Source organism: Ruegeria sp. CF3 (genome assembly GCF_056537365.1).
On record NZ_JBQFRK010000004.1, the window covers coordinates 283782 to 329435 of the forward strand.

The 45654-nt window shown below is 56.0% G+C and carries 57 protein-coding genes and 1 pseudogene (1 of these 58 cut by a window edge); 21 read left to right on the forward strand and 37 right to left on the reverse strand.

All coding sequences use genetic code 11. From position 1 onward, the window contains the following. The 4 genes from ACR0KC_RS15840 to ACR0KC_RS15855 form a co-directional block, all read left to right on the forward strand. On the forward strand, positions 1-422 hold the 3' end of the coding sequence (locus ACR0KC_RS15840; RefSeq protein ID WP_480791339.1) for an ATPase, T2SS/T4P/T4SS family. It extends 592 nt beyond the left edge of the window; only the last 422 of its 1014 coding nucleotides appear in the window; its start codon lies beyond the left edge, outside the window; the stop codon is at positions 420-422. 12 nt (positions 423-434) lie between these two features. Beyond that, the gene (locus ACR0KC_RS15845; RefSeq protein WP_480791338.1) at positions 435-2333 is read left to right on the forward strand and encodes a type IV secretory system conjugative DNA transfer family protein; all 1899 of its coding nucleotides are present in this window, start codon (positions 435-437) and stop codon (positions 2331-2333) included. A 239-nt stretch (positions 2334-2572) separates the two neighbouring features. After that, positions 2573-3145, forward strand: coding sequence for a carboxymuconolactone decarboxylase family protein (locus ACR0KC_RS15850; protein WP_480791337.1), 573 nt, complete (start codon positions 2573-2575; stop codon positions 3143-3145). A 223-nt stretch (positions 3146-3368) separates the two neighbouring features. Then, complete coding sequence (locus tag ACR0KC_RS15855) at positions 3369-4148, forward strand: methyltransferase domain-containing protein (protein ID WP_480791336.1); 780 nt, start codon at positions 3369-3371, stop codon at positions 4146-4148. 108 nt (positions 4149-4256) lie between these two features. Here ACR0KC_RS15855 and ACR0KC_RS15860 read toward each other — a convergent pair whose 3' ends face one another. The 7 genes from ACR0KC_RS15860 to ACR0KC_RS15890 all read right to left on the reverse strand — a co-directional run bounded on the left by ACR0KC_RS15860 (position 4257) and on the right by ACR0KC_RS15890 (position 10983). After that, positions 4257-4964, reverse strand: a complete 708-nt coding sequence (locus ACR0KC_RS15860) for a class I SAM-dependent methyltransferase (RefSeq protein WP_480791335.1) — start codon at positions 4962-4964, stop codon at positions 4257-4259. 253 nt (positions 4965-5217) lie between these two features. Continuing rightward, a complete protein-coding gene (locus tag ACR0KC_RS15865; RefSeq protein WP_480791334.1) occupies positions 5218-5823 on the reverse strand; it encodes a DMT family transporter in 606 nt (201 codons plus the stop codon). Beyond that, on the reverse strand, positions 5824-6144 hold the full coding sequence (locus tag ACR0KC_RS15870; RefSeq protein WP_480791333.1) for an EamA family transporter: 321 nt from the start codon (positions 6142-6144) through the stop codon (positions 5824-5826). It lies immediately after the preceding gene. Between the two features lie 410 nt (positions 6145-6554). Further along, the gene (gene groL, locus ACR0KC_RS15875) at positions 6555-8189 is read right to left on the reverse strand and encodes a chaperonin GroEL (RefSeq protein WP_480791332.1); all 1635 of its coding nucleotides are present in this window, start codon (positions 8187-8189) and stop codon (positions 6555-6557) included. A 50-nt stretch (positions 8190-8239) separates the two neighbouring features. Next, positions 8240-8551: a co-chaperone GroES gene (gene groES, locus ACR0KC_RS15880; protein WP_480791331.1), complete on the reverse strand. Its 312-nt coding sequence runs from the start codon at positions 8549-8551 to the stop codon at positions 8240-8242. A gap of 297 nt (positions 8552-8848) precedes the next feature. Next, complete coding sequence (locus ACR0KC_RS15885; RefSeq protein ID WP_480791431.1) at positions 8849-9400, reverse strand: 2OG-Fe(II) oxygenase; 552 nt, start codon at positions 9398-9400, stop codon at positions 8849-8851. A gap of 218 nt (positions 9401-9618) precedes the next feature. Next, entirely contained in the window at positions 9619-10983 is a 1365-nt protein-coding gene (locus tag ACR0KC_RS15890) for a magnesium transporter (RefSeq protein ID WP_480791330.1), read from the reverse strand. Between the two features lie 96 nt (positions 10984-11079). On the opposite strand from ACR0KC_RS15890, the gene ACR0KC_RS15895 reads away from it, so the two are divergent. Then, positions 11080-11358, forward strand: coding sequence for a hypothetical protein (locus ACR0KC_RS15895; protein ID WP_480791329.1), 279 nt, complete (start codon positions 11080-11082; stop codon positions 11356-11358). 131 nt (positions 11359-11489) lie between these two features. Here the strand turns inward: ACR0KC_RS15895 and ACR0KC_RS15900 are convergent, their stop codons facing one another. Together ACR0KC_RS15900 and ACR0KC_RS15905 are read right to left on the reverse strand one after the other, a co-directional pair. After that, a complete protein-coding gene (locus ACR0KC_RS15900; protein ID WP_480791328.1) occupies positions 11490-11855 on the reverse strand; it encodes a hypothetical protein in 366 nt (121 codons plus the stop codon). 18 nt (positions 11856-11873) lie between these two features. Beyond that, a complete protein-coding gene (locus tag ACR0KC_RS15905) occupies positions 11874-12122 on the reverse strand; it encodes an EF-hand domain-containing protein (RefSeq protein ID WP_480791327.1) in 249 nt (82 codons plus the stop codon). A 267-nt stretch (positions 12123-12389) separates the two neighbouring features. Here ACR0KC_RS15905 and ACR0KC_RS15910 point away from each other — a divergent pair, with 267 nt between their 5' ends. Further along, entirely contained in the window at positions 12390-12500 is a 111-nt protein-coding gene (locus ACR0KC_RS15910; RefSeq protein WP_480791326.1) for a LysR family transcriptional regulator, read from the forward strand. A 59-nt stretch (positions 12501-12559) separates the two neighbouring features. On the opposite strand, the pseudogene ACR0KC_RS15915 reads toward ACR0KC_RS15910, so the two are convergent. Further along, positions 12560-12802: pseudogene (locus ACR0KC_RS15915) on the reverse strand (TCP-1/cpn60 chaperonin family protein); the annotation flags it as partial. Between the two features lie 100 nt (positions 12803-12902). Between ACR0KC_RS15915 and ACR0KC_RS15920 the strand changes: the two are divergent. Further along, positions 12903-13681 (forward strand): IS5 family transposase gene (locus ACR0KC_RS15920; protein ID WP_480791325.1). Its coding sequence is split into 2 segments (ribosomal slippage): positions 12903-13239 and positions 13239-13681, totalling 780 coding nucleotides; the frame shifts between segments, so codons are not numbered across the junction. A gap of 259 nt (positions 13682-13940) precedes the next feature. Here the strand turns inward: ACR0KC_RS15920 and ACR0KC_RS15925 are convergent. The 3 genes from ACR0KC_RS15925 to ACR0KC_RS15935 all read right to left on the reverse strand — a co-directional run bounded on the left by ACR0KC_RS15925 (position 13941) and on the right by ACR0KC_RS15935 (position 15523). Then, positions 13941-14819 carry a LysR family transcriptional regulator gene (locus tag ACR0KC_RS15925; protein ID WP_480791324.1) on the reverse strand — a complete coding sequence of 293 codons (879 nt, stop codon included), beginning with the start codon at positions 14817-14819 and terminating at the stop codon, positions 13941-13943. A 71-nt stretch (positions 14820-14890) separates the two neighbouring features. Beyond that, positions 14891-15229, reverse strand: a complete 339-nt coding sequence (locus tag ACR0KC_RS15930) for a hypothetical protein (RefSeq protein WP_480791323.1) — start codon at positions 15227-15229, stop codon at positions 14891-14893. A 45-nt stretch (positions 15230-15274) separates the two neighbouring features. Beyond that, positions 15275-15523 (reverse strand): EF-hand domain-containing protein, encoded by a 249-nt coding sequence (locus ACR0KC_RS15935; RefSeq protein ID WP_480791322.1) that lies wholly within the window; start codon positions 15521-15523, stop codon positions 15275-15277. Between the two features lie 295 nt (positions 15524-15818). On the opposite strand from ACR0KC_RS15935, the gene ACR0KC_RS15940 reads away from it, so the two are divergent. Further along, on the forward strand, positions 15819-16682 hold the full coding sequence (locus ACR0KC_RS15940; protein ID WP_480791321.1) for a LysR family transcriptional regulator: 864 nt from the start codon (positions 15819-15821) through the stop codon (positions 16680-16682). 49 nt (positions 16683-16731) lie between these two features. Here the strand turns inward: ACR0KC_RS15940 and ACR0KC_RS15945 are convergent, their stop codons facing one another. Both ACR0KC_RS15945 and ACR0KC_RS15950 read right to left on the reverse strand, forming a co-directional pair. Beyond that, positions 16732-16893 carry a hypothetical protein gene (locus ACR0KC_RS15945; RefSeq protein ID WP_480791320.1) on the reverse strand — a complete coding sequence of 54 codons (162 nt, stop codon included), beginning with the start codon at positions 16891-16893 and terminating at the stop codon, positions 16732-16734. 160 nt (positions 16894-17053) lie between these two features. Continuing rightward, on the reverse strand, positions 17054-17215 hold the full coding sequence (locus tag ACR0KC_RS15950; protein WP_480791319.1) for a hypothetical protein: 162 nt from the start codon (positions 17213-17215) through the stop codon (positions 17054-17056). Positions 17216-17866: 651 nt separating this feature from the next. On the opposite strand from ACR0KC_RS15950, the gene ACR0KC_RS15955 reads away from it, so the two are divergent. Continuing rightward, entirely contained in the window at positions 17867-18181 is a 315-nt protein-coding gene (locus tag ACR0KC_RS15955; RefSeq protein ID WP_480791318.1) for a hypothetical protein, read from the forward strand. 493 nt (positions 18182-18674) lie between these two features. On the opposite strand, the gene ACR0KC_RS15960 is transcribed toward ACR0KC_RS15955, so the two are convergent. After that, positions 18675-18923 (reverse strand): EF-hand domain-containing protein, encoded by a 249-nt coding sequence (locus ACR0KC_RS15960; protein ID WP_058280350.1) that lies wholly within the window; start codon positions 18921-18923, stop codon positions 18675-18677. Between the two features lie 265 nt (positions 18924-19188). Between ACR0KC_RS15960 and ACR0KC_RS15965 the strand changes: the two genes are divergently transcribed. From ACR0KC_RS15965 to ACR0KC_RS15980, 4 genes are all read left to right on the forward strand, one after another. After that, positions 19189-19665: a LysR family transcriptional regulator gene (locus tag ACR0KC_RS15965; RefSeq protein ID WP_480796362.1), complete on the forward strand. Its 477-nt coding sequence runs from the start codon at positions 19189-19191 to the stop codon at positions 19663-19665. 447 nt (positions 19666-20112) lie between these two features. Beyond that, positions 20113-20532 carry a cupin domain-containing protein gene (locus tag ACR0KC_RS15970; RefSeq protein WP_480791316.1) on the forward strand — a complete coding sequence of 140 codons (420 nt, stop codon included), beginning with the start codon at positions 20113-20115 and terminating at the stop codon, positions 20530-20532. Beyond that, positions 20529-21293, forward strand: coding sequence for a metalloregulator ArsR/SmtB family transcription factor (locus tag ACR0KC_RS15975; RefSeq protein WP_480791315.1), 765 nt, complete (start codon positions 20529-20531; stop codon positions 21291-21293). The genes ACR0KC_RS15970 and ACR0KC_RS15975 overlap by 4 nt, the downstream gene beginning before the upstream one ends. Further along, on the forward strand, positions 21290-21997 hold the full coding sequence (locus tag ACR0KC_RS15980) for a DUF899 domain-containing protein (protein WP_480791314.1): 708 nt from the start codon (positions 21290-21292) through the stop codon (positions 21995-21997). Before ACR0KC_RS15975 ends, ACR0KC_RS15980 begins: the two co-directional genes overlap by 4 nt. 328 nt (positions 21998-22325) lie before the next feature. Here ACR0KC_RS15980 and ACR0KC_RS15985 read toward each other — a convergent pair whose 3' ends face one another. Next, positions 22326-23228, reverse strand: coding sequence for a substrate binding domain-containing protein (locus tag ACR0KC_RS15985; protein WP_480791313.1), 903 nt, complete (start codon positions 23226-23228; stop codon positions 22326-22328). 95 nt (positions 23229-23323) lie between these two features. Here ACR0KC_RS15985 and ACR0KC_RS15990 point away from each other — a divergent pair, with 95 nt between their 5' ends. Genes ACR0KC_RS15990 through ACR0KC_RS16015 form a run of 6 tightly spaced genes read left to right on the forward strand, consistent with a single transcriptional unit; the run spans position 23324 to position 27273 of the window. Further along, positions 23324-23962, forward strand: a complete 639-nt coding sequence (locus tag ACR0KC_RS15990; protein ID WP_480791312.1) for an FMN-dependent NADH-azoreductase — start codon at positions 23324-23326, stop codon at positions 23960-23962. Next, positions 23955-24632 (forward strand): glutathione S-transferase family protein, encoded by a 678-nt coding sequence (locus tag ACR0KC_RS15995; protein WP_480791311.1) that lies wholly within the window; start codon positions 23955-23957, stop codon positions 24630-24632. The genes ACR0KC_RS15990 and ACR0KC_RS15995 overlap by 8 nt, the downstream gene beginning before the upstream one ends. After that, positions 24629-25312, forward strand: a complete 684-nt coding sequence (locus ACR0KC_RS16000) for a YceI family protein (protein ID WP_480791310.1) — start codon at positions 24629-24631, stop codon at positions 25310-25312. The genes ACR0KC_RS15995 and ACR0KC_RS16000 overlap by 4 nt, the downstream gene beginning before the upstream one ends. Position 25313: 1 nt before the next feature. After that, positions 25314-25946: a cytochrome b gene (locus ACR0KC_RS16005; protein WP_480791309.1), complete on the forward strand. Its 633-nt coding sequence runs from the start codon at positions 25314-25316 to the stop codon at positions 25944-25946. Further along, the gene (locus tag ACR0KC_RS16010) at positions 25930-26478 is read left to right on the forward strand and encodes a YceI family protein (RefSeq protein ID WP_480791308.1); all 549 of its coding nucleotides are present in this window, start codon (positions 25930-25932) and stop codon (positions 26476-26478) included. The genes ACR0KC_RS16005 and ACR0KC_RS16010 overlap by 17 nt, the downstream gene beginning before the upstream one ends. Positions 26479-26490: 12 nt before the next feature. After that, entirely contained in the window at positions 26491-27273 is a 783-nt protein-coding gene (locus ACR0KC_RS16015; RefSeq protein WP_480791307.1) for an SDR family oxidoreductase, read from the forward strand. Positions 27274-28204: 931 nt separating this feature from the next. On the opposite strand, the gene ACR0KC_RS16020 is transcribed toward ACR0KC_RS16015, so the two are convergent. From ACR0KC_RS16020 to ACR0KC_RS16030, 3 genes are all read right to left on the reverse strand, one after another. Further along, positions 28205-29242 (reverse strand): hypothetical protein, encoded by a 1038-nt coding sequence (locus ACR0KC_RS16020; protein ID WP_480791306.1) that lies wholly within the window; start codon positions 29240-29242, stop codon positions 28205-28207. A gap of 87 nt (positions 29243-29329) precedes the next feature. Beyond that, positions 29330-31183, reverse strand: a complete 1854-nt coding sequence (locus ACR0KC_RS16025) for a relaxase/mobilization nuclease domain-containing protein (protein WP_480522645.1) — start codon at positions 31181-31183, stop codon at positions 29330-29332. Further along, positions 31180-31599: a hypothetical protein gene (locus ACR0KC_RS16030; protein ID WP_480791305.1), complete on the reverse strand. Its 420-nt coding sequence runs from the start codon at positions 31597-31599 to the stop codon at positions 31180-31182. Before ACR0KC_RS16030 ends, ACR0KC_RS16025 begins: the two co-directional genes overlap by 4 nt. A gap of 611 nt (positions 31600-32210) precedes the next feature. Here ACR0KC_RS16030 and ACR0KC_RS16035 point away from each other — a divergent pair. Then, positions 32211-32459: a hypothetical protein gene (locus tag ACR0KC_RS16035; protein ID WP_480791304.1), complete on the forward strand. Its 249-nt coding sequence runs from the start codon at positions 32211-32213 to the stop codon at positions 32457-32459. A gap of 10 nt (positions 32460-32469) precedes the next feature. Here ACR0KC_RS16035 and ACR0KC_RS16040 read toward each other — a convergent pair whose 3' ends face one another. Beyond that, complete coding sequence (locus tag ACR0KC_RS16040) at positions 32470-32628, reverse strand: hypothetical protein (RefSeq protein WP_480791303.1); 159 nt, start codon at positions 32626-32628, stop codon at positions 32470-32472. Positions 32629-32641: 13 nt separating this feature from the next. On the opposite strand from ACR0KC_RS16040, the gene ACR0KC_RS16045 reads away from it, so the two are divergent. Further along, entirely contained in the window at positions 32642-32929 is a 288-nt protein-coding gene (locus ACR0KC_RS16045; RefSeq protein ID WP_480796363.1) for a hypothetical protein, read from the forward strand. Between the two features lie 230 nt (positions 32930-33159). On the opposite strand, the gene ACR0KC_RS16050 is transcribed toward ACR0KC_RS16045, so the two are convergent. The 16 genes from ACR0KC_RS16050 to ACR0KC_RS16125 all read right to left on the reverse strand — a co-directional run bounded on the left by ACR0KC_RS16050 (position 33160) and on the right by ACR0KC_RS16125 (position 45246). After that, the gene (locus ACR0KC_RS16050) at positions 33160-33447 is read right to left on the reverse strand and encodes a hypothetical protein (protein ID WP_480791301.1); all 288 of its coding nucleotides are present in this window, start codon (positions 33445-33447) and stop codon (positions 33160-33162) included. 62 nt (positions 33448-33509) lie between these two features. Beyond that, on the reverse strand, positions 33510-34067 hold the full coding sequence (locus ACR0KC_RS16055) for a hypothetical protein (RefSeq protein WP_480791300.1): 558 nt from the start codon (positions 34065-34067) through the stop codon (positions 33510-33512). 56 nt (positions 34068-34123) lie between these two features. After that, the gene (locus ACR0KC_RS16060; protein ID WP_152459999.1) at positions 34124-34996 is read right to left on the reverse strand and encodes a DUF932 domain-containing protein; all 873 of its coding nucleotides are present in this window, start codon (positions 34994-34996) and stop codon (positions 34124-34126) included. Between the two features lie 1049 nt (positions 34997-36045). Beyond that, positions 36046-36249 carry a hypothetical protein gene (locus ACR0KC_RS16065; RefSeq protein ID WP_152459998.1) on the reverse strand — a complete coding sequence of 68 codons (204 nt, stop codon included), beginning with the start codon at positions 36247-36249 and terminating at the stop codon, positions 36046-36048. 791 nt (positions 36250-37040) lie between these two features. Then, positions 37041-37583: a hypothetical protein gene (locus ACR0KC_RS16070; protein ID WP_480791299.1), complete on the reverse strand. Its 543-nt coding sequence runs from the start codon at positions 37581-37583 to the stop codon at positions 37041-37043. Positions 37584-37595: 12 nt separating this feature from the next. Beyond that, complete coding sequence (locus tag ACR0KC_RS16075; RefSeq protein WP_170514454.1) at positions 37596-38018, reverse strand: type II toxin-antitoxin system VapC family toxin; 423 nt, start codon at positions 38016-38018, stop codon at positions 37596-37598. After that, a complete protein-coding gene (locus tag ACR0KC_RS16080) occupies positions 38015-38248 on the reverse strand; it encodes a FitA-like ribbon-helix-helix domain-containing protein (protein ID WP_152459995.1) in 234 nt (77 codons plus the stop codon). Before ACR0KC_RS16080 ends, ACR0KC_RS16075 begins: the two co-directional genes overlap by 4 nt. A 169-nt stretch (positions 38249-38417) precedes the next feature. After that, on the reverse strand, positions 38418-40295 hold the full coding sequence (locus tag ACR0KC_RS16085) for a ParB/RepB/Spo0J family partition protein (protein ID WP_480791298.1): 1878 nt from the start codon (positions 40293-40295) through the stop codon (positions 38418-38420). Positions 40296-40535: 240 nt separating this feature from the next. After that, entirely contained in the window at positions 40536-40757 is a 222-nt protein-coding gene (locus tag ACR0KC_RS16090) for a hypothetical protein (RefSeq protein ID WP_480791297.1), read from the reverse strand. A 646-nt stretch (positions 40758-41403) separates the two neighbouring features. After that, positions 41404-41565, reverse strand: a complete 162-nt coding sequence (locus tag ACR0KC_RS16095) for a hypothetical protein (RefSeq protein ID WP_480791296.1) — start codon at positions 41563-41565, stop codon at positions 41404-41406. A gap of 620 nt (positions 41566-42185) precedes the next feature. Continuing rightward, entirely contained in the window at positions 42186-42440 is a 255-nt protein-coding gene (locus tag ACR0KC_RS16100) for a BrnA antitoxin family protein (protein WP_480796364.1), read from the reverse strand. Continuing rightward, positions 42397-42672, reverse strand: coding sequence for a BrnT family toxin (locus tag ACR0KC_RS16105; protein WP_480791294.1), 276 nt, complete (start codon positions 42670-42672; stop codon positions 42397-42399). Before ACR0KC_RS16105 ends, ACR0KC_RS16100 begins: the two co-directional genes overlap by 44 nt. 112 nt (positions 42673-42784) lie before the next feature. Further along, on the reverse strand, positions 42785-42979 hold the full coding sequence (locus ACR0KC_RS16110) for a hypothetical protein (protein ID WP_480791293.1): 195 nt from the start codon (positions 42977-42979) through the stop codon (positions 42785-42787). Positions 42980-42989: 10 nt separating this feature from the next. Then, positions 42990-43598, reverse strand: a complete 609-nt coding sequence (locus tag ACR0KC_RS16115) for a hypothetical protein (protein ID WP_480791292.1) — start codon at positions 43596-43598, stop codon at positions 42990-42992. Next, complete coding sequence (locus ACR0KC_RS16120; RefSeq protein WP_480791291.1) at positions 43595-43903, reverse strand: hypothetical protein; 309 nt, start codon at positions 43901-43903, stop codon at positions 43595-43597. Before ACR0KC_RS16120 ends, ACR0KC_RS16115 begins: the two co-directional genes overlap by 4 nt. Beyond that, positions 43900-45246, reverse strand: coding sequence for a DUF3560 domain-containing protein (locus ACR0KC_RS16125; RefSeq protein ID WP_480791290.1), 1347 nt, complete (start codon positions 45244-45246; stop codon positions 43900-43902). The genes ACR0KC_RS16120 and ACR0KC_RS16125 overlap by 4 nt, the downstream gene beginning before the upstream one ends. Positions 45247-45654: the final 408 nt, after the last annotated feature.

Here is a 45654-nt window from a genome sequence, read left to right on the forward strand (position 1 = left end):
CAATTGAAGAAGTGGCCGAGCTGGACATCGAGCAACCCAATGCCGTGAGTCTGCTGGCAGATCGTTCTGAAAACGACGGTCCCCGATCACCAACAAAGCTGTTGGAATCCGCCTTGCGGCTCCGCCCGGATCGGCTCATCTGCGGTGAAATCCGGGGCGATGACGCGAATATGTTTTTGGAACTGGTCAACACCGGCCATGACGGATCTGTCTGCACCATGCACGCCAACTCGCCCGTAGATGCCATTGGGCGGATAAGCAAAATGGTGCGGCGAGGATCTCCGACCGTCCAAAAGTCAGAGGTGGTCGATGACATCAGAGCCACCATTCACATGATCGTTCACATGAAGAAAATCGGTGACAAGCGGAAGGTCAACGGCGTGATTTTTCCGCCGCTGATGACCGCTGACCAGCTGAATTGAAGGACTTACGTTATGGCTGAGTTTCAGGATCTACCCAAAAGCAAGAAGGTCGCGATAGCCGGCACAATGGGCTTTATCGCTACTTCAGCCTGTGCGGTGTTGGTGGTCGGCCTGGTCATCGAATACCTCAACACGAAAGGTTTCCGGGGGCTGGACATTTGGGCAATCCCGGAAAAGTTCATGTCACGGCCTGCAGAAGAACAACAGGTCATCGGGCTTGTGGCTGTTGTGGCCGTCTGCGTTCTGACATTTGCGTTTGTGGCCGCTGCTCTGCGCGGCCCCTCGACCAAATACGGGGATGCGGTTTTTGCAAAAGCGCCTCAGCTCGTCACAGAAGGATACGCGGCACCTCTGAAGCTGAAATCAAAACTGGACAGTGAAATTGTTTTTGCCAAGTTCGGCCCACCAAAAGAGAAAAACGCGATTTTCTATAAGCCCGGTCCGACTGTTCAAAAACCACATGCGATGTTCATTGCACCGTCAGGGTCGGGCAAAACCAGCGGCTTTGTGATCCCCAATATTCTGCGGTTCAACGGCTCCTGCGTTGTTCTGGACATCAAAGGCGAGATCTTCCAAGCGACCGGCGCACGGCGGGCGGCAATGGGCGATGAGGTTTTTGTGTTCGACCCCGAGAACCCCGACAAAAGCCACAGCTATAACCCGCTGCGCCGCGCAGCACGTGCCGACAATCTGGACCGGCGATGGGAAGAAGTGATTCAAGTTGCGACCCAGATGTTCGACACGCCCAGCTCGTCCGCACAGGGCTTTATGGGTGGTGTCGAAGGCATGTTCTGCGCAATGGCGATGTTGGCGATCAAAAGAGAGCGGCCATACATTTCCGAAGTCCTGCGCCTGGTCAAAACGACCAAGCAAAAGGACTATGAGAAAATGGCTGAAGAAGTAGGCTATGCCCGGGCAGCAGATGAGTTCCTGAATCTAGCAGCCGAAGAATCTAAAATCTTGCGGTCAACGATTTCGGTTATGCTGAATTCCGGCCTTCAGCTCTGGCGCAACCCGTCTGTGGCAAGAGCTACACAGGGCAGTGACATCAACTTTGAAGATCTGCGGCGGCGCCCCAATTCGATCTATTTTTCTGTGCCGGGCAAAAAGGTCAAAGAGTTCCGGACACTCATTCGCCTGTTCTTCCTCGATCTGGTGAATACCATTGAAACCGTTGAGCCGGGCCAAGATGAACCCTTCAAGGTGCTGATCCTACTCGATGAGTTTCAGCGCCTCGGCCATCTTGAGCGCGTTGTGGAAGCCTATGACACCATGCGATCGTTCGGCGGTCGGCTGGTCGTGATTTCGCAGACGCTGTCGCGTCTGCAGGATATCTATGGACATGAAGGTGTTCGGGCGATGCTGGCAAACGCCGGGACGCAAATGTTTGCGGCCTCTGAGGATTCAGAGGTACGCGAACACGTATCCAGGTCCATCGGAGACAAAACAGTTATGAGCAAGTCGAAGTCTCGGGCGCTTGGCAAAATGGAAATGGGCAGCATATCGGAACGCGAGGAAGGCATTCGCCTGCTCCGGCCCGAACACGTTGGCCGATTACCTGAAAATGAGGTTGTGCTGATCCGCGAAGGCAAGATGCCAGTGATTGCAAACAAGATCCGATACTTCGAAGATCCGTATTTCGTGCAATTCTTGGGCGGCGATGCTCCCAAAATCAAAGGGACACACTGGGATCTGGCTGAAGAACAGGCCAAGGACACGGCAAAGGCTCTGGCAGATGCGAAACCGGCCCCTGCCCCGGAGAGAGAAATTTCTGAAAAAGACCAGGATCTTCAGGCGGCTTTTGATGCGCAGCGAACAGTCGCAAAGCGCAAAAGCCGGTCAGCGAAGGATATGGCGATGGAGAAAATGAGAGCCAAACGGCCACCAAGCAGACCTCCGCTGCTTTTGTAGCACTGGGCCTCAGAGACGGCAGTAGCGCGTCGAAACCAGACCTTGCATAGTCGAGCGGATGGCCCAAAAGTTGCTCACAACCAAGTGACGAACATGGTGCGGTGCGGTCAAGCAAACCTGCCGTTCGCAGTTTCCTACAGAGTCTTTTCGGAACCAAGAATTGCTTTAGGATTGCGTAAACTACGTTGGTTCATCACTTTGAGACAAAGTTATCCAAAGCAAGATTGAAAGAGAAATGAATGAAACGCCTGTTTCCATCTCTGCCGGAGAACGCGACACTTGGAAGTGTCTATCAGGCCTTTCCAGACAAACTTTCTCCGCTTTGTGCGTACGAAAGCCTTGTGATGAGGGGCGAGAGCGACCTCTCGGTTGCTGAACGTGAATTAATCGCAGCCTACGTCTCGGGCTTGAATGCTTGTGCGTATTGCCATGGGGCGCACATCGTTTTCGCCAAAGCCTACGGCATTGAGGTCGAGACAATCGAGGCACTGATGGAAGATCGCGATACAGCACCTGTCGAGGATCATCTCAAACCGTTACTGGCATACATTGAAAAGCTCACCGTCTCGCCATCACGAATGACGGAAGCCGATGCAAAAGCAGTCTACGCGGCAGGCTGGTCGGAGAGTGCATTGTTCGATGCTATCCAAGTTTGCGGTGTCTTTAATCTCGTGAACCGCTTCATAGAAGGAACAGGTGTTCAAAGCCCTGGCACCGATCCAAGAGAAGCGGACGAAGCCACTTTGAACCGATGCCGCAGTGACAGCTTTTACACCGATTTCGGACGGGAGAACGGCCTCGACATCCCTTGAATTGATGTTGTTCGAACTTTCGAGCGACGACAAAAAGCTGGTTCGATAAAGCGGCAGAAGCGTCCTTACCTCCCGAGGTTAACCAATTCGTCGATACCAGTCGGCACCTTCATCTATTGTTGGTGGATCTATGTTCAAACCAAAATGATCCGTCCTGCTTTTCGTAGAAATCCCATTTTCTGATAAGGTTTTGGGGACATGTGTTCTTTGTAAGGGGAGCGAGTTGCTTAAATTTGACGCTGAAACAACGAAATTACTTGAAATCGCCTATCAGGGAGCAGAATTGACTCGGCGAAGACAGGCTTCATTTGATGCGCTGTGCCCGGCTCCCGGTGAGACTATTTTGGATGTCGGTTGTGGCAACGGGATGTTAACTGTGGAGTTGGCCCGCGCAGTTGGCTCGGATGGCTATGTCATCGGGATCGACCCAAGCGAGGATATGACAGCAGCCGCAAGAGAACGATGCAGCGACTACGCAAACGTGGAGTTTCGTGCTGGGGCCGCAAATAGCTTGCCCGTTGAGGATGAAAGTGCTGACAAGGCCGTCTCGGTACAGGTCTTTGAATACATCGAAGACGTAGACGGTGCGCTGGCTGACACGCTGAGGTGCGTCAAACCCGGCGGGCGCCTCGTCATCAGCGATCTACACTTTGGCAGCTTGATTTGGTTCAGCGACGAGCCCGACAGAATGCAAAAAATGCTGACATCCTGGAACCAGCACTTTGTGAGTGGTTCCCTCCCGGAAAGACTGCCCGCGCTGATAAAGGCTCGCGGCGACTATGTGGAAGATGTCTTGTCGTTCACAATGACAGATCACCAGTTAAAGCCTGATGGCCTCGCAATCATGATGATGCACCTCATAAAGCAATACGCTGTTGCAAACGACCATGTTGATCCCGTTGTTGCGCAATCGTGGTTTGACGAGCAGCTCAACCTTGCAAAAGTTGGGCGCTTCTTTTTCTCCATGACCCAATTTATCGTCGTGGTGCGTAAAAAGGGTTGATCGTTCTACAATACGCCACTTGACCTCGGCCGTGCGCGCTAAACCATCGTTATCGAGCAAAGTTTGTGGCTGGCAACTGTTTACTGTCGCGACTCGAATGCCAAGAGTTTATGGCCGCCTCGCAATCAGTGTTGCAAAGACCTGATAGCCAAAAAGTATCCCCTCTCTTGCTCGACGGCGATACTCGGCGATTAATCCATTGTGCAGATCCTCCCCAATTTCACCGCTTTTCATCAGCACTTTTCCAGCCTCTTCGACCCAGGGGAGCATTTGGTCATTGTCCAGAACACTTCTACTTTGAAGGCTGAAGTCTTCGACTGTGAATCCCGCATTTGAGGCCAGGCCGCGCAACTTGGCGACAACAAATGGGTCGGTGACAAACTCGTTCACAAATATCTTGGCGCAGGCGTCCAGAGGATCGTTTGACAAGTTTCCCAGGGACGCTTTCGAAAAGTCAGCGTCACACACCACGAGACACCCTCCCGACCGAAGGACGCGCCCTGCTTCGGCTAAAAGAGGTGCCGGATCTTCCACATGGGTAAGCACCGTGTGCATTATCAAGTTATCAACTGAGCCATCATCCAGGGGCAGCGACGCTCCATCTGCGACCTCAAACTCTACATTGTCGTGGATCCCGACCCGCGCTCTTGCTTCGGCTACAAAGCCTACAGACGGCTCAAAACCAATGACGCGCGCGGGTTTGGCTTTCTCCGCAATGCGGCGCGTGACAGCTCCCGCACCGCACCCGACTTCAATCGTCAGACTGTCCTCGGCAAACTCAAGTTTGGCCAGATAGTTTGAAACGATCTTTTCCATTGTGGGATCGGACTGACGCGCGTCCATCGAGTCGGCAAACGCGGAAATGAACTCCGCACCCGCAGCATCTACATCTTGAAACGGATCAGCCATCCCAACCACCCTCGAATAGCGCTCAGTATTTTCTACCGAAAACCCTAGCATCACCTGAACCAAGAACAAGACGTGCCGAAATGGGTGCGCACCACCTCATCGCCCACATTATGTCGGGGCCTGATCGGCGCCGCAAAGTAGGACTATTGCGAGTGCAACACTACCGCTTCGGTGATCTTGTGAGCACGGTAGATACGGTGCGCGTTCTTGGGCTTCTTGTGATCGCAATTGCACTCAGAATTAGCGCACAAGCCCAGGCCTGAGGTAATGAGATGGCCTCGTCAAAGGCCAGAAATCCCACGGCAAACATTGTGGGTAATTCGATGCTTCCGACGACCGCAGTTTGGGAAGCCCCAATGACCGGCGAGCAGATTGTGTAGATAAGCTGGGGCACCAGAGCGGTTACAAGTCCGATACCCACAATGAGAAGCCAATCGGATTGATCCCTTGGGAGAAGCTCTCCAACCTCTGCACCGAGAATGAGCGGCGCGAGGCCCAATACAGACCCCAGAGAAACTGATGCGATGCGGGCCAAGGGCGCAATCCGGGATAACCTGTGCACCAGGACGCAAATTCCGAAACCAAACCCGAAAGGAGCGGCAAGTGATATCAGCAGCGTTGGTAGATGCGCCACAGGAACTGACGCGGGCGAGCCAGCAATGACAGCGGCGACCACAATCAGACCAGCAGCTGACAAGGCGCGCCGCGTCGGTGCATCGGCAAACACAGCCCAGGCAATGACCAGTGTGAACACCGGATAGGTCATTTAAAGCACGCCGACTGTCGACGCAGGCAACTTCTCCAGCGCCGTTACATATCCGATCCAACCAAGTCCCATCACCGCTCCGGCTGACAGGCCCCAAGTGATCTCTCGCCATTCATGTCGGTGCCGGATGAGGACGGGAAGCAGAAGAAGCGCTGCAACAATGTAGCGATAGAATGCCACAGCATAGGGTGCTACACCCTGCTCGGTTAGACTGCGGCTGAAGTAGGGAACCAATCCGAAACAGATCGAAGCAATAAGGACGCCTATTACCGCAACTGCGTGGGGGATGGACGGTCGATCTTTAGCAGATGTATTTGCCATAGTCTGGAGCTAACACGCATTTGCGATTTCGTCTCAAGAGATTCGACAAACGACGGATTAGTTGCGTACTACGAAACAGCAAAGTCTCCTTGTAAACGTCCGCTGCGGGCTGCGACCAGCCAATTATGCAAACAGCAGAGAACGACTGCATCGAGCCCATGTCGGTCATTTCATTTTCGTGCTGCAAACGCAAACGTCGCTCAAAATGCTGCACCAGCATGGCTTTTTTGCAGGGCAATGCGTACGATAAACGGCCATTCGTTCAGCGTGCCGTGAACTAGGTATAGGAAGTTTACTGGTCGCGGGCTTTCTCAAACTTCGCTGCGGGTGCGGACAGCCTATTTCGGTCGATGAAGCCCGTTGCCAGCAAAAAAACGAAGGGGGCCGGAGCCCCCTTCTCGTGACTTAGCTTACATCATGCCGCCCATGTCGGGCATGCCGCCGGCAGGTGCCGCGCCTTCTTTGGCGGGACGATCTGCAACCATCGCTTCGGTGGTGACCAGCAGGCCAGCAACCGATGCCGCATCTTCCAACGCGGTACGGACAACTTTGGCTGGGTCGATGACGCCGAACGAGAACATGTCGCCATATTCTTCGGTCTGCGCGTTGAAGCCGAATGCTGCGTCATCGGATTCACGGACTTTGCCCGCAACAACCGCACCGTCAACACCTGCGTTCTCAGCGATTTGGCGCAGCGGCGCTTCGATTGCTTTGCGAACGATGTTGATGCCTGCGTTCTGGTCAGCGTTTGCACCTTCCAGAGTTTCCAGTGCTTTACCAGCCTGAACCAGAGCAACACCACCGCCCACAACAACGCCTTCTTGTACAGCAGCGCGTGTTGCGTTCAGAGCATCGTCCACACGGTCCTTACGCTCTTTCACTTCAACTTCGGTCATGCCGCCGACGCGGATAACAGCAACACCGCCTGCCAGTTTGGCAACACGCTCTTGCAGCTTCTCACGGTCGTAGTCCGACGAGGTTTCTTCGATCTGGGTGCGGATCTGAGCAACACGTGCTTCGATCTCGGCTTTCTCGCCAGCACCGTCGACGATGGTGGTTTCGTCTTTGGTGATTTCGATCTTCTTGGCGGTGCCCAGCATGTCCATGGTGACGGACTCGAGCTTCATGCCCAGATCTTCGCTGATGACCTGACCGCCGGTCAGGATTGCGATGTCCTGCAGCATCGCTTTGCGGCGATCGCCGAAGCCCGGCGCTTTGACAGCAGCAATTTTCAGGCCGCCGCGCAGTTTGTTGACCACGAGGGTCGCCAGCGCTTCGCCTTCAACGTCCTCAGCAATGATCAGCAGCGGCTTCTGCGACTGAATCACCTGCTCGAGCAGCGGAACCATCGGCTGCAGCGAGGACAGTTTCTTTTCGTGCAGCAGGATCATGCAGTCGTCGAGTTCTGCGATCATCTTGTCTGCGTTGGTGACGAAGTAAGGCGACAGGTAGCCACGGTCGAACTGCATACCTTCGACAACATCGGTCTCGGTTTCCAGACCTTTGTTTTCTTCGACGGTGATAACGCCTTCGTTGCCAACCTTCTGCATCGCGTCTGCGATCTGCTGACCGATTTCGGCTTCGCCGTTGGCCGAGATGGTGCCAACCTGAGCAACTTCTGCCGAGTCTTTGACTTCGCGCGAAGCAGCTTTGATGCCTTCAACAACCTTGGCCGTTGCCAGGTCGATGCCACGCTTCAGGTCCATCGGGTTCAGGCCAGCAGCGACCTGCTTCAGACCTTCGCGAACGATGGCTTGCGCCAGAACGGTCGCGGTGGTGGTGCCGTCGCCAGCTTCGTCATTGGTGCGGCTGGCGACTTCTTTCACCATCTGCGCGCCCATGTTTTCGAACTTGTCTTCCAGTTCGATTTCCTTAGCCACTGTCACACCATCCTTGGTGATGCGCGGCGCGCCGAAGGATTTGCTCAAAACCACGTTGCGGCCTTTGGGGCCGAGGGTCACCTTGACCGCGTCGGCCAATGTATTGACCCCACGCAGCATGCGGTTGCGGGCATCGGTAGTAAACTTGACGTCCTTTGCAGCCATTTGGCTTGCTCCTTAGATAACTCTTTGTTGTATCCAGATGTTGTGACGGGTCAGGCGGCTTTCGCCGCAGCTGAATCCTCGATGATCCCCATGATGTCGCTTTCTTTGATAATCAGCAGTTCTTCACCGTTGATGTTCACTTCGGTGCCGGACCACTTGCCGAACAAAACCCGGTCACCTTCGGAAACGGCCATCGGAATCAGTTCTCCGCTGTCTTTGCGCGCACCTTCGCCGATTGCGACGATTTCGCCTTCGCTGGGCTTTTCTTTTGCGCTGTCAGGAATGATCAGGCCGCCCGCGGTTTTCTCGTCGCTCTCAACGCGACGAACCAGCACACGGTCATGTAGAGGTTTGAATGCCATTCTGAATGCTCCTCAATTGGCGATTCAACAAGTTAGCACTTTCGACTGAAGAGTGCTAACAGACGAGATTTTGGGATGTGAAAGCATAGTTTCAAGAGACATGATCGGAAATTTTTTGGCATCACGAAGCTCCGATAGAAACGTTTGTATTCAATAGTTTACAAGGGGTTTGATCATTTGCTAGAGAGCGTCCAGGCCGAGGCGGCTTTATTGCCCAACTCCCGGTCGGGATAGGTTCAAACAGCAGCACGTGTCACGCAAGCAAAGAGCAGAAAAAGTGTCCCCTGCATGTACTTCTCAACGGAAGGCTGGGCCATGCGCCCACACCGTCAAAGAGTACCGCTCGCCCTGCTCAACCGGCGTCACCTGATGTAGCAAGAAGCTCGGAAAGACGGTTGCGCATCCCTGATATCGACTGGCCGTCACTGCGTAGGCATCCGGCATGATTTCCAGGTCACCCCCGTCATACAATCCGGGTTTGCTGAGCTGAACAACCAGCGTCAGTTTCCGTTTTCGAGCGGTGGGACTGTCGCCAATATCGGAGTGCCAGGCGAAATGGCCACCATCTGAGGCCTTGTAGCAGGCGACCTGCGGGCTCTCGGAGAATTCCCGCAGATCAAAGTCAAACCTATCAGTGTTGGAGCGGCGCACCAAACTTATCAGACGTGCCATTACCCACCCGGTGCCGGTGACGTCGTCCAGCCAAGTCACATCACACTTGCGCAAGTTATGATCTCTGTTCTGGCCGACCAGCAATGCATCATTTGCAGGGACCCGCTTTGATGAGGCAACAATTTGCTCGCATTCCCGCGCCGTGAAAGCGCCGGGAATCGAATGTACTTCCATCATTCTGAACACCATTTCCAGACTGTAGATGGATATTGCGACAACGCGCATGTGTCGCTGCGCCGTTTTCGACCAAAGCGTTCGAAAGCGACCTATTTTTTGATTTTTCGACAGATAGTTTTGGGGGCGTCGCGGCCCCAAGGCTATGCGCCCATTCAACCGCCAGCCATCCTGGATTTCAGAATGGTGAATACACGTCCGACTAAAGTGTCACGTTGCATTCAAACCAGGAGTGGCATCATTGCGGTTGCCAGACTCAGGACGAGGAAAAATCCCGCCATATCCGTGATGGTCGTCAGCAAGGGTCCACTGGCGACCGCTGGGTCCTGACCGATGCGCTTCAATAGCAAAGGCAGGACACCGCCGATTGACACAGCTATGATTGTGTTGAGCCCAAGCGCTCCGCCGATTACCAGTCCCAGAAACGGATTACCTTTCCAAAGCCAGGCCACGACGCCGATCAGAAGACCCAGAACGAACCCGTTTATCACACCGACCGACACCTCCTTTATCCAGACCCGCATGGCGTCGATGGGGCGCACGAGGCCAAGAGAAAGCTCGCGCATGCTGACAGCGACGGCCTGATTGCCCGAACAGCCACTCATGTCCGACACCATCGGCAGGAACACGGCCAGCGCGATCACGGCGGCAAGCGTTTCTTCATAGGCGGCTATGACGCTGGCTGCGATCACGTTGAGAACGATATTGGCCGAAAGCCACTGAAGCCGCCGCCGCGACCGAAGCGGCAGGGGCATCGAGCGCAGCTCATCGCCAAAAACACCCTGACGTTTCAGGCTGGTCGATTCCGCGCGTTCTCGCAGAGCTTCATCTACTGCAGAGCGGGAGATGACGCCGACCAGGTGCCCGTCCGCCTCGACAGCGGGCAGCCCCAGGAAAGGATGCACATCGAAGAGGTCCTCCAGATCCTCCAGCGGCAGGGTCGCCGGGACGGTGATTGGAGGCACCATGATATCGGTGAGCCGGGCGCTACGACGGGTGGACAATAGCCCGCGCAGTGAGACCACACCGATCGGCGCACCATTTGCATCAAGAACATAAGGGTGCTGGCCCCGGTAGCGTTCGAGATCGAATTCCTCATCGGCAAACCGCCTGAGCACTTTTCCCACAGTATCGGTTTCGGAAAAGGTGAAGGCTTCCGCGACCATGAGACCGCCAGCTACGTCGTCTTCATACTCGACCAGCCGCCGCACATCCGCAGCGTCCTCCGGGTCCATGCGCGCGAGGATCGCCTCGGCGTCCGCGTCTTCAAGCTCACCGATGACATCGGCCTGTACATCCGAATCCAGTTCCTCGATGACCTCGGCAGCCTGCTCCGTCACCATGCTTTCGACCAGATCGACCGCCAGCGCGTTTGGAGCTTCTTCAACGAGTTCGGCGGCGAGTTCCGGTGGCAGCAACGACAAGGCAACACTTCGCTGATCAACCGGCAGATTGAGCAATTCGCGCAGCGCATCACTCAGGGACAGTGGATCAATCAGGTTTGCAAGCGCAGCCCCGTCGCCGTCTGACAGCGCCTGCTGCAGCTGCACTTCAATATCCCGAGGTGAGGTGTCCGTGTCGTTCATCTGCGTTTCGTAGAAAAGATTCTAACTGTTACTGGTGCGTATAGCAGATAAAATTTGTCTATAGACAAAATAATTACGTCGTTATAGGCAAAATTCATGTGCGAAAAAGACTGGATATCAGCCACTGCCGGGCATATGGCGGCACTTTACGATCAGGAGTTCGGCGGCAAGGCGCACGGTCGGTACCGCATTCCTGACAAACTGGTGCGCCGCATCGCTGGACGCAAACGCCTCTACGAGGCCGATATCCGCGTGCTGTCCGCCGCACTTTTTGAACTGGGATATGTGTTGATCGATATGGACACGTTTTACGTCGTGATGAGCGCGAACTCATTCGTGAACTACCGTCGCGCCAATGATGATTGCGTGAAATAGCAGAGATCGCAAAATCCGCAGGTCGATCTTTTTAGCATATTCTCCGGCGGTCTCGAACTTTCTCAGCAGTCAGGCAGCAAGTGCGCCAAAGCTGCGATAGAGCGCGGGGCGGTTGCCCGCCCTGTACCAGACTACGAGACTGCACCCAATCTGCGACTCGCCCTTACCCCCCAAACAGCGAGCGCGATCAGCGCCGATCCCGATAGCCATGCATTTGCCGTAGCTACAATGTGGCCGGTAAAGCTCAAGGCTGCAGGTGCAGCAATCAGAGAAAGCCCAAGTGCCGATACCGGAGCCACCCGTGCGAGAAGGTGGCTCCGGTCGCCAGCGCCAGCCATGACCACGGCACCAAAGCCAGCGGCCATGAAGACGAGAGCTTCAGATTCAGCCATACCCTGTAACAGGGTTTCCTGACGAAACAGGAGAAATGGGGACAGAACCAGCCAGATACCCATCGCTGCAAGCAGCCATTTGTGGGGTGGGATTGGCTTTTTCATGACCGTGACGACCTTTGCCTACTGATCGCCCGTGGAACCAGGAAGAAGCTCTGCATCGACAGCAGAAACGAATTCGTCGTCGTTGATGAAGCCATCGGCATCCTCATCAATCTCAGTGAACAAATCTTCCGAAACTTCAGGATACTTCGTCTGAAGTTCAGCCAGCGACGCCAGGCCATCACCGTCCATGTCAAGATCAGCGGGCATGGCGAATGCCGGAACAGAAAACAGCGAAGAGAGCAGAGCAACAATAGAAACTCGACTCATTTTTCTTCTCCAAGAGAATATGGGCTACCTTTCATGGCGCGCCCAGTTTGAGGTTGGTGTAGCGCGTGGGCGTCGGTTGGGCTTCTCTGTTACCCAGATTGCAACGGCTCCGCAGATCGGGACCTCCACTACAATATGAGAACGGTTGATTTGCGTACCGACCTGGTGGGGACACTTCCGCGCTACATGACAAATATGGCACGTACCAATCGTATTGAATAACGAATTTTTCTCGCGGATAATATCGAATATCCGAATAGATGACTCATGGACATTGAACTTGCCCGGACCTTCTTGGCCGTTGTTGAAACGGGTACTTTCTTCGATGCTGCAAACAAGGTTCGTGTTACGCAATCAACGGTGAGCACGCGTGTTTGAACGCTTGAGCAGCAGCTTGGTCATCTTGTGTTCGAGCGTGGAAAATCTCGCGCGAAACTCACGCCTGCAGGACGGGATGACCTCATCGCATCAGCAATCTGCTGACCAATCGCAGCCTCACCATTGGCAGAGATTGTGCCGACTTTTGCGATCTCGGTTGTCTCACCTACGGGGCGAGACATCGATTTCACTTCGGTCACAACAGCCGCGACGGCCTTGTCGATCCCGCGTTTGATATCCATGGGGTTCATGCCCGCAGCCAAGGCTTTCATGCCCTCTTTGACGATGGCATGTGCCAAAACGTGGTAAATGGCTATCGCCGAAACTAGGTTCTGGACCCATTAAATTTGTTGCTGTTGTCTCGTTTGCATGATTCAAGCCCCTGAGTTTCAGAGGTGTATCATGAGCAATCTATTCTGGCTGACTGACGAACAGATGGAGCGCCTTCAGCCCTACTTTCCGAAGAGCCATGGCAAGCCGAGAGTTGACGACCGGCGTGTTCTAAGTGGGATTATTTTCATCAATCGCAATGGGTTGCGGTGGTCTGATGCGCCTCGTGAATATGGGCCGCCAAAGACGCTGTACAATCGCTGGAAACGATGGAGCGATATGGGTGTGTTCGCTCGGATCATGAACGGACTGGCTGCTGAAGGCACGGATCACAAGACGATCATGATTGACGCAACATATCTCAAAGCGCACCGCACGGCCTCCAGCCTGCGGTTGAAAAAAGGGGGCGCGGCAGGCTGATCGGGCGCACCAAGGGTGGCATGAATACGAAACTGCACGCTGTTACCGACAGCCTCGGACGCCCCATCCGCTTCTTCATTTCCGCAGGCCAAGTCAGCGATTACACGGGCGCCAAGGTTCTGGTGAACAATCTGCCATCGGCTGACTGGCTACTGGGAGATCGAGGCTATGACGCAGACTGGTTTCGCGAAGCCCTTAGTGAAAGGGGAATTAGGCCCTGCATCCCAGGTCGAAAATCACGCGACAAGCCCATCCGCTACGATAAGCGCCGATACAAGCGCCGTCACCGGATTGAGATCATGTTCGGGCGGCTCAAGGACTGGCGGCGTGTCGCGACCCGATACGACAGATGCCCCAAGGTCTTCTTATCAGCCATCGCGCTCGCGGCTACCGTTCTGTTCTGGCTGAAAATCAATGAGTCTGGAGCCTAGAGTCGCATAGTCTCCGACCTCCAATCAGCCTTCCTTTGCAAGGTTTCTGCAAGTTCCCAATAGTCCAGGTCTGGCGCGTCATCGAAGCACTCGAAATCGTCGATTTCCTGAGCTGTATCTTTCCGCAGCGGGCGGTCATACAGACGCCTGATCACCTCGAATGGATACTTGGCGAACATCGGTATTGGTCGATCAAAAGCAGTCATCGATTCTTCCTGCGCGCATCTACTGGTCAAGGTGGCTGGCCGTCGTCAGGATCCTAGTGAACGAGTGTCATCTTGCGCTGGATTGCTGTCACTGCAGGGTTGGACGTCTCGGTTAGGATCGCTTTCAGAACGGCCATCACGTTCTGGCTCATCTCGCGATCAAAAATTGCGTAGGCGGAATAGGGAATGTGTGGCGCGTCCGTGACAATATCGAACTCCAAATCTGACAGGTCTTCGCAGATCAAACGATGCGGAAAATAGCCACTGGCTCCAGCGTCCTCTACATAATCGACAACGGCCGGACTAGCATCCAACTGCAGGTTCGGTGTCACAAGATTTGGAAAGTACAGAAGATGCTCGGCCCTGAACTGCGGACCCCAGTCGAGGAACACATAGGAATTGTCTGGCGATGTCTGCTTCTTGTCATGGCCCACCAAGACATATTCATCACGAAACAGATGTGCACGTTCACCCACATCAAAGAGCGAGGCATCATGCGTAATGACAGCATCCAGGCTTCCAAACTTGAACTGTTGGGCAAGCGTTTCCGGGGTGCCAACGATCGTCTTGATCGCAATCTTTGATAGCTCTTTTCTGATCCTGAAGAAGGACGGCAGAAGTATATGCTCCCACAGATAGGAGGTCGTTCCAATCTCCAGCGCAACTTCGATGTCTTCTGGCAACGCAACTTCCAGTTTTGCCTTTGTCCAGGTGCGTATCAACGCTCTAGCATGCGGCAGGAAATGCCGACCAGCTGACGTGAGGTTTGGGGCAGATCCGTTTTCTTTGAAAACCTGCTTGCCCAGCAGACGTTCCATAGCAGCGATTTGATCGCGCACCGTCGCTTCCTCCAGGCTCAGTCTTGCCGCGGCCTTGCGGAAACTGCCGGCTTCGACAATCGCGACAAATGCTCGTGCAAACTTAATGTCCATCTAGCTACTTCCACGCGTTCCGGAATGGTCCAAAGGAGTGAGGGGCGGTTTCCCACCCCTCGGTAACAAACTTACCAAGAACTCAACTCGGTTTGAGACTTCACCAGTGCAAACAGAGTTGTCACCAAAACACCAAGACCGATCAGTCCGGTGTACCAAGCCGCCACGACATTGCCGGAAAATCCGAACAACCAGGGCGACTTGATCAGTCCAGCTCCGAGAACACTGCCAATGGCAATTTGAATTGCACGGTGCCTCTTGTAGCAGAAACCCGCGATAACAAGGGCAAGCAGGCCTAATACCACCAATGTCACCGCTTCATTGGTTACCACACCTTGAAACAGGGCGGCTGGTTGAACATCAAAAAGGGGGACAGGATCAACCAGAGCCCAAATGTGGTATCGAGCCATCGGAACAGATCAAACGTTTGCATGGCAAGCGTTCCCCGGTCGGCTTTACTTATCGCCTTCGGGATCAGCGATCAGGTCGGCATCGATCGCAACGAGCATCTCTTCGTCATTGACGAGGCCGTCACCATCAGTGTCGATTTCCTGATACACCTCTTCTGTCAGGTCAGGGTAGACCACCTGAAGTTCCGCCATCGACGCGAAGCCGTCGCCATCCGTGTCAACATCGGCGGTCATTGCGCCAGCCGTTGTGGCAAGAATAGAGGCGAGGAAAATAGCGTAGAAAAAGCGATTCATTGTATTCTCCTTTCTCGATTGGGCTGCCCTCAAGCAGCCCTTGTTGTTTTTGGGGCGATCTCGGAGGCGCTTAGCGATCCGAGTTGTGTCCGGCTTTGGCAGCGCCGACCGTTGGTTTGTCCTTCGACTCCGGTTTCGACGCGGGTTTGGGCTTGGGTTTGGATGTCGATTTCATGTGAAATGCTCCTAATCACAGCGGGCGAGAGTCGCTCGCAGGATCAAATTCTCACATTCGTTTAAACTTGAATAACGAATTTAACATGACGATATTATCGTAGATGCAAATAGGTGCCGTATGGATATCGAACTCGCCCGAACCTTTCTTGCTGTCGTCGAAACCGGTAGCTTTCTCGAAGCCTCAAATAAGGTGCACGTTACCCAATCGACGGTAAGCATGCGCATCAGAACCCTTGAACAACAGCTTGGGCAACCCGTCTTTGAACGGAGCAAGACAGGGGCAACTTTAACGCCAGCAGGCGTGCATTTTCAGCGGCACGCAGTCACTCTTGTGCGCACATGGACGCAGGCAAAGTTGGATGCCGCATTGCCTGCCGAACTCTATGCCTCACTTGAAATCGGTGCATTCCCCAGCCTCTGGGATGGGTTCTTGACCACAGCTATGCTAGGCTTGGAGAACACGTTGCCAAACGTGGCCGTCAAAGCGTCCTGGGCCAATGCAGTCGATCTGAACCAGCAAGTCGAAGATGGCATTCTAGACCTCGCAGTCATGTACCGTCCCAGAAATACGACTGGGCTTGTTGCACTGCAGCTCTTTGAAGACGAATTTGTCCTCGTCAGCAGCGACATGGAAGAATTGGGAAATCCACTCGGCGGCCGTTACATTTTTGTTGATTGGGGACCCGAATTTCGGGCGGATCACCTGCTGAATTTTCCTGACCTTGTCACGCCAGGCTTGCACCTGGAAATCGGAACACTCGGGCTGCAATACCTGATGTCCACACCAGCGTCGGGTTACTTTCCGCGCCGAATTGTTGAAACAGGGATCAAGGACGGATCGCTACGAATCGTAAATAATGCACCTAGGTTTGCCTACGCAGCTCATGCTGTTTTTAACAAAGAACAAAGTGACAGCTTTCCAGGCCAGGCGGCCAGTTACCTGAAGGAAGTCGCACGATCCTTGCTGGTCGGTGCAAAGTGAATGCGCTGACGCATACTGCATCAGCGCATCCGATCACTAAGCTAGTCGATCATCCCTCCGGTGACGAAATCTCAGGGCTGGTAGGTATCAGTGTCTCAGTTGCCCCGTCGCCGAAGTAGCCGCTGACGTAAGCGACAGCGACGACAACAACAACGGTCGCCGCGACACCCGCGATCCAAAGACGTCTGTCTTTCATGGTGAGTGTAGTCATTGCAATGTCTCCTTTCTGGTGTTTCAAGGACGTTTGGTATGTGAGTGTGTCAATCGCTGTCGCCAAATTTTCGGATAATGCAGCAAAAGATGCCTGCATGCGCTCTTTAACGACATGCAGGCTTCAAGCCCCCTGTTGGACTCAAGTAGTAGCCGGAAAGCTAGTTCTGGGCGGGTGAACCGTAAAAATTTTCACGCCAGGTTTTGGCGTGTTTCTTGGCAAACTTGCGCAACTGTTTTTTTGACTTCAAGCGAGACAAAATGCTCGTAGGGTTGCGATCCTGGTCGCGGAAATACTTATCTACGGGTTTCTGCTTGGCCATCTCTGATTCCTCAGACAACGATTTCAACATTGCTCAAAGCTACGCGCGCCACGGAATTCTGAAAAGCGAATTTATCTGCACGTTGATATTTGTTTTGTCAATACATCCTCTTTGGAATCAATCTATTTTCGGACATCTGGTTCCGAAGTTGACGGGGTGAAATAAAGTTCCCGGTTCCTGAAGCGGCCATTGGCGTGACTGCAGCGAAGGTTTACTTTGCCTGGATAGTGTTGAGGAAATCGGGGTTTGGGCCGGTCACAGGTGTCGCGTCAATTGGTCAAGCTTTTTGTTTCAGCCCGTTGGTGCTGATTTTAGGTCCAGTTCAACGAGGTTCCTGAGGTTTTGCGGTGGCTGCAATTTAGAACTGTTCGTGTGCGCCTTTGGGTCCTCGTAACGCATTATCGGCACGCCTATGTATCGGTTCAGATGGGCGAAGAGCATCTTGACCTTTCGCATTGGAATGAACGAGGCGATTGGGGGTGTTTACACCTTCAGAACTCATAAACTTTGCAACATGTGTAGACGTCAAAAACGCAAGAGGTCATTTGGGCGGTCTTTAGCATCGGTTCGAGTACTGACATGTGTTCGGCCTATTGCGCGGCTGTTCAAACACGCCGCTGGCCCCTACGGTGTTAGCGGATCCTCTCTGAAATGGACGCTGATAGTGCTGATAACGTACGTCGACTGTCACAATACGAGAACGATACAGCCGGCGGCCTGATGATGGCAGAGTGCTTTCATTTCCTCGAAACAGAGACCGTTGGCAAATTCCTGCGAGGCCTGGCCTCGGACGAAGGCGATTTTGAGCGCTATCGCGGCCAGCTTCCATACATAGTTAACGATCTCGGTGAACTTGTCGGCGTGGTTTTCTTACGAGGTCTCTTGACGGCAAGGCACCAGTTATCGGAACGTCAACCGCAGATCGTCACGGGGTGGATCGATTTTGTCGGCTTACCAGACCTTTGACAGCTTGACCTGAAGGCTAAGATCGTCTCTGGAGTTTTCCGAAGCTCACCTAGCCGGCGCCGGTCGCGAAAAGAATACAGTGTGGTTTCCCGCCCTTCACCTGTCTGGGAGCGGCCGTGTTGATTGTTACCAAAACACTCGGCAACTGCGATTGAGATGATCGCAACCCCTGCGATGCTGGCACTTAGCGCGACCGTGTACTGTTCGGCGTCGCCGAGCACCGACCTACCTCCCAGTATTGCAATTCCCAATGCTATTCCCAATGCGCCACGTACCCAGCGATAATGTTGCGAGTTCAACACTGCAGTCACCAACGCCTGTAAACCTATGGACAACGAAACAAGAACTACCTGGGCCGAGGTTCCAGCGGACAAGCTGGCCTGGCTGAGCATGACGAAGGGGGACAAGAGTAGCGAGAGGCCTGCGGCACCTAAGAACAGTCTTTTGATCCGTGTGCTGTTGGACATGTGTCGAACACTCCGCGACCTCCTGGCTACGCGTCAGTTACCGGATCAGGGATGAGTTCTTCTCCGACCGCCTCCAGGAATTCTTCATCATTGACGTATCCGTCGTCATCAAGGTCGATCTCTCCGAATAGTTCTTCTGTCACTTCAGGATAAAACGCCTGGATTTCGGCAAAAGACGCCATTCCATCACCATCGGTATCGATTTCGGCGGGCATTGCAAAAGCCGATGTCACCATCAGCATCGCGAGTAGTGCACCTATTGATACGCGGCTCATGTTTTTCTCCATGAATGGGGCATCCAAGGGATCCCAGGTTAAGATCTTCATTGTTGATGTAGCGGCCCAAGAGCGGGACCGTGAAAACTCCTCACTCAGGCGTCGGCGTCACGAGAGATCGGGTGCGACACTTCTCACAATATCATAGATCGTGTTCCGAACATCTGACTGCTCCTGACCGCTACACAGACAATATGGGGTCAATCGAATTGTTTGAATAACAAATTTATGTTGATAATGATATCGGAATTACAAATAGGTAAGTATGGACATTGAATTTGCACGAACAACTCCCATGAAGGTTGAGACCGGCAGCTTCTTTGGTGCCGCTGAAATGGTGCACATCACACAATCAACGGTCAGCATGCGCGTTCGTCCTCTGGAATATCAGCAAGGTCAGCCTGTCTTCGAACGCGGGAAGAGCGGAGCAAAGTTAACGCCCGCAGGAAGCCAGTTTCATCGCCACGCCCGGGCGTTGGTGCGAACCTGGTCTCAAGCACGGCTCGATGTCTCTCTGCCGGTCGTTTGTGACATGTTGTTGGAATTCGGTGCCGTATCGAGTTTGTGGCACAAGCTGCTGATCGATGCGCTCCCGATGCTTCGGGAAGCCCAAACTAAGGTGTTGCACACGCGAGCAAGTACTGCGCCAGCCAATACCCGCAGGGACGATGGAGGCAAAGTCCCACGTCGTTCGCATAAACCTGCCACGTGGCGACGGTACGTTTTGGAATATGGTCGTTGAACGCGGATTGAACGGCCGCTGTGGCGACACTTGCTGTGACAAGGCTAATTCAGTGCTGCTCCTGCGAGACGATGCTGCGTCAGCGAAAGCCACAAATCGAATGACAGCAAAGTCCGCGCCTTACCAGTTCTTGCGCGACGCAGCGAACGGCGCCGTTTCTGGGAGCCGTCGTTCGTAGAATACGCGGCGAAGGAGGCTGAAGAGCCCATCTAACGGATGCTGCGATTCTGCTAAGCGACCGCTTTGACTATCATTTTGTAGCCCGTTCTTGCCTGCCACTGAATGTATCCTGGTTCATAAACTATCGTGCGCGCGGAGAGCTGCTTCCTCCACATCCGCGAACACTCTCCAGAAATCCGAACGCTGCGCTATTGGGAATGACTATTGACATGACACCAATTGGTGTTATTTAAAGTGGCACCTTTTGGTATCACTTTAAGGATCACAATGTTAAAAACCGCTCTCATCATCGCGGCGTCCGCCCTGTCTACACCGGTGTTCGCAGACGAAATTGTCGCGCTGCCAAGCGACGGCCTTCCGTGGGCCACAACACCCGAAGGCGCTGAGTTCGCAGCGTTGCAAGGGGATCGATTCGCCGAGCCTTATATGGCGATGGTGCGCCTTCCCGCAGGGCTTGCCAGCCCACCGCATGTCAAATCCGCCAATATGTTCGGTGTCGTTATGGAAGGCACGTTCATCCACACCGCGAGCGGCGGCGAAAGCGGCGATTCTGTGCATCTTGGGCCGGGGTCCTACTATCACATCCCAGCCGGGTTGCCCCATGTCAGCGCCTGTGTCTCTGATGTTCCCTGCGTTGCGTTCCTTTATCAGGACGGCGCTTTCGACTTTAATGTTGTCGCGCAATGACATTGCAGGCGACCTTCCGTGGCCTGGCCGATTCCACCCGGCGCGACATCCTCAGGATGCTCGCCAGCCGGGAAATGACTATCGCCGAGGTCACAGATCATTTTGATATGACGCGAGGCGCTGTGAAGAAGCACCTCCTAGTCCTCGAAGAAGCGGGACTTATCGCGGTGCGGACCGAGGGGCGTACGCGCATAAACCATCTGCAGCCGAATGCCATGCTTCATGCCCGCGACTGGTTCGACTTCTTCTCTCGCTACTGGGACGACCGCCTATCGGCGCTCGACACCGCACTGAAATCTGAATTGGAAGGCAAGACCAAAATGACCGACTCACTGACCAAATCCGCTTATTTTCCCGCGCCTCCCGAACTCGTTTGGAGCTATCTCACCGACAAGGACAAGCTCGGTACGTGGTATCACCCCGCGCGTGCCAACCTCTCGGAAGGTGAACCTTATGAGCTCGTCAACAAAGACGAGTCCGGCCAAACGGTCCGGCATGTCTGGGGCCGGGTGTTGCGGGCGGATGCGCCGCGCGTACTGGTCTGCACATTTGAAATTCCCTATTTCGACGGCGGCGAGACGACGTTGACCTGGACGCTGGAGCCACTTGCCGGTGGCACAAAACTAAGCCTCAGACACGACGGTATCGCCGAAGCCGCGGGACAGGCCGCCGGGCAACTTCTGTCTGCTCTCGATCATGGTTGGGATGCCCATATTGATCGTCTGCGCAAGGCAGTCGAGGCGACAGGAGACGGAGAGTGACCGGGCAAACCTCTTCGCAGCCGGTGCTGACGGATCGATCCAACTGGCTTGACCAGCGCTTGGCGCTCTTGAAGCTTGAAAAGGAATTTAGTCGGAAACGAGATAATCTTTCGGCCGCTCGGCGCGCGCTGCCTTGGGTACGCGTTGAGACCGAGTACACGTTTGCCACCGCCCAAGGGCAACGGTCGCTTGCAGAGCTCTTCGGCCCTCATTCCCAACTCCTGGTCTATCATTTCATGTTCGGCCCGGATTGGGAGGAGGGATGCAAAAGCTGCTCGTTCTTCGCCGACAGCTTCGACAAGGCCCAAGAACACCTCGCGGCCCGCGATACTGCGTTTTGCTGTGCATCAAATGCTGGCTTCGACCGTATTGACGCTTACAAACGGCGTATGGGTTGGTCGTTTGGCTGGGTGTCGGTACAGGGAAACTCCTTCAGCAAGGACTTTGGTGTGACGTTCCCTGATGGCGCAGCAAGTGATGACGCCTATAACTACACGATGAGGCCCTATGGCGAGGAATGCCCTGGCCTCAGCGTGTTCTGCCGCCTGCCAGATGGTGGTGTCGCCCACTCCTATTCAACCTATGCTCGGGGACTGGATATCCTCAACACCACATACAACCTGCTCGATCACACACCCTCGGGTCGGGCCGAAGAGGGATTGGGGTACACAATGAGCTGGGTTGAACGGCGCGACCGGTACTGACTTTACAAGCGAGGGCTCGAATGGCAGTTCGCCAACAGCGGTCATTCGAGCACGCGCTCTTATTGTCGGCTTTGTCCCGCTTTGCAGTCATCTAACCCCAGGTTGCCCGCGCCGCGCTGCCGCAAGTCCGCTGTGAGCCCAACCTGTGAATTCATATTTCGTGCTGCATGCGGGCGCAGCATGAAAATCTCTACAGATGCTTCGATACGTGCGCTGCCCTGCGGCGGCATAAGCGGTCGTTGATGACAAATGTAGCTTGGCGAGAGCAGATAAAGATCAAGTCGCGGAAAACAAAGGTGTGGGGCCAAGCATTCGCGCAACTGCCGGATTATCGCTCTCTCAGATGGTCGATGAACACACGCAGTCGTGCTGGCACATAGGACCGCGAGAGATAGACAAACCACGCCGCACTGTCGAAGCCTCCGGCACTGGCCTGGAGTTGCGGGAACAGGTCCACCAACGTGCCTTCTTCAAGGTCTGAGCAAATCGTCCAATCTGCCAATAATGCCACTCCCATGCCGCTGAGGGCTGCACGGCGCAGCGCTAGCGCGTTGGAGATTGTCAATGCAGGCTTCGGGCGAGCCTCGACGCCTCTGCCGCCTTCCGTGCTGGTGAATTGCCACGGCGATTGAAAGGCGGGCAACCGAAACAGCAGCCCATCGTGCTCCGCCAGCTCTTGCGGGGTATGTGGATGCCCGCGCCGCGCAAGATAGTCGGGGGACGCGACGACGCGGTAGGGTGTGTCGAACAGCTTGGCCGCGACCATGCTCCCTGTTTCCGGGCGTGGCCCGAGGCGGAGGGCCACGTCAATACCGTCTTGGGCCAGGTCCGTCATTGCGTCGGTCAGAATGAGATCAAGGTCGATCCGGGGAAAGGCGCTTCGAAAGGCGGCAAGGCGCGGCACCAGCCAGCGTTCGCCGAAGGCCACGGACGTTGTGACCCGCAGAGTGCCGGAGGGTTCTGTCATTACGTCGCGTGCCACGTCTGCTGCCTCGTCCAAGGCATCGAGGGCGGGGGCGGCGCGGTCCAGATACAGGCGACCGGCCTCTGTCAGATCAAGCCGCCGTGTGGTGCGATCGAAGATGCGGATGTTTACCGCTTCTTCTAATGCCGCAACGTGCCGCGACACAGACGATGGATCAACTCCGGTTTCGCGCGCGGCGGCGGCGAAGGAGCCTGCGCGCGCCACCCGCAGCGTCGTCCTGAGAAGATCGTCGTCCATATCAGCCATTCATGCAAATCATGCACGACAGATTGGCAGAGTATCGCCTTTTTCGCAATCATTGCATCGACGATATCAGGGTCAACCAACAGAAAGCGAATTCTATGACCCGCATCCTCCGTATCGAAAGTTCCTCTCGCAACGTGGCCGAAGGCTCCCACAGTCGCCGCGTTGCAGACCACGTGATTTCGCATCTTCAAGTCCAACACCCAGACGCGCAGGTGATCGACCGCGATCTGATCGCGACGCCTTTGCCTCATATCTCCAACGACACAATCAACGGGTTCTATACGCCCGAAGACCGGATGACCGACACTCTGCGCGATGCGACGGCGCTGTCGGACGCGCTGATCGAGGAGCTTGCCTCCGCTGACGCAGTGGTCCTGTCCGTTCCGATCTATAACTTTTCCGTCCCCTCAGCGCTGAAGGCCTGGATCGACCACATCACGCGGATGGGGCGAACGTTCTCCCATGAGAACGGCAGCTTCCGCCCCATTTTGGCCGATCGTCCCGTTTATGTCGTCTACGCCTATGGTGCGGGCGGCTACGGGGCCGGTGGTGCGCTGGAAAGCTACGATTTCATGCGCCCCTACCTGTCGATGCTGCTCAATTTCATCGGGCTGACTTCGGTCACGGATTTCGTGATCGAGGCGACAACTGCCGATCCCGAGACCGTCGCCGCCGAACACGCCTGCACCCACGCCGCAATCGATGCGCATTTCGGGGGCCAGGCGCATGGATAAGCCAACGCTTTACTGGATCTCCGGAAGTCCGCCCGCCTGGCGGGTCATGCTGGCCCTGACGCTCAAGGGGATCGCGTTTGACAGCCACCGCCTCGATCATGGCGCGGGGGAAAATCGCTCCGCCGCTTATCTCAAGATCAATCCGACGGGGCAGGTGCCGACGCTCGTCGCGGGCGATGTCACTTTGCGCGAAAGCATCGCAATTCTGGCGTGGTTGGATCGAGCTTTTCCCGACCGTCCGATTTGGGGTGGCGACATCGCAGCCGCAGCGCGGGTCTGGCAGGACGTCATGGTGATGGAGGGTGATCTGCGTCTTGCCGTCACCGGAACCGCCCGCGCCCTGCTGCGCGGCACCACCCACGATGAGGCCAATCTGAAAACGCTCGCCGCCGCCTGTGATGTCTATGCCGAAACACTCGCCATGCAACCCTTCCTCGGGGGCGCATCCCCGATGGCCTCCGACATCTGGCTTTACCCCGCGCTGCACTGGATCGCGCGCGGAGTGGCGCTGGCGGACAATCCGCCCCCGATTTGCGGGACCCTGACGTCTTCCCGTCCGCCGCTTGAGGCGTGGCTGGACCGCATGGCCACGCTTCCCGGTGTCGCAGACACCTATCCACCCCATTGGCGAACCTCGCCAAGCCAACCTCAAAAAGGACCCAAGACATGACCCTTAAATCCCTTGCCCTGATCAGCACGCTGGCTCTCATGGCCCTCCCCGCCGTGGCCGAGCAAACCGAATGGACGCTTGACTTGGGCCACGCCCATCTCGGGTGGGAAATCGACCATATGGACCTCGCCCGCACCGCAGGCCGGTTCGATACGTTCGAAGGCACGTTCCTCATCGACGAAGAAAACCCGGAAAACTCCGCCATTGCGATCACCGTGGACGCGGCCTCGGTCAATTCCAACCACATCGGGCGCGACAACCATATCCGCAACGCGGAACTGCTGAACGTTGCCTCCTTCCCGGTTGTCACCTTCACGTCCGAGGCCATTACCATGACCTCCGACACCGAAGGCACCATGACAGGCACTGTCACGCTTCTGGGCAATTCTGCACCGGTTGATCTGGACTTCACGCTGATCGCGGACCGCGCCTACCCCGATTTCATTCCCAACTACGATGAGATCCGCACCGCGTCGTTCGAGGCGACCGGGTCCGTGGACCGGACGGCCCTGGGCATGGATTTCATCGCCTTTCCCGGATCGCCCATCGGGACGGTGATCGACCTCGATATCCATATCGACCTTGTCGATTGCGGATCGCTGCCCGAGGCCGCGCGGGCGACGAACGTGCCCTGCAACTGGGGCTATGTCGAAGGCTTCACCGGCCCGAACGAGGGCTGAGGTGTCTTCGCGCCAATCATCCGCGGCGCAGTGGCCTGTTGCCATCGTCCTGATCCATTGGGTGATGGCGGCAGCGCTCGCGCTCATGCTGTTGGGTGGATTCGCCATTACGCGGGCCGCCCATCACGCAGAGGCCACCGGCGATTTCTCGGTCACGGTGCTGGGTCTGCCTGTGTTCGATGCCTTCCAGCTCCATAAATCCGTGGGCGTCGTGTTGTTCTTGGCCGTATTGCTGCGCTTTCTTGCGCGGGCAGTGGTCCACACACCAGAATTGCCTGCGCATATGCCGCTTATGGAACGACGCGCGGCCCGCGCGGCCCAGATCGGGCTTTATGCACTGATGCTGTCCATGCCGATCACGGGTTGGTTGCTGACATCTTCCTCCACACTTGGCTTTCCGACCGTCGTCTTCGGCCTCTTTGAACTGCCCCATCTAATCGGGCCGGATGCCACGCGAGAGGCGCTGTTTGCCACGCTGCATTGGGCAGGGGCGTGGGCCCTGACCGGCTTGGCCGGACTGCATACGGCGGCTGCCTTAAAGCACCATTTTATCGACCGGGATAACATCCTGTCCGAAATGCTGCCCCTTGTGAAGCAGACCAACCGGAGGACCGACCATGTTGAAAAGTCTTAGCCTTGCAATCGCGCTGTCCTGCCTCACGATTGCCGCCGCGGCAGAGATGACGTGGACAGTAGATCATGACCAAAGCGCTCTGTCCTTCGCCGTAGAAATCGGCGGCACCGAAGCGGTTGGAGTATTTGGGCAATGGGATGCCGACATCACATTTGATCCCACAGCGCCTGAGATTGCTACGGTCGTGGTGTCGATTGATATCGCAAGCGTTCGCATCGACGATGATCGCGCGCAGGCCATTGCCGACGCGGCATGGTTGGGTGCGGCGGACCACCAGACGGCTCGTTTCACCTCAACCACATTCGAACTGGAATCGGATGGGACTTTGACTGTTCCGGGCACCTTGACCCTCAAAGGCATCGATATGCCGCTGACGCTTACCGGCACGCTGTCGGTGGAGAACTGCATCGCGCGCGCGGACCTCAGCAGCAGCATCGACCGCACATCCCATGACATTGGCGTCGGACAGAACGCGGTTGCGCCCGATGTATCGATCACTGCAACACTTCTGGCGCACTGCGCCGCTGATTGAAAAGGATACACCATGACCATCACACCCGACCTGAGCGGCAAGACCGCCATCATTACCGGCGCATCGCGCGGCATCGGCGAAGAAACCGCCCGCTATCTCGCAAGCCTCGGCGCGCATGTCGTTCTGGCTGCGCGATCGAATGACCGGATTACCGCGATCGCGGATGAAATCAAAGCAGCAGGCGGAGCGGCAACGGCACACCCAACCGACGTCTCACATAATGACGCCATGAAGGCTTTGATCCAGAGCGCCGTGCATGACACTGGCCGCCTCGATATCCTCGTGAACAATGCAGGTCTGATCGATCCGATCGCACGGATCATGGACAGTGATCCAGACGCCTGGTCAAAAATCATGGATGTAAACATCAAGGGCGTCTATTTCGGCCTGCGTCACGCGATGCCGGTGATGGCAGGGCAAGACGGCGGCGGCACGATCATCAATATTTCTTCGGGTGCAGCGAACTCCTTCCTCGAAGGCTGGTCGCACTACTGCGCCTCCAAGGCCGCCGTGCTGCGCCTGACCGGCGTGGCGCATAAGGAGGCAAACGACAAAGGCGTCCGTGTCGTCGGATTGTCGCCGGGGACAGTGGCGACAGAGATGCAGGAGCAAATCCGCGCTTCAGGCATCAACGCCGTCAGCCAGATCCCGTGGGAAAATCACATCACACCCGATTGGGTCGCCAAAGCCATCTCGTTTCTGACCACCGATGGCGCAGACAAATGGCTGGGTACTGATTTTTCGCTCAAGGTCGATGAAGGGCGCGATGCCATCGGGATGCCTTTGGAAGGTTAGCGGCCAACCAAGACACTTGTGTGAGTGTCCATTAGAGCGGTCATCGCCGAGATACTGAGGCATGGCCGCTTTTGTTTGCGCTTTCATGATCGAACGGAGCAGCAGCAAAAGCAAGATTTCGGGTCAGACGATTGCGGCGTCTATGAACGTCTGATCTTGCGGCATGTGCTGTGTTGCAGCACTAAGTATGCCGCCCGCGCGGAGATATGCTGCGCTAGCGAAATGCGAAAATCGGATGACGGGTTTGTCCGCGTCTGGTGAGTTCGTGCGATGTGCAGCGAAGGATCACTATACTGCCAATCCGGAATAAAATCCTTACCGCCCTATTCTGCATTCAGCCTAAATCGACCCCCAGTTGGGCCAACAAAGAAAAGCCGCCCTGGGGCGGCTTTTTCATTTGCGATGCGTGGCACTCAGTTCTTGCCAGAGGCCCGGCGCATTCGACGTATACACCTGCTCATGATCTTGGTGCGCTCGGCTCGCAGATCCTTCAGAGCTTGCTCTTTCCGCTCGATCCGAACGTGCAGCTTTACAAGACGGACTAACTCCCTCTTTTCCGCGAACCGAAGCCATGCAGCCCGAAGCCCGAAAACACTATCGGGCGACGGCTTGATGACCTTTTCGGGGGGCGGGTTGTTATGCCCCATCATCGACGCAATCTGTGCAGTTGAAGGCACTGCACAATGGTTTTGATTTGTAGCCAACATCATTCGCCTCCTGCAACAGAAGCAACAGACGATGGACGGACGGCCTGGACGACACATTGTTCCAATCCAGCAATCTCAGCATTCCCGGCAACGCATTTCACCACGGCTAGCCGCCACTGAGTAGTGAGGCGCTTTTCTGTATGTGCTTTCGTCGCGTACCAAGTCCCTGCGACGGCGGCGAGCAAGATCAGAATGCGAACGATCATCTATCATGTCCTCCGTGGTTAAAGGCTGTGACCGTCATCTTCATGGACGTGGGTAGCCTGTTCGCGGGTATGGGCAATCTCTTGCACCACGGCGGCAATCTTGCTGGATGAAACCTGGTGCAGCTCACCGACAACGGCCTCGGCGCGCTCGTAGCTGTCCGGAACGCCTTGGCTGTTGAAGTGGGCAGCAGCGGTGGAAACATCCGCGTCTTTCCAAGTCGCCGTTGTGCCGACTGAAACGCTGTCATGATCGTTGTAGCGGGCCAGGAACTTGTTTCCATCGAGTCCGAAGCTGTTGGCGGTTGCCACAATGTCATCACGCACAGCCAGCCATTTTTCGGCTTCTGTCGGGTCCAGGTTGTCCAACTCGGCTGCATTCATGGATGTGGTGTAACTGTCATCAGCAACAGTGTACGCCTGTAGGTCGGTGTCGTATGGGCGCAGTTCAGCAACATCGCCCTTCAGCTCTCCGATCTGGACGTCCATTTTGGCGCGCAAGTGCGGATCTTCGACCTCTCGGGCAAGAGCCTCCATGTTCTCGATAGACTTCACGATGTCTTTGGTTTGTTCTTCATAATTCTCGAAACCGGCCTGCCCCAGAGCGGATTGCATATACTGAACATAGCGATCACCGGGCGACTGGTAGTCATCCGAACCCTGAAAATCCTTGTCACCACTCAGATCCGCGAGCGACGAATAGTAGGGGTGATACAGGTCATATTCCTGAGCGTCGGTCATATGACGGGAAACCAAAGCCTGCATGTCGCCCTGATTAACTGGTTCCCCTGACCTCTCGGCGGCTTCCAGTTCGATCTTCAGTTCTTCGACCAGATCAGCTTGGGCGGTGTGTTCGTCAACACGGCGGTTAGCCTGGTCCTCGATGTCAGCCAGTCGCCCACCGATGGCGGCATTGTCATACCCCAGACTCCGTTGCTCTTTCGTGATGATGTCAATCTGCTCAGAAACACGATCTTCACGCGGGGCGGATTGATCAAATTTGGAATAGGGTGCGAAGTGTTCGACTTCGTTCAAAAGATAGTCTGTACGCGAAACCATAGTTTTTCCTTTTCGAGTTGATGGATAACTCTGTGATGGTCCTGCAGATGGCGTTGGCGCGCTCATCAGGCAGACCGGGTGTAATCCTTATAAGCTGTGTCCGTCATCGTCCTCCAAGCTATGACCGGTATCGTCGCCGCGCCCTTGCAAGAGCGGGTGCGTTGCATGGGCGTGAACGTCCGAAAGTTCCTCAGAAATTGCGATGATCTTGGTAGAGGCTATTTGGTGCAGCTCATCAACAACGGCCTCGGCGCGGTCCTGGCTGTCCGGCAAACCTTGAGCCTGGAAGTGGGCCGCTGCGGTCGAAATATCGTCGCTACGCCATTCCATAGTCGTTCCCAATGTGACGTTGTGATGGTTGCCAAAACGGGCAACAAACGCCTCGCCGTCTAGGCCGTAGCTGCTGGCCGTGTCAGTGACTTCCTTGCGGATCTCGACCCATTGCTCGGCTTGCGGATAATCCAAGGTATCCATCTCAGCGGTGTCCATCAGCGTTGAATAACGCCTGTCCTCCATGATGAAGGCTTGCAGGTCAGGATCGTTGGGCCGCATATTCGCAACGTCGCCTTTCAGCTCACCTATCTGAATATCCATTGAGACGCGCAGATGGGGATCTTCAACCTCACGCGCCAGTCCTTCCATTTTCTCGATGGACTGCAGGATGTCGGCGGACTTCTTCGACCAATTGTCACTGGCATCCTCGCCCAGCGTATCGCGCATGTAGGCGTCATAGCGAACTGCTGGCGGCGAGTAGTCTTCGGAGGATTGATAGACTTTATGATCGACAATATCAGCCATCGCCGAGAGGGTTCCACCGCTCTCCGCGATATGCTGGTGATCGTCAATATGCTGGATTACACGGGCCTTCAGATCGGGGCTGATTGTTTCCTCATCGCCGCCTAATGCGATGTGCTGACGCAGCTCGTGCATCAGCTCAGGCGACTTGTATTCGGGGCCTCCCGGCTCACCGTAATCATCAAAATGATGGGCCTGATCCAGTAGATGTTCCATTCTCGATACCATAGGTTCTTCTCCTTCAATGAGCTTGATGGCAAACTCTTCGATCCTTTCGCTGATGGCGTTGGCGCGCTCATCAAACAGATCGGACATTCTTGCGATGGATAAAGTCATCACATCCGCAGCCCTGTCACGGGCCGTAACTTCGACTTCCGGGGTGCTTTCAACAAGTGACAGTCCGGCCTGAACTTTCCACGTGTCTGTCTCCACTTCCTGCCGCAAACCGCGCTCAAGGCGGGTCGTCGCGGTCAGCTCAATGCCGTATCCTTCGGCAACCTCAACCTGGATGGCGCGCTGAACGTCGATGTTCATCTCGCTGCTCATGCCCATAGCGAGCCACTGCCCATGCTCGACGCCTCGGTTGTTCACAACGATGTGGACATGGGGGTTATCGGTGTCGTTGTGGAACACTGTCAGGTAGTCCCAGGTATCGCCAAAATCTCTGCTTCCAAACAGACGGTCCGCGAACTCCAAGCCCGCCTCATGCGCGGCGTCCGGATAGGTGCCTTCGGGAAAAGAAACGATCATGTGACGGGTGTAACCGTAGTTGGTTTTCCCGTTGAAATCCTCCGCCCAGGTCTCGATCAAATCCCTGACCTGATCCGCATCAAGCGGGGTCACGCCATTGTCCCGGATGTCCAAAACACCCTCTGCCCGGACGGTCAGGTAACTGATCTGGCGGCGCAGCTCATGGGCGTTGTTCACCCCACCTTTGCGGACGTGTTTCACAACCGCCTCGGGCTTTCCGACCACAGCACCCAGCCGCGCCTTGATGGATGAGGCCCGCGAGATCATGAACTTCATGCGCTTGGCGGTCTGCAGCTGCAGGCTGATCTGCTTGGATCGATCGATACCCTTCTGCGCTTCCCGGAAGGCAAGCTCCAGGAAATCCCCTGCTGTCAGATTGCGAGCCGCGACATTCATACTTCAGATGTCCAATCATCGTCGCGCAAGATCCGGCGAATGGCGGCCTCCGGTTCTCGATTTCGGCGGGCCGCTGTGATCAGCGCTTTCAGGTCTTGCCGGTGCTGGATGATCGCACGATGGAGATTTTCGACATCGCGCCGGTCGTCATCCGTCCAGATCACCGTGCCGCGCTTGGCCGATTTCGCCAGTTGATTGAGGTTGGTGTATCCACCCTGAACCTGCCGCAAGTGCTTCTGCCAGAGACCCACAACAGCGGGGTCAGGATCGAGATACCCGATCAGACGATAGATCAGTCGTTGGATGATTTGGTTGCGGCTCTTGGCCCCAAGCGCGCCCACAGCCGCCTCCAAGCGCTCCAGCGCATCTACCGGCAAGCGCACGGAAAAGACAGTGGTGTCGGCGGGTTTGCTCAATATATACCTCAGGTTGTATTTTGATTTTGTAACACAACTACCTTATCCTGTCATAATCTCCAAGAGTAAACCGATGGGATTTTAGAAATTCGTATTTTCTCAAATCGTGATCGGTTTACTCTTGGAGTCAATTTCCACGCCGGGAAAAGGGTTCCGCCCCTTTTCCTTAAACAGGCGTGGGTGCCGGTGGACTGGCGCAGGGCAATCACGCAACGCGTGGGCTGCCCGAACAGCGCCCGTCACTTTCCGGCACGTTAAATGCGATCTGCATTTTCCGCGCGCCTGGGCGCGCTCAACTTCCCGACGCTTTGGCGGCGGGTGCCGACGAGTTGGCTTTAGCTCTGCCGATCAGGCCAGTGCGCCAACAAGTCGGCTGAACTTCAGCCGCGCGACCCGACGAGCTAACCGACCGTCGCATGTCAGGTCAGGGTGTCTCGGTCGGGATCTTGGCACGGTGGCAGTCGCGCGGCTTCGCGTTGGGTGGCACGAACGGGGACCGAGCGGCCAGCCTTAACGCTGGCTCTAAATGGACCCGTGGGATAGATGCTGAGAATGGAAGGGTTGAATTTTTTCAGACCGCGTGAAAACCGCACTACCGGGGGCTGTATGTTGTGAGGGCTTGGGATTATCCGTTTGAGCTGGTCCGGATCAACTGCAAGACCTGCGGGCGGTACGGGCAGTACCCGAAAAAGCGGTTCATTGAGCTGGTCGGTGCTGACACGCCGCTGCCCTCGGCGCTCAAGATCATCGCCAAAACATGCGACCGAGAAAAGGACGGGCTGGCCCTGCACAACCGATGCGGCGCGGGCTATCCGGACCTCGCCCGGATGGTCGATGATAGTAAGAACAGGACGCGCTGAAAGGGCCGGGTCAGTCTCGCGCGACGGTCAGTCGTGCGGCACGGTCAGACTTCCAAACCTCGATAGTGGCGCGCTGTTCCGCGTGCCAGCAAAACGCTGAAACGGCTGCCACCAAAAGGGCACCGGCAACAGCAATGTCGATGGTGTGATGAACACATTTCTCAAGCATCGGAATCCTCCTTTTGGTGGTTGCAGACCGGGCACGGAATGCCCCGCCGAATTTCGGTATCGGTCATGTCAAAACACCATCCGGCGTCATGGCCGCACTGACCGCGTATGAAGTGCCCGCCCTTGGCGGTTCGCCAACCGGGCATCATACCGGGGGCCTGACCTACATCAGCCGCGTGCATCAGAACGCGCCGGGTTCGGCCCGGCTGATCGAGACCCGGCAAGGTGAACTGGCGGCGCACCTACCTTGCCTCTGGCAGAGGGTCATCCATCCGGGTCTTGAATCGAATGGTGGCATCTAGCGCCACGTCCCCGGTTTCGGCTTCCGGCACTCCGGGGACCAACCACGTGTCATTCCATGACATTCGGGCGCGTCCATCCAGTTTGCGGGTCAGCTCGTCCTCTGTCCCTTCACCAATACAAATCCCGCCCTCGATGTCGGGATGCTCGGAAAGCTCGATGTGTCCTGATCGGAAACAATGGGCATACATTGAACGGTCCTTTCGGTTTCTGATTTCGGGCTTCGCCCGGCTTAGTGCTGCCAGTTGTCCCGGCCATATTTGCGGCCAAGAATGGTGATGCGATCCTGCCCGTCGATGGGCACGCTCTGGTAGACAAGCTCACCAAACGGGTTGACGCCGTAGACAGAAACATCGTCGTCGCCAAAACCGTAGATCACGAATTTCCACGGTCCCCGGCCCTGCTCACGGGTTTGAAAAAACCCGTCAAAGTTTCGGCATTCCCAGGCACCGGCCCACCAGTTTGCGCCTGGTGTTCCCTTCTCGCTTGGGGCCATCGGTATCAAATCAAGCTGCTGCATTTCTGCTCTCCATCGGGCAAATGGCGGGGGCCGCTTTAGCGGCCTCCCGGCTTTGCAATGTTTCAGTGGGTGGTGGCTTCGGGCTGGTAAGGGTCGAGCTGATCAGATCCCGAATAGTCGGAATAATCGACAAACGCCTCGCGCAACGCGGCCAGCGGATGATTGTCAAAATCATCTACGCGCTGATCGGCCTGCGGGATGGTCTCCCAAATGTCCTCATGAATGGCAATCGTCAGATCCTCGGCCAACTCGGTGAATTCCACCACTGGCACGAGCTGACCATTCTGCCGGGGAAACTGACCAAAGGCGATGTCACCGGCTAGAAAGCCCTTTCCGGTTTCCTTGGCGATCTGGCGCGCGATCTTAACAATCGCACTTGCATCCCATGCGTCATGAACGGCGGTTGCCAGAAACTCAGGCGCGTCTTTGGTGCCTTCGTTCTTCCGGCCGTAAATGCTCCAAAACTCGACCTCTCCGGCTTCGCACTGGACGGCGCACCCTTCGCTTTCATCATTGCGGCAGGGCATGATTTCGAACCATTCGAATTGGTCCAGCTTGTCGCCTTTCGGCAAGTTGTTGAAACGCTCATGTGCGGGTGTGTTGATGATTTCCATTTGCATGGCTCTGCTCCGAGTAAGGGGGGATGCGCGGCCCGGATCGAGCCGCGCGCTGTTCTTCAGGCTGCGAGGCTTACGCCCTTCAGCTCTGCCATCTTTTCAGTGAGAGACCAGACTGCCCGGTTCAGAGCTTTGTTCTGGTCGATGCCTTTGACGCCACGGGTGCGCTGTCGGCGTGTGCGGCCATTGCCATCCTTGACGCGACCATGCAGCCCGCCCTTGATGACGTTCTCCTGCAGAACATTGCCAACGGTCCAAAGATCGGTCAGGCGGTCGGCATTGCGGCGGGTTCTCAACAGAGCGTCAGCCTGAACCGGCGCGGGCTTTCCATCTTCCTTGTGAGCCTCGGGAAAGCGCAGTTCATGCACCACTTCCGCGAACACCTTGCGCTCGGCGTCGTCCAGAGAGATACCTTTGAAGGTTTCAACCTGCTCGGCCACATGGGGCGCATCTTCCAAAACAGTGTATGCGCCTTCGATCACCTCATGAATGGCGTCACCAGAATGGCGCACCTTCACCTCGTTAAAGCTGTCGCCAACCATCAGGCCATTAGCGCAGACAAACCGAAAGAAACCCGGCACCATCTGATAGCTGCTGGTTCCATCATTGGCGTTGACCAAGATGATTTCAAAGGCTTCGCCTTCGGCATTTGTGATTGAGCGGTGGCGCAAGCGCAGCATGTGTTTGGTGAACTCGGCTTTGCCTTCAATGCGGGTGTTGGCCTGCTGAGCAAAGAATGGGTCAAACCCTTCCTTACGCAGTCCGGTCAGAACGTCGATTGTCGGCACCACAACAAAGCGGTCAGACCGGCTTTCGTGGGCTTCGGTTGCGAAGATCGAGGGCACGGCGGAGCGCAGTTGATCGTCGGTCAAGGCTTCCCCTGTGACCAGACCACCGCAGGACATTCCGCTCATATAACGATTGTAACCCATAGACTTACTTCCTTTCTTTCGTGGCGATGCGGTTGCCGGTGTTTCCCAGCTTTCCGCCAATGGGCGCGGCCTTCTGATCTGTTAGCTGATAGATGGACCACATCTATCGGCTGGCAGAACAGGAGGGCGAAGCCCTGCCTGTGGCCCGGGGCGGGACTGTCACGGGGTCGGAGTGGCGAAAAAATGGGAGGGAACCGCGCGCTTGCGCGTGGGAGGAACCGGGTTTTTTGACATGGAGACGACGCGCACCGCGCGGCGCTTGCCCCTTGACCGGCCCGACACAGGATGCGGGCGGATCGGGATGATGGGACCGGCCTGCCGGTCACAGCAGACCCACTATTGGACAATGCCAGGGCCGGGGTGAGCGCGCTTTAGCGCGTCGATCCCCTGCCCTGTCCAATAATCAATGCGAGCCGCGCGCCTCGCGCGGATCTCCCAGACCTCTTGCAAAAGCGGGCGTTACCCGAAGGGCCGAAACAAGCAAGTCCTGGCGACCATTTGGCCGCGGTTAAGCTGGCTCGCGACGAGACAGATTCACCGCATCAGGCCGAAGGGAGAAAGGGCGTGGTTGGTTCGGGGCGTAAGCCGGTCTGCCGGCTGAAGCTTAGCACGCGGTCACGCGCCCCAAGGCGCGGGATTTGCGCATAACGCCGTCATTTGTACAGCGCAGCCTACTGTACAGAGTTTTGGCGGCTTTCAATTGAAGGTGATGTTTTAGGAACCGCACCGGCCTGATCAAATGGGAGGAAGTGATCATAATTTAGCCGGAGGGAACGGCTGGTTGTGGCCGGTGCGGTCGTATTGTGAGTGGCGTCTTTGCAAGCACCGCATTTCTTATCTCAAAATGAGGCCGAAGAAAGACCTAACCGACTAGGGAACCAGGTGGATACATCTGTTTGCTGGAACTGGCCTCAAAATGAGATCAGCGACGGCCAATGACGCTGCAGGTGTGCGCCGCCAAGGCATCGGCTACGACAATCTGGGACGCTATTGCGTCCGGACCGAAGCCGGAGCAAAGGAAAGGGCGACTTGCGCCGCCCTACCCCTTTTTATTCGGTCACCTGTTCGTTGTCGTCATTGCGTTTCGGGAAGGCCACCATTTCGACGCCGGGGAACATATCGTGTTTGACCTGGATCGAGGTGATGTTGCCGTGATCGTCAGTGTTTACGAACGCGACACCGCAGCGGTTCCAGAAGTTTTTGCCATCTTTTTCACCGGCTTTGACGTTCAGCTTCAGAGTTTGAGTTGCCATTGTTTGATCCTCGTTTTTTGAGTGTTTCGATGAACATGGAAGAAGCGGGCATAAAGGGGGTGTCAGCAGGTAATTTGCTCCGCGAGGAATGCGCGATCAGCGCAGGGGAAATTACCTGTTGAAGCGGAGCGCCCGGAACGGGGGCTGCGCGGCTCCCCCGACTGCCCGCTTATGTTCATCAGAGAAGAAACACGTGAACGAGGATCTTCACTGGCAACGGGATTGAGGCTGTCAGACCGAGTGAAAGGCAAGAGCTTCTGGGCCCGCTGCGCCCGGAACGCTTGAACAAAGAGAAACGCGGCAACATCACCTCGATCCGACAGATGGGCATTGGGCGAATCCGCGATCTGGCCGCTTTCCCGAAACGGAATGACCTGCGGAACAAGGATTAAGGGCGCGGTGGCGGCGCAAGTCGCCGGTTCTTGCTGGCAGCGGCGCAAGAAGCATCCGCTGCTACGGGAAAGCCCTAATTTCGGCCTGCGTTTGAGTCGGTTATCAAAGTCTCAACCCTACCACTTACCGCTCACTGACGGTAATTCCCCCAGAGGCCAGCATCTACCCCCTCATGCTGGCCTCTTTCAATTCCCGAAACCATGATGAAGAAACGCGGCCTGGCCGCTGAAGCGGCCCCTTGCGCTGGAAGCGCACAGTCCTGATGGAGCGGGGTTCCAACCCCGCGCGGTCAGGACAACAAGGACATTGCACCATCAAGCCGCCGGTAAGAAAAAAGGCCCACCGAAGTGGGCCAGTATCTCTCGCCACAAGAGGAAAATGAAAGAATCTTGGTGAGGCTATCGCTTGCGCGCCCGATCGACAACGCCGTCATAGGTGATCGCGGTAATCCGGTCCTCAGTACGACGGGTCATTTCGATCCCATCACCTGTCATTGTTGTTTCCGCATGTTCGGTCCATTTGAAAATGCTGCCATCCGCTTCGACATGGGTTTCATCTTCAGCGGAACGTCGTTTGACAGACCCATCATGTCGAACCTCAATAATTGTGCCATCCGCCATTCGGACGGTTACAGAATGATCTTCGACCGCAACCCCTTGCCACCAGCTTTCTGCATCACGACGCACAACAATCCGACCGGGGTGCAGCTTGATTTGCACATCCTGAGTGTCCTCCGGGTCGGCGGCTTTGACCACAACAATGGCCTCCTGCTCGCTCGGATCGCCATGAACGGACGCGCTGCCGTTCTTCGGGGGCCAGAACTTCGGCTCGCTGCGCTGCCGTTTGTTCTGGTCCTTGTGGAACGCAATATACATCTGCGCGGACTTCCAGACGCGGCGAATGGCGCTCTCTGGTGCTGTTGGGGTGGTGGCTTTGGTCATTCTTCCAGTCCCTCAATCGGATGGGTGATCCCAAGGATTCAAAACATTGACACCTAAGAACTGAAACGGCTTCACGTCTCTTGTTGCGACTGAAAAACCGTGTGTCTTTGCAATTGCCGCAATCTGCGCGTCCGCCAACTTCACGTCATAGGCTTTCGCTTCGGCTTGCATGGTTGCAAGGGCCTCCGCAGCCGCACGGTCAAATGGCAAAATCCGGTTGCCGCACAGACGGCCTAGCGTAAAGTCGAACCCCTTCCAAAGCGCAGCTTTCCGGTTGCCGTCAGGCAATAATTCGATCCCGTAACGTACCTCAAAGATGGTGATCGTCGTGGTATAGAACTGCGCGCTATGCAGCGCATTCAACCACCCAATCACCGCCTTGGAAGGGCTTTCCTTCATCGGGTCGGACAGCACGTTTGTGTCTAGAATAATCACCCGAAGTCCGCCGGTTCTGCTTTGTCGCCACTACGTTCAATATCTGGCAAGAATGCATTAAGGCCCTGCACGTATTCCACAATCACGTCGCCAACCTTCTCGGCTGGCCGTGACGCCTCATCGAGAAGTTGCCGCGCGGCTTCCTCAGTGCTGATGCCACGTTCTGCCGCGACAAACCGAACGCGACTGTGAACGTCATCAGATAGATTTCTGACTGTCAGATTTGCCATTTCATCCTCCATGTTTGATAATGACAGCATATTGCTGATATGATGGCAGTGCAAGCAAATAGCAAGTATGCTATCATTTTTCATTGCGTTTCGGCAGTCACCTTGCGGGAATACGTCATGATTAAATCCCTGCTGGGAACAGGGCGCAATGCGCCCTGCCCTAATTGTTTTAGAAGCACTCAGGGACCCATGCGTCAATGCGGGCTTTCTGTTCGGCGGTGATGCGCAAAGCCTTTTGATGCTCTGGATCGTTGAACAGTTTGTGCAGCGCTTGGTTCTTCTCGCCCTTCTTGGACTTGCTGAACGCGCGGTAGGCATCGGTGTCCATGTGCAAATCCAGAAGGTCTTTGTACAGTTCATCCAACTGTACAGCCTTGAGCCGCTTGAAGCAGTTCGTCTCGGAAGGCGTCCAGATCGAGCGAATATCAGCATCAACATCAGCCGCGATTTCAGCCATGAAGTCGGCCTGCTGGGTTGTAAAGCGCCGCGCGAGAAGCGCGGTGATTTCGCCGTTGCGGGTTTTCTTGCCCAGATCGCGGAATGCCTTGAACGCTTCGACGCTGCCCTTCCCGGCCATTTCCTGAAACTGGTTATAGGCTTCCTCTGCTGCCTCGTCCCTTTCTCCGCCAAGGCGCGGATCAAGATTGTACTGGTCGTCAATCTCGGGGGCGTTCCGCTCCGCACCGCCGTAGCCAAACCCGAACAGGCTGGTGTGGTGGCCGGATGCTGGTGTCGCATAGAAGGCAAACAGGCTCAGAACATACTCGGGCTTGTCGAGCATGGCCGTTTGAATGGCTCCCAGACGGATCGCTACCATGTCGTCATTGAACTTCTGCGAGAAGGCCGGTTTCTCAGCTTCCCGCGTGGTGGGCTTGGAAGGTTCTGAGGGGGCTTCGATGAACTCCCGCTCAATAGCCGCTGCCTGATCCTCGGGCTTAATGAGGCCACGCAAAGCGGAGATGTCGCCATTGTGACGGACAAAAACCATGATCCCGGCCAACGCCTTCTGCGCGGACTGGTATTCACCATCCAGAACCTTTTGCATCGCATCCAGTTCGGCTTGTCCGGCCTCGTCCAGCGCGTCACCTTCTTCAAGCTCGGCCAACTCGTCAAAGCGCTCAGCCTGTTCCTCGGTCAAAACACCTTCAATCACCGGAGTTTGAGCGACCCCGTGGGCGTCCCGGACCTCGTAGAAATATGGGTTACTGTCGTCCGTGGTCATGGCCCATGCCCAGCCTTCCGCTTCGCGCAGCTTTTCGGCTTCCTCGGCCAGTTTCTCGGCAAACAGGCGTTCCAGCAATTCAGGGTCATTAAACAGGGTTTCGTTCTGGAACAAATCACTGGTGACGGTTCCGCCAGCGTCTTCAAAGGCATCCTGACCAACAAACTTTGCTTTGCGGTCTGTGTTGCGCACGGATTCCGGCGTCAGGGCTTGGCGCACATAGTATTCATTGTACAACCGCCCGGTCTTAACACCTTCCAGCGCCTCAAGGATTTTGGCCTCGTCGTCGCAAATGGTCATAGCCTTGGCGATGCCTTGGCTGATTTCCCCGGCTTTCACCGCATCCAAGACAGGATCAGGCAGATCGGCCAGCGCGAGGCGGCGGCGCACGTGCGCCTCGGTCACGCCGAATGCGTTGCTGATCTTGCCAACAGACAGGGATTTCGCAGCCATCTTCCCATAAGCGCGAACCTCGTCAATCGGGTCCAGTTCTTCGCGGGCGGTGTTCTCGGCATTGGCCCATTGCTCGGCCACAAAGGGGTTATCGGTAATCTTAACCGGTACGTTTGCCAGATCGGGACGCGCGGTCACAGCGATGTTGAGGGCGCGAAACCGGCGACCACCTGCAACGATGCCGACTTTACCGTCCTTATCGCGCAGACCGCTCAAGTTCTGGATCAGGCCGCACGTGACGAGGCTTTCAGCCAGCAGGGCAATACCTTCGTCGGCTACTTCCTGACGCGGGTTGATTTCAGACAGGTACAAATCGGACAGTGCAACGGTTTCGATGATTTCCGGTGCGGTGAATGTTTCGAGTTTGCTCATTGGGCAAGTCCTTGTCTCAAAGCTAAGTTTTTGTTATTGGTGCCCTACCCCTTGCGGGGTAGAGCGAGGCCGCTTAGGCGGCAGCTTGAGTTTTCAAGAAGGCGAGGCCGATCTTGGCGGAGAGACCTCCCTTTTTGATCAGCGCATAGGCTTCACGCTTACGCTGTTCGATCATTTCAATGCTCATGGTGTTCACCTCCTTTCGTGCGCGGGTAGCGCATTGGCCGTTTCAGAACCGGACTATTCGTCCACGCTGAAAACGACCGTTTCATCCTCGACCGTGTAGGGTACGGACTTGGACAAAAGCTGTTCGATGGCGGTGTGAGGGACTGTCGGGAAGCTCAGACACATGCTGTTCAGCAGCTTCGGGCGATCATCTGCGAAGTGATACCCGTTGATGGCCCATGCAATTAGGCCGGGGGTATGAACCAATTCCGATGATCCAAGACGATATTCAGTCATGACAACTCTTTCTTTCGTGGCGATGCGGTTGCCGATGTTTCCCGGCTATCCGCTAATGGGCGCGACCTTCTGATCTGTTAGCTGATAGATGGCCCGCATCTATCGGCTGGCAGAACAGGAGGGCGAAGCCCTGCCTGTGGCCTGGGGCGGGACTGTCACGGGGTCGGAGTGGCAAAAAAATGGGAGGGAACCGCGCGCTTGCGCGTGGGAGGAACCGGTTTTTTTGACATGGAGACGACGCGCACCGCGCGGCGCTTGCCCCTTGACCGGCCCGACGCAGGATGCGGGCGGATCGGGATGATGGGACCGGCCTGCCGGTCACAGCAGACCCACTATTGGACAATGCCAGGGCCGGGGTGAGCGCGCTTTAGCGCGTCGATCCCCTGCCCTGTCCAATAATCAATGCGAGCCGCGCGCCTCGCGCGGATCTCCCAGACCTATTGCAAAAGCGGGCGTTACCCTTTGGGCCGAAACAAGCATGTCCTGGCGACCACTTGGCCGCGGTTAAGCTGGCTCGGGACGAGACAGATTCACCGCTACCCGGGCCGAAGGGAGAAAGGACGTGATTGGTTCGGGTCGGAGGCCGGTGTGCCGGCGTCCGACTAGCACGCGGTCACGCGCCCATAGGCGCGGGATTTGCCCGGAACTATGGCTCCCGGCGTTTGGCCGTGAATGTGATCTTGATGACGATCAAGTTGACCTCGATGCTGAGGCTCAAGTCGATCTTCTGAAGCTGTTTTCTCACTGCTCTAAGGCGACGAGCTGCAAGCCTGCGAAGCTGTATTGATTTTTTGCGAATGTATTTCATGTCTGTCTCCTGTTGAAAATTCGCGGCTCTCGGACACGCCGGGAAAGCAGACCAGTCAACACGCACGAAGCGCCCCGAAGGGCTTGGTGTTTACGGGTCTGCGCGGCGTGTATCTTGGCCGCTTATTTTCATCGGGACAGATCTAAGACAGGCGCGCGAAAAACAGAGGTTCGCAATGGAGGGTGCGACCTGGGGCTGAGTGTAGAAATCAGAGGTTTGAGAGAATGTCAGTCGGCCCAGACTCGCGGCAACGATCGGGCCGACTCGCTCATAAGAGCGTTTTTGCCGATTGCCGTCGGCTTAGTGCAGTTAGCACGGGTTCTGCAGAGGTTAAAGGCGATCCGCTCCGGCCGCGATGGCGGCCCCGCGCGCGGGCAGCGCGCGGTCCTGGCTAATCGGGGCAATTGGCCCCGGTTCGCCGGGACACCAAAACCGATTGAGCTGGTTAGCTTGGATAGGGATTTGCTGGGCCGTAATGCGTGCCCGCCTCAATAAAGCAGCCACGCGACCGCTGAGCCATGCCCGATGAACTTGGGACCGGGCAAAAAAGCGGCGAAGTGGCCGGGGCATTATCCAACCACTGTAACCCGCCAGATTGACCCGATGATAAAGCCGGGTCATCACAGACCCGCTGCCTTTCGCAGTGCTTCATTCATTCGGCTTTGCCAACCTTTGCCATCGGCTTTGAACGCCTCCAATACTTCAGGGTCCAAACGGATGGTTGTAGAAACCTTGGTAACTTCGGCTTTGGGCCTGCCGCGTGAAACCGGGGCCCTGGCTAACTTTTCAGTCCAATAGGGTTGCGACAGGTCCGGCAGATCGTCGTCAGCTTCATCGCCCAAGTACGGGGCTGTATGCTTTTTGCTCTCGTTCATTGGCTTTCCTCATGCTGATAATTCGATGCGACGTGCCGCGCGGCGTCCAAGCCACAACAACCATTCGACCACCTAAGAACCCGATGGTGATGTTGCGTGTTTCGCCATAGTCGCGGCGATCATCTTCAACCGTTATATGTGCGTCCTCAAATACTTCCCCGGCTTGCGCCATATCCAAACCGCGAGTTTCAAGGGTCGTCTGGCGTTTCGCTGGGTCATATTCGATCTTCATATATTGTTACTACACTAAATAGGTTCAAGGCGCAATATTTGTTACTACAAAAATAGCCTAATTGATGGGTTTCAGAGGATTGCGCGTCGCGGTCGCAACGCGCAAAACACTGTTAGACTTCCTTTCCGTCATTGTCGAACCGGCGGACAAGCTGAAAGTCTATGAAGCCAGACGAAACCAGATCGGCAAAATGGGCACGGGCTTCGTCTGAATCGGCGTAGGTTTCCGGGTCCGTTCCATCCGGCAAGTCGATTTCGAAAAACTGAATTGCATCGCAAGCGATCCTGACAATTGGTTTTGTAGACATCGGCTTTCCCTCAGCGGCGGATTCTGATGATTTTCGTGTGAACGCTGGCCGTCGAAAAAGTGTTTGGCGGCAAGGTTTCGAGTTCTTCGGCCTCGTCGTGGTGGAATGTGACAGGGACCAGGGCAACAAGGGTTGCCGGTTCGTCATGCCCACCCTGCCCTAGCAGGGACAAAGCCGCCTCGATGTGGGCGCGTACCTGCTTAAAAGGCGGGTTCATGATGATACGGGGAAACTGCGCGCGGCCTCTGACTTCCTCCGCATACTCAAGAAAACAACGGTTGATCGTGGGGCCAATGGCGCGCAGCTTTGCCGCAAGCGTGTTGTGGCGCTCGATCATAGTTAATTCGCAAGTGCTGTGACCTGATCCAATCAGCGCCTTTGCGAGCTGGCCGGTCCCGGCGCTTGGCTCCAATGTCAGATAGTCACCTTGCGTCCCGAGATAACCAACCATCCGCGCGGCTACAGGATCGGGCGTCACGTGGCATTCGGTGAACTTGTCAACGGCGATAACCTCGGGGGCCTTCAGCTCGTCCAGTTGGGGCGCGTCATGCCGCACCCTAACCGGAATGGTTAGGGGCTTGTTTGGGCGGTAGTAGATGCTTGGCCGTTTCTGAGTCATCGTCCCAGCCTTTCAACTTCAAGGGCGTTCGTGGCTTGGTTGACTATCCGTTGCGCCGTGTTTGCCTCGATTCCGGTCTCCATCAAACGGCGCATTGTGACCGCCTTGCCCAGAACGGACAGGCGCGAAAATCCCTCTTGAACGTATTCCATCGGGTCAGCTTCAACGATCTGGCATTCGCCCTCTGTGTGACCGTGTTTGATGGCCTTTTGCCGCATCCCCTGCAAATTTTCGGGCAGGATTGCCGCGCCCTGAGTGAGCGCGACAGCGTAGGTGTAAAGGTGGGTTTCCCAATGACGGGTCATTGTGCAATTTCCTCGTCAAAATCGGCAGGGGCGTCATGCTGCTTTTGATCGGTGATAAGGATAGCAGCCCACCCAGCCGAGAAACGCGGCCCTTCGTGGTTCGGGTTCGGTGCGATCCGCACCCGGAAAGCGCCACAAGCTGAAAGCCGCGTTCCCCTGTAGTCGGTGCCAATCTTGGCAAAATCGGCCTTGGTCATTTCCACCTGCGGAACAAACTCGACTGTTCTATTCCACGGGTTGCGAACCAAAAATTTGCCGCTCTGCGCTTTGAAATTCAGAATAGGCGGTTTTGCCGGTTTCTTTTCGGGCGGCACGTACCCGCAAGACTGCATCAAGTCGCGCCACTCGTCGGCGGATAGCTCGACGGTGCTGCCATCGGCCACATGAGCGGGCAACGGGGCGTCACATTCCACAGAAAACAGATCGTCATCGACCTTTTTCCCCTTTGGTTTGTCTGCGCCATGTTCGCGGACAAACATTTGCAACAGGGTCGGCGTAATCTCACCTTCAAAACGTGGCACATCGCCCAGCATTTCGCGTTCATATGAAAGGCGGTTCAAGGTGTGAGTGATCCAGCGGGACAGGTTGTCATTCTCGATAGTGCGTTTTGCAGCCTCGATGCACTGCGCGCGGGCCTCTACCGGTGTGGTCTTGCCGTCTGCGACTGCCGAATAGAGACCATAAGGCACCGAAGTGCTGCGGCCCAGTATGAAGCTGATTTGCTTGTCAGTGGTCGCGCTCTCCCACATTGCCAAGGCTTTATGCGCAGCGTTCAACCGGCGCTGAAGGTCGCGCAGCTCGGCCAGTAGTTTCTTGATCCGGCGCGCGCGCACCTTGGGGTCATTCTTCCGGTTTGCATGACGCTCGACACCTACCGCGCGATATTGCCAATAACCGATAGCGCCATGAGCTTTAACGGCTTTGTCCATTGCGTTGTGCATCCGCTCTTGAGTCTTGCGGGCTTTGCGCTCGGAGTGATGCCCGACAAGGATAGGCTGACCAAATTCGAATGCGCGGGACAGTTCGTCAGCGGCCCGGTGAAATGCGTTTGCCTGTTCGGCGCGTTTCTGTGCGATCCCGTCCAGGCGATCCGCTTTGATCTGCGCCCGTTCGGCCATTGTGGTTTCTTCGGGTTCAATCTCGCCTGCCAATTCAAGCGCAAGGTTTTCGCGGGCAACGGTCCACATGGGGGCAACGAACAATTCCTGTTTAGGTGCCCACTTGAAGCCTGCGGCTTTGACGCGCTCGTATGTGTCGGCGTCCAACCGCTCCGAGGCATACAAACGGATTTTGTTGTCCTCGGGGGAGTAAGTTGCAGTGATATTAATATCAAAATCAGCCATTCGTGGCGTCTCCTTATCGTGGCGATGCGGTTGCCGATGTTTCCCGGCTATCCGCTAATGGGCGCGGCCTTCTGATCTGTTAGCTGATAGATGGACCACATCTATCGGCTGGCAGAACAGGAAGGGCAGAGCCCTGCCGGTGGCCTGGGGCGGGACTGTCACGGGGTCGGAGTGGCAAAAAAATGGGAGGGAACCGCGCGCTTGCGCGTGGGAGGAACCGGGTTTTTTGACATGGAGACGACGCGCACCGCGCGGCGCTGGCCCCTTGACCGACCCGACACAGGATGCGGGCGGATCGGGATGATGGGACCGGCCTGCCGGTCACAGCAGACCCACTATTGGACAATGCCAGGGCCGGGGTGAGCGCGCTTTAGCGCGTCGATCCCCTGCCCTGTCCAATAATCAATG

Coding starts and splice junctions, on each gene's coding strand:
- ACR0KC_RS16060 (WP_152459999.1), bottom strand. CDS start 34,996: ATGGGTTACAATCGTTATATGAGCGGAATGTCCTGCGGTGGTCTGGTC.
- ACR0KC_RS15925 (WP_480791324.1), bottom strand. CDS start 14,819: ATGGACATTAAGTTTGCACGAGCATTTGTCGCGATTGTCGAAGCCGGC.
- ACR0KC_RS16085 (WP_480791298.1), bottom strand. CDS start 40,295: ATGAGCAAACTCGAAACATTCACCGCACCGGAAATCATCGAAACCGTT.
- ACR0KC_RS16090 (WP_480791297.1), bottom strand. CDS start 40,757: ATGACTGAATATCGTCTTGGATCATCGGAATTGGTTCATACCCCCGGC.
- ACR0KC_RS15975 (WP_480791315.1), top strand. CDS start 20,529: ATGACATTGCAGGCGACCTTCCGTGGCCTGGCCGATTCCACCCGGCGC.
- ACR0KC_RS16010 (WP_480791308.1), top strand. CDS start 25,930: ATGTTGAAAAGTCTTAGCCTTGCAATCGCGCTGTCCTGCCTCACGATT.
- ACR0KC_RS16015 (WP_480791307.1), top strand. CDS start 26,491: ATGACCATCACACCCGACCTGAGCGGCAAGACCGCCATCATTACCGGC.
- ACR0KC_RS15860 (WP_480791335.1), bottom strand. CDS start 4,964: ATGGAAAAGATCGTTTCAAACTATCTGGCCAAACTTGAGTTTGCCGAG.
- ACR0KC_RS16110 (WP_480791293.1), bottom strand. CDS start 42,979: ATGTCTACAAAACCAATTGTCAGGATCGCTTGCGATGCAATTCAGTTT.
- ACR0KC_RS16040 (WP_480791303.1), bottom strand. CDS start 32,628: ATGCTTGAGAAATGTGTTCATCACACCATCGACATTGCTGTTGCCGGT.
- ACR0KC_RS16065 (WP_152459998.1), bottom strand. CDS start 36,249: ATGGCAACTCAAACTCTGAAGCTGAACGTCAAAGCCGGTGAAAAAGAT.
- ACR0KC_RS15905 (WP_480791327.1), bottom strand. CDS start 12,122: ATGAGTCGAGTTTCTATTGTTGCTCTGCTCTCTTCGCTGTTTTCTGTT.
- ACR0KC_RS15960 (WP_058280350.1), bottom strand. CDS start 18,923: ATGAGCCGCGTATCAATAGGTGCACTACTCGCGATGCTGATGGTGACA.
- ACR0KC_RS15950 (WP_480791319.1), bottom strand. CDS start 17,215: ATGGCCAAGCAGAAACCCGTAGATAAGTATTTCCGCGACCAGGATCGC.
- ACR0KC_RS15955 (WP_480791318.1), top strand. CDS start 17,867: ATGGACGCTGATAGTGCTGATAACGTACGTCGACTGTCACAATACGAG.
- ACR0KC_RS16080 (WP_152459995.1), bottom strand. CDS start 38,248: ATGGCAAATCTGACAGTCAGAAATCTATCTGATGACGTTCACAGTCGC.
- ACR0KC_RS16115 (WP_480791292.1), bottom strand. CDS start 43,598: ATGACTCAGAAACGGCCAAGCATCTACTACCGCCCAAACAAGCCCCTA.
- ACR0KC_RS16000 (WP_480791310.1), top strand. CDS start 24,629: ATGACCCTTAAATCCCTTGCCCTGATCAGCACGCTGGCTCTCATGGCC.
- ACR0KC_RS15885 (WP_480791431.1), bottom strand. CDS start 9,400: ATGATGGAAGTACATTCGATTCCCGGCGCTTTCACGGCGCGGGAATGC.
- ACR0KC_RS16020 (WP_480791306.1), bottom strand. CDS start 29,242: ATGGTTTCGCGTACAGACTATCTTTTGAACGAAGTCGAACACTTCGCA.
- ACR0KC_RS16120 (WP_480791291.1), bottom strand. CDS start 43,903: ATGACCCGTCATTGGGAAACCCACCTTTACACCTACGCTGTCGCGCTC.
- ACR0KC_RS15930 (WP_480791323.1), bottom strand. CDS start 15,229: ATGGCTCGATACCACATTTGGGCTCTGGTTGATCCTGTCCCCCTTTTT.
- groL (WP_480791332.1), bottom strand. CDS start 8,189: ATGGCTGCAAAGGACGTCAAGTTTACTACCGATGCCCGCAACCGCATG.
- ACR0KC_RS15895 (WP_480791329.1), top strand. CDS start 11,080: ATGTGCGAAAAAGACTGGATATCAGCCACTGCCGGGCATATGGCGGCA.
- ACR0KC_RS15945 (WP_480791320.1), bottom strand. CDS start 16,893: ATGACTACACTCACCATGAAAGACAGACGTCTTTGGATCGCGGGTGTC.
- ACR0KC_RS16095 (WP_480791296.1), bottom strand. CDS start 41,565: ATGAAATACATTCGCAAAAAATCAATACAGCTTCGCAGGCTTGCAGCT.
- ACR0KC_RS16105 (WP_480791294.1), bottom strand. CDS start 42,672: ATGAAGATCGAATATGACCCAGCGAAACGCCAGACGACCCTTGAAACT.
- ACR0KC_RS15890 (WP_480791330.1), bottom strand. CDS start 10,983: ATGAACGACACGGACACCTCACCTCGGGATATTGAAGTGCAGCTGCAG.
- ACR0KC_RS15845 (WP_480791338.1), top strand. CDS start 435: ATGGCTGAGTTTCAGGATCTACCCAAAAGCAAGAAGGTCGCGATAGCC.
- ACR0KC_RS15985 (WP_480791313.1), bottom strand. CDS start 23,228: ATGGCTGATATGGACGACGATCTTCTCAGGACGACGCTGCGGGTGGCG.
- ACR0KC_RS16125 (WP_480791290.1), bottom strand. CDS start 45,246: ATGGCTGATTTTGATATTAATATCACTGCAACTTACTCCCCCGAGGAC.
- ACR0KC_RS16070 (WP_480791299.1), bottom strand. CDS start 37,583: ATGACCAAAGCCACCACCCCAACAGCACCAGAGAGCGCCATTCGCCGC.
- ACR0KC_RS15910 (WP_480791326.1), top strand. CDS start 12,390: ATGGACATTGAACTTGCCCGGACCTTCTTGGCCGTTGTTGAAACGGGT.
- ACR0KC_RS16050 (WP_480791301.1), bottom strand. CDS start 33,447: ATGCAGCAGCTTGATTTGATACCGATGGCCCCAAGCGAGAAGGGAACA.
- ACR0KC_RS16100 (WP_480796364.1), bottom strand. CDS start 42,440: ATGAACGAGAGCAAAAAGCATACAGCCCCGTACTTGGGCGATGAAGCT.
- ACR0KC_RS15965 (WP_480796362.1), top strand. CDS start 19,189: ATGGACATTGAATTTGCACGAACAACTCCCATGAAGGTTGAGACCGGC.
- ACR0KC_RS16055 (WP_480791300.1), bottom strand. CDS start 34,067: ATGCAAATGGAAATCATCAACACACCCGCACATGAGCGTTTCAACAAC.
- ACR0KC_RS15970 (WP_480791316.1), top strand. CDS start 20,113: ATGTTAAAAACCGCTCTCATCATCGCGGCGTCCGCCCTGTCTACACCG.
- ACR0KC_RS15935 (WP_480791322.1), bottom strand. CDS start 15,523: ATGAATCGCTTTTTCTACGCTATTTTCCTCGCCTCTATTCTTGCCACA.
- ACR0KC_RS15940 (WP_480791321.1), top strand. CDS start 15,819: ATGGATATCGAACTCGCCCGAACCTTTCTTGCTGTCGTCGAAACCGGT.
- ACR0KC_RS16025 (WP_480522645.1), bottom strand. CDS start 31,183: ATGAATGTCGCGGCTCGCAATCTGACAGCAGGGGATTTCCTGGAGCTT.
- ACR0KC_RS15995 (WP_480791311.1), top strand. CDS start 23,955: ATGGATAAGCCAACGCTTTACTGGATCTCCGGAAGTCCGCCCGCCTGG.
- ACR0KC_RS15990 (WP_480791312.1), top strand. CDS start 23,324: ATGACCCGCATCCTCCGTATCGAAAGTTCCTCTCGCAACGTGGCCGAA.
- ACR0KC_RS15850 (WP_480791337.1), top strand. CDS start 2,573: ATGAAACGCCTGTTTCCATCTCTGCCGGAGAACGCGACACTTGGAAGT.
- groES (WP_480791331.1), bottom strand. CDS start 8,551: ATGGCATTCAAACCTCTACATGACCGTGTGCTGGTTCGTCGCGTTGAG.
- ACR0KC_RS15900 (WP_480791328.1), bottom strand. CDS start 11,855: ATGAAAAAGCCAATCCCACCCCACAAATGGCTGCTTGCAGCGATGGGT.
- ACR0KC_RS15865 (WP_480791334.1), bottom strand. CDS start 5,823: ATGACCTATCCGGTGTTCACACTGGTCATTGCCTGGGCTGTGTTTGCC.
- ACR0KC_RS15870 (WP_480791333.1), bottom strand. CDS start 6,144: ATGGCAAATACATCTGCTAAAGATCGACCGTCCATCCCCCACGCAGTT.